This window comes from Achromobacter sp. K91 (assembly GCF_003576205.1).
Taxonomy (GTDB): domain Bacteria; phylum Pseudomonadota; class Gammaproteobacteria; order Burkholderiales; family Burkholderiaceae_B; genus Achromobacter; species Achromobacter aegrifaciens.
Genome location: NZ_QWFB01000049.1, coordinates 1 through 54,869 on the forward strand (window position 1 = coordinate 1; position 54,869 = coordinate 54,869).

Annotated in this window: 57 protein-coding genes and 1 pseudogene (1 of these 58 running past the window's edge); 26 read left to right on the top strand and 32 right to left on the bottom strand. The window is 64.3% G+C overall.

The genetic code is table 11. The annotated features are described in order from the left end of the window. The 12 genes from DXK93_RS23785 to DXK93_RS23840 all read right to left on the bottom strand — a co-directional run. The coding region (locus tag DXK93_RS23785; RefSeq protein WP_119451328.1) for a CMD domain protein at nt 1-527 on the bottom strand (527 nt) is incomplete at its 3' end. A gap of 18 nt (nt 528-545) precedes the next feature. Beyond that, a complete protein-coding gene (locus tag DXK93_RS23790; RefSeq protein WP_119451329.1) occupies nt 546-1,841 on the bottom strand; it encodes an acyl-CoA thioesterase/bile acid-CoA:amino acid N-acyltransferase family protein in 1,296 nt (431 codons plus the stop codon). Between the two features lie 3 nt (nt 1,842-1,844). Continuing rightward, nucleotides 1,845-3,416, bottom strand: coding sequence for an ABC transporter substrate-binding protein (locus tag DXK93_RS23795; RefSeq protein ID WP_119451330.1), 1,572 nt, complete (start codon nt 3,414-3,416; stop codon nt 1,845-1,847). 65 nt (nt 3,417-3,481) lie between these two features. Then, nucleotides 3,482-4,495: an ABC transporter ATP-binding protein gene (locus tag DXK93_RS23800; RefSeq protein ID WP_059373250.1), complete on the bottom strand. Its 1,014-nt coding sequence runs from the start codon at nt 4,493-4,495 to the stop codon at nt 3,482-3,484. Next, complete coding sequence (locus tag DXK93_RS23805; protein WP_059373245.1) at nt 4,492-5,499, bottom strand: ABC transporter ATP-binding protein; 1,008 nt, start codon at nt 5,497-5,499, stop codon at nt 4,492-4,494. Before DXK93_RS23805 ends, DXK93_RS23800 begins: the two co-directional genes overlap by 4 nt. Beyond that, a complete protein-coding gene (locus DXK93_RS23810; RefSeq protein WP_119451331.1) occupies nt 5,496-6,410 on the bottom strand; it encodes an ABC transporter permease in 915 nt (304 codons plus the stop codon). The genes DXK93_RS23805 and DXK93_RS23810 overlap by 4 nt, the downstream gene beginning before the upstream one ends. Next, nucleotides 6,407-7,381 carry an ABC transporter permease gene (locus DXK93_RS23815; RefSeq protein ID WP_119451332.1) on the bottom strand — a complete coding sequence of 325 codons (975 nt, stop codon included), beginning with the start codon at nt 7,379-7,381 and terminating at the stop codon, nt 6,407-6,409. The genes DXK93_RS23810 and DXK93_RS23815 overlap by 4 nt, the downstream gene beginning before the upstream one ends. After that, complete coding sequence (locus tag DXK93_RS23820; RefSeq protein WP_119451333.1) at nt 7,378-8,841, bottom strand: NAD(P)/FAD-dependent oxidoreductase; 1,464 nt, start codon at nt 8,839-8,841, stop codon at nt 7,378-7,380. Before DXK93_RS23820 ends, DXK93_RS23815 begins: the two co-directional genes overlap by 4 nt. Then, nucleotides 8,838-9,815 (bottom strand): LysR family transcriptional regulator, encoded by a 978-nt coding sequence (locus tag DXK93_RS23825; RefSeq protein WP_054456317.1) that lies wholly within the window; start codon nt 9,813-9,815, stop codon nt 8,838-8,840. The genes DXK93_RS23820 and DXK93_RS23825 overlap by 4 nt, the downstream gene beginning before the upstream one ends. A gap of 237 nt (nt 9,816-10,052) precedes the next feature. Beyond that, complete coding sequence (locus DXK93_RS23830) at nt 10,053-10,283, bottom strand: hypothetical protein (RefSeq protein ID WP_054456318.1); 231 nt, start codon at nt 10,281-10,283, stop codon at nt 10,053-10,055. Between the two features lie 283 nt (nt 10,284-10,566). Further along, nucleotides 10,567-10,776, bottom strand: a complete 210-nt coding sequence (locus DXK93_RS23835; RefSeq protein WP_119451334.1) for a hypothetical protein — start codon at nt 10,774-10,776, stop codon at nt 10,567-10,569. Between the two features lie 16 nt (nt 10,777-10,792). Beyond that, nucleotides 10,793-11,674, bottom strand: a complete 882-nt coding sequence (locus tag DXK93_RS23840; RefSeq protein WP_088141055.1) for a LysR family transcriptional regulator — start codon at nt 11,672-11,674, stop codon at nt 10,793-10,795. A 98-nt stretch (nt 11,675-11,772) separates the two neighbouring features. Between DXK93_RS23840 and DXK93_RS23845 the strand changes: the two genes are divergently transcribed. Genes DXK93_RS23845 through DXK93_RS23855 form a run of 3 tightly spaced genes read left to right on the top strand, consistent with a single transcriptional unit; the run spans nt 11,773 to nt 14,286 of the window. Then, nucleotides 11,773-12,780 (top strand): membrane dipeptidase, encoded by a 1,008-nt coding sequence (locus tag DXK93_RS23845; protein ID WP_119451335.1) that lies wholly within the window; start codon nt 11,773-11,775, stop codon nt 12,778-12,780. Between the two features lie 25 nt (nt 12,781-12,805). Further along, nucleotides 12,806-13,777 (top strand): tripartite tricarboxylate transporter substrate binding protein, encoded by a 972-nt coding sequence (locus DXK93_RS23850; protein WP_158598573.1) that lies wholly within the window; start codon nt 12,806-12,808, stop codon nt 13,775-13,777. Continuing rightward, nucleotides 13,777-14,286, top strand: coding sequence for a RidA family protein (locus DXK93_RS23855; RefSeq protein ID WP_119451337.1), 510 nt, complete (start codon nt 13,777-13,779; stop codon nt 14,284-14,286). Before DXK93_RS23850 ends, DXK93_RS23855 begins: the two co-directional genes overlap by 1 nt. Nucleotides 14,287-14,315: 29 nt before the next feature. Here the strand turns inward: DXK93_RS23855 and DXK93_RS23860 are convergent, their stop codons facing one another. The 3 genes from DXK93_RS23860 to DXK93_RS23870 form a co-directional block, all read right to left on the bottom strand. Beyond that, the gene (locus DXK93_RS23860; protein ID WP_119451338.1) at nt 14,316-14,915 is read right to left on the bottom strand and encodes an OmpA family protein; all 600 of its coding nucleotides are present in this window, start codon (nt 14,913-14,915) and stop codon (nt 14,316-14,318) included. Between the two features lie 2 nt (nt 14,916-14,917). Next, complete coding sequence (locus DXK93_RS23865; protein WP_233564603.1) at nt 14,918-15,409, bottom strand: hypothetical protein; 492 nt, start codon at nt 15,407-15,409, stop codon at nt 14,918-14,920. 167 nt (nt 15,410-15,576) lie between these two features. Then, nucleotides 15,577-15,762: a hypothetical protein gene (locus DXK93_RS23870; RefSeq protein ID WP_119451339.1), complete on the bottom strand. Its 186-nt coding sequence runs from the start codon at nt 15,760-15,762 to the stop codon at nt 15,577-15,579. A gap of 192 nt (nt 15,763-15,954) precedes the next feature. On the opposite strand from DXK93_RS23870, the gene DXK93_RS23875 reads away from it, so the two are divergent. Then, entirely contained in the window at nt 15,955-16,674 is a 720-nt protein-coding gene (locus DXK93_RS23875) for a carbonic anhydrase (RefSeq protein WP_119451340.1), read from the top strand. Between the two features lie 122 nt (nt 16,675-16,796). Further along, entirely contained in the window at nt 16,797-17,066 is a 270-nt protein-coding gene (locus DXK93_RS23880; RefSeq protein WP_119451341.1) for a hypothetical protein, read from the top strand. 58 nt (nt 17,067-17,124) lie between these two features. On the opposite strand, the gene DXK93_RS23885 is transcribed toward DXK93_RS23880, so the two are convergent. Then, nucleotides 17,125-17,505: a DCC1-like thiol-disulfide oxidoreductase family protein gene (locus tag DXK93_RS23885; RefSeq protein ID WP_119451342.1), complete on the bottom strand. Its 381-nt coding sequence runs from the start codon at nt 17,503-17,505 to the stop codon at nt 17,125-17,127. Between the two features lie 107 nt (nt 17,506-17,612). Then, entirely contained in the window at nt 17,613-18,563 is a 951-nt protein-coding gene (locus DXK93_RS23890; protein ID WP_119451343.1) for a GlxA family transcriptional regulator, read from the bottom strand. A 118-nt stretch (nt 18,564-18,681) separates the two neighbouring features. Between DXK93_RS23890 and DXK93_RS23895 the strand changes: the two genes are divergently transcribed. After that, a complete protein-coding gene (locus DXK93_RS23895) occupies nt 18,682-19,275 on the top strand; it encodes a LysE family translocator (protein ID WP_119451344.1) in 594 nt (197 codons plus the stop codon). A gap of 96 nt (nt 19,276-19,371) precedes the next feature. Here DXK93_RS23895 and DXK93_RS23900 read toward each other — a convergent pair whose 3' ends face one another. Then, nucleotides 19,372-20,013 carry a DUF2239 family protein gene (locus tag DXK93_RS23900; RefSeq protein WP_119451345.1) on the bottom strand — a complete coding sequence of 214 codons (642 nt, stop codon included), beginning with the start codon at nt 20,011-20,013 and terminating at the stop codon, nt 19,372-19,374. A 189-nt stretch (nt 20,014-20,202) separates the two neighbouring features. On the opposite strand from DXK93_RS23900, the gene guaB reads away from it, so the two are divergent. The 4 genes from guaB (at nt 20,203) to DXK93_RS23915 (ending at nt 25,331) form a co-directional block, all read left to right on the top strand. After that, entirely contained in the window at nt 20,203-21,663 is a 1,461-nt protein-coding gene (guaB, locus tag DXK93_RS23905; RefSeq protein ID WP_054456333.1) for an IMP dehydrogenase, read from the top strand. Nucleotides 21,664-21,781: 118 nt separating this feature from the next. Further along, entirely contained in the window at nt 21,782-23,374 is a 1,593-nt protein-coding gene (gene guaA, locus DXK93_RS23910; RefSeq protein ID WP_119451346.1) for a glutamine-hydrolyzing GMP synthase, read from the top strand. Nucleotides 23,375-23,580: 206 nt separating this feature from the next. After that, the gene (locus DXK93_RS31885; RefSeq protein WP_147400270.1) at nt 23,581-24,678 is read left to right on the top strand and encodes a hypothetical protein; all 1,098 of its coding nucleotides are present in this window, start codon (nt 23,581-23,583) and stop codon (nt 24,676-24,678) included. A gap of 104 nt (nt 24,679-24,782) precedes the next feature. Further along, entirely contained in the window at nt 24,783-25,331 is a 549-nt protein-coding gene (locus tag DXK93_RS23915) for an AAA family ATPase (protein ID WP_119451347.1), read from the top strand. Nucleotides 25,332-25,392: 61 nt separating this feature from the next. Here the strand turns inward: DXK93_RS23915 and DXK93_RS32515 are convergent, their stop codons facing one another. The 9 genes from DXK93_RS32515 to DXK93_RS23955 all read right to left on the bottom strand — a co-directional run bounded on the left by DXK93_RS32515 (nt 25,393) and on the right by DXK93_RS23955 (nt 35,995). Further along, complete coding sequence (locus DXK93_RS32515) at nt 25,393-25,527, bottom strand: hypothetical protein (RefSeq protein ID WP_255423609.1); 135 nt, start codon at nt 25,525-25,527, stop codon at nt 25,393-25,395. 23 nt (nt 25,528-25,550) lie between these two features. After that, a complete protein-coding gene (locus tag DXK93_RS32375; RefSeq protein ID WP_233564604.1) occupies nt 25,551-25,757 on the bottom strand; it encodes an aminoglycoside adenylyltransferase domain-containing protein in 207 nt (68 codons plus the stop codon). A 728-nt stretch (nt 25,758-26,485) separates the two neighbouring features. Next, nucleotides 26,486-29,746, bottom strand: coding sequence for a type I restriction endonuclease subunit R (locus DXK93_RS23925; protein ID WP_233564605.1), 3,261 nt, complete (start codon nt 29,744-29,746; stop codon nt 26,486-26,488). Further along, nucleotides 29,743-30,393, bottom strand: coding sequence for a GIY-YIG nuclease family protein (locus tag DXK93_RS23930; protein ID WP_119451349.1), 651 nt, complete (start codon nt 30,391-30,393; stop codon nt 29,743-29,745). Before DXK93_RS23930 ends, DXK93_RS23925 begins: the two co-directional genes overlap by 4 nt. Then, nucleotides 30,390-31,658 (bottom strand): restriction endonuclease subunit S, encoded by a 1,269-nt coding sequence (locus DXK93_RS23935; protein ID WP_119451350.1) that lies wholly within the window; start codon nt 31,656-31,658, stop codon nt 30,390-30,392. Before DXK93_RS23935 ends, DXK93_RS23930 begins: the two co-directional genes overlap by 4 nt. Then, nucleotides 31,655-33,715 carry a class I SAM-dependent DNA methyltransferase gene (locus DXK93_RS23940; protein ID WP_119451351.1) on the bottom strand — a complete coding sequence of 687 codons (2,061 nt, stop codon included), beginning with the start codon at nt 33,713-33,715 and terminating at the stop codon, nt 31,655-31,657. The genes DXK93_RS23935 and DXK93_RS23940 overlap by 4 nt, the downstream gene beginning before the upstream one ends. A 156-nt stretch (nt 33,716-33,871) precedes the next feature. Beyond that, complete coding sequence (locus DXK93_RS32025; RefSeq protein WP_119451352.1) at nt 33,872-34,075, bottom strand: hypothetical protein; 204 nt, start codon at nt 34,073-34,075, stop codon at nt 33,872-33,874. Beyond that, entirely contained in the window at nt 34,072-34,272 is a 201-nt protein-coding gene (locus DXK93_RS23950; protein ID WP_119451409.1) for a helix-turn-helix domain-containing protein, read from the bottom strand. Before DXK93_RS23950 ends, DXK93_RS32025 begins: the two co-directional genes overlap by 4 nt. A gap of 508 nt (nt 34,273-34,780) precedes the next feature. Further along, nucleotides 34,781-35,995 (bottom strand): MFS transporter, encoded by a 1,215-nt coding sequence (locus DXK93_RS23955; protein WP_119451353.1) that lies wholly within the window; start codon nt 35,993-35,995, stop codon nt 34,781-34,783. A gap of 226 nt (nt 35,996-36,221) precedes the next feature. On the opposite strand from DXK93_RS23955, the gene DXK93_RS23960 reads away from it, so the two are divergent. After that, nucleotides 36,222-37,136 carry a LysR family transcriptional regulator gene (locus tag DXK93_RS23960; RefSeq protein ID WP_119451354.1) on the top strand — a complete coding sequence of 305 codons (915 nt, stop codon included), beginning with the start codon at nt 36,222-36,224 and terminating at the stop codon, nt 37,134-37,136. A gap of 57 nt (nt 37,137-37,193) precedes the next feature. On the opposite strand, the gene DXK93_RS23965 is transcribed toward DXK93_RS23960, so the two are convergent. Beyond that, nucleotides 37,194-38,360 (bottom strand): mandelate racemase/muconate lactonizing enzyme family protein, encoded by a 1,167-nt coding sequence (locus DXK93_RS23965; protein WP_119451355.1) that lies wholly within the window; start codon nt 38,358-38,360, stop codon nt 37,194-37,196. 81 nt (nt 38,361-38,441) lie between these two features. Between DXK93_RS23965 and DXK93_RS23970 the strand changes: the two genes are divergently transcribed. Genes DXK93_RS23970 through DXK93_RS23990 form a run of 5 tightly spaced genes read left to right on the top strand, consistent with a single transcriptional unit; the run spans nt 38,442 to nt 43,509 of the window. Beyond that, complete coding sequence (locus DXK93_RS23970; protein WP_054456338.1) at nt 38,442-39,209, top strand: ABC transporter permease; 768 nt, start codon at nt 38,442-38,444, stop codon at nt 39,207-39,209. Nucleotides 39,210-39,232: 23 nt separating this feature from the next. Further along, nucleotides 39,233-40,096 (top strand): ABC transporter ATP-binding protein, encoded by an 864-nt coding sequence (locus DXK93_RS23975; protein ID WP_119451356.1) that lies wholly within the window; start codon nt 39,233-39,235, stop codon nt 40,094-40,096. Nucleotides 40,097-40,130: 34 nt separating this feature from the next. Then, nucleotides 40,131-41,129 carry an ABC transporter substrate-binding protein gene (locus DXK93_RS23980; protein WP_119451357.1) on the top strand — a complete coding sequence of 333 codons (999 nt, stop codon included), beginning with the start codon at nt 40,131-40,133 and terminating at the stop codon, nt 41,127-41,129. Next, the gene (locus DXK93_RS23985) at nt 41,126-42,793 is read left to right on the top strand and encodes a GMC family oxidoreductase (RefSeq protein ID WP_119451358.1); all 1,668 of its coding nucleotides are present in this window, start codon (nt 41,126-41,128) and stop codon (nt 42,791-42,793) included. The genes DXK93_RS23980 and DXK93_RS23985 overlap by 4 nt, the downstream gene beginning before the upstream one ends. After that, on the top strand, nt 42,790-43,509 hold the full coding sequence (locus DXK93_RS23990) for a GntR family transcriptional regulator (protein ID WP_054456341.1): 720 nt from the start codon (nt 42,790-42,792) through the stop codon (nt 43,507-43,509). Before DXK93_RS23985 ends, DXK93_RS23990 begins: the two co-directional genes overlap by 4 nt. 60 nt (nt 43,510-43,569) lie before the next feature. Here DXK93_RS23990 and DXK93_RS23995 read toward each other — a convergent pair whose 3' ends face one another. Further along, a complete protein-coding gene (locus DXK93_RS23995) occupies nt 43,570-44,367 on the bottom strand; it encodes an aminoglycoside adenylyltransferase family protein (RefSeq protein WP_119451359.1) in 798 nt (265 codons plus the stop codon). A 136-nt stretch (nt 44,368-44,503) separates the two neighbouring features. On the opposite strand from DXK93_RS23995, the gene DXK93_RS24000 reads away from it, so the two are divergent. The 5 genes and pseudogenes from DXK93_RS24000 to DXK93_RS24020 all read left to right on the top strand — a co-directional run bounded on the left by DXK93_RS24000 (nt 44,504) and on the right by DXK93_RS24020 (nt 47,962). Continuing rightward, a complete protein-coding gene (locus tag DXK93_RS24000; RefSeq protein ID WP_119451360.1) occupies nt 44,504-45,109 on the top strand; it encodes a hypothetical protein in 606 nt (201 codons plus the stop codon). 23 nt (nt 45,110-45,132) lie between these two features. Further along, nucleotides 45,133-46,140 carry a hypothetical protein gene (locus tag DXK93_RS24005; RefSeq protein ID WP_119451361.1) on the top strand — a complete coding sequence of 336 codons (1,008 nt, stop codon included), beginning with the start codon at nt 45,133-45,135 and terminating at the stop codon, nt 46,138-46,140. 59 nt (nt 46,141-46,199) lie between these two features. Further along, on the top strand, nt 46,200-47,408 hold the full coding sequence (locus tag DXK93_RS24010) for a hypothetical protein (RefSeq protein ID WP_119451362.1): 1,209 nt from the start codon (nt 46,200-46,202) through the stop codon (nt 47,406-47,408). 17 nt (nt 47,409-47,425) lie between these two features. Beyond that, nucleotides 47,426-47,530, top strand: a pseudogene (locus DXK93_RS24015) (VOC family protein); the annotation flags it as partial. 84 nt (nt 47,531-47,614) lie between these two features. Next, nucleotides 47,615-47,962: a hypothetical protein gene (locus tag DXK93_RS24020; protein WP_119451363.1), complete on the top strand. Its 348-nt coding sequence runs from the start codon at nt 47,615-47,617 to the stop codon at nt 47,960-47,962. 63 nt (nt 47,963-48,025) lie between these two features. On the opposite strand, the gene DXK93_RS24025 is transcribed toward DXK93_RS24020, so the two are convergent. Both DXK93_RS24025 and DXK93_RS24030 read right to left on the bottom strand, forming a co-directional pair. Then, the gene (locus DXK93_RS24025; protein ID WP_119451364.1) at nt 48,026-49,639 is read right to left on the bottom strand and encodes an NAD(P)/FAD-dependent oxidoreductase; all 1,614 of its coding nucleotides are present in this window, start codon (nt 49,637-49,639) and stop codon (nt 48,026-48,028) included. A gap of 90 nt (nt 49,640-49,729) precedes the next feature. Next, nucleotides 49,730-50,683, bottom strand: coding sequence for a GlxA family transcriptional regulator (locus DXK93_RS24030; RefSeq protein WP_119451410.1), 954 nt, complete (start codon nt 50,681-50,683; stop codon nt 49,730-49,732). Between the two features lie 136 nt (nt 50,684-50,819). Here DXK93_RS24030 and DXK93_RS24035 point away from each other — a divergent pair, with 136 nt between their 5' ends. The 5 genes from DXK93_RS24035 to DXK93_RS24055 all read left to right on the top strand — a co-directional run bounded on the left by DXK93_RS24035 (nt 50,820) and on the right by DXK93_RS24055 (nt 54,354). Continuing rightward, nucleotides 50,820-51,620, top strand: coding sequence for an SDR family oxidoreductase (locus DXK93_RS24035; protein ID WP_119451365.1), 801 nt, complete (start codon nt 50,820-50,822; stop codon nt 51,618-51,620). A 3-nt stretch (nt 51,621-51,623) separates the two neighbouring features. Next, the gene (locus DXK93_RS24040; protein WP_119451366.1) at nt 51,624-52,838 is read left to right on the top strand and encodes a multidrug effflux MFS transporter; all 1,215 of its coding nucleotides are present in this window, start codon (nt 51,624-51,626) and stop codon (nt 52,836-52,838) included. 42 nt (nt 52,839-52,880) lie between these two features. Next, entirely contained in the window at nt 52,881-53,294 is a 414-nt protein-coding gene (locus tag DXK93_RS24045; protein WP_054456351.1) for a PaaI family thioesterase, read from the top strand. A 255-nt stretch (nt 53,295-53,549) separates the two neighbouring features. Beyond that, nucleotides 53,550-53,825, top strand: coding sequence for a hypothetical protein (locus tag DXK93_RS32380; RefSeq protein WP_082401177.1), 276 nt, complete (start codon nt 53,550-53,552; stop codon nt 53,823-53,825). Nucleotides 53,826-53,829: 4 nt separating this feature from the next. Beyond that, on the top strand, nt 53,830-54,354 hold the full coding sequence (locus DXK93_RS24055) for an AlpA family transcriptional regulator (RefSeq protein ID WP_119451367.1): 525 nt from the start codon (nt 53,830-53,832) through the stop codon (nt 54,352-54,354). Between the two features lie 23 nt (nt 54,355-54,377). Here the strand turns inward: DXK93_RS24055 and DXK93_RS31895 are convergent, their stop codons facing one another. Continuing rightward, a protein-coding gene (locus DXK93_RS31895) for a LysR family transcriptional regulator (protein ID WP_158598574.1) crosses the window boundary here: on the bottom strand, nt 54,378-54,869 show its 3' portion. 537 nt of this gene lie beyond the right edge of the window; 492 of the gene's 1,029 nt are visible here — the last part of the coding sequence; its start codon lies off the right edge, out of view — the gene reads right to left on this strand; it ends in the stop codon at nt 54,378-54,380.

The following is a 54,869-nucleotide window of genomic DNA, read 5'->3' on the forward strand; positions in this document are numbered from 1 at the left end:
AGATGTGTATAAGAGACAGCCTTCATGGCTTCCAGGCCGGCGACTAGGCGGACCTGGTAGGACAGGAAGGCGACGAGCTGGGACAGCGTGACCACGGCGGGCGTGGAGACGCCCGCGGCGGGCAGGGTCTTGAGCGCGGCTTCGTCGCCTTCGACGGGTTTCTCGATCAGCTTGCGCGTGAATTCCAGGATGGCGGCCAGGCGCGGGGTGGCGGCGTCTGACGGCTTGCCGGATTCGGCGACGGCGATGTCGGCCGGGGTGGCGCCGGCGTCGTTCAGGCGAGCGCGGTAGTGCGCGGCCAGCAGCGGCGACGGGGTGATGCGGGTGGCGTACAGCGCGACCAGCAGGCGCTCGGCCAGGGACAGACCGGGCAGCGCGGGGTCGAATAGGGCGTCGTAGCTGCCTTGGGTGGCGGCGGCGACCTTCTCGCGGAAGTGGCGCACTTCGTAGGTCTTGGCGCCCGGGGCCAGGCCGATCAGGCGGTCGACGAGGTCGTCCGTGACGTTGTAGACGATGGGTTCAGCCATGCGGATCTCCTTGATGCTTTACTTGGCGGCGCGTGCTGCGACAGCGGCGTCCAGGAACTGCTTCACGCCTTCCCAGGATTCCTGGTCGGCGCGGGCGTTGTCCTTGGGGTTGCCGCCGCTGGTGCTGATCTTGCCGGACACGGGGTGGGCGTAGACGAGCTGGGTGGTGGGCACGTAGGGGAACAGGATGGAGTGCCCGCCGTTCTCGTAGTCCAGCCACTCGACCGGATAGGGGTGGTTCACCTCGGCCAGCTTGTCCTGCACCATCTTGGAGTAGATGCTGGACGGCCAGGAGCCGTCGTCGGTGCCGGACAGCAGCATGACGGGGCCCTGGATGTCCTCGACCTTGATGCGGGCGCGGGCCACGGCGTCGGGGTCTTGCAGGGCGGTGAGGATGGCTTTCTCGTGGCGGTGCGGCGAGGGGCCTTCGTCGAAGGGCGCCCAGGTGGCGGTGCGGTTGTTTTCCCAGACGTGGGGGAGGGGCTTGCCGCCCAGCAGCCACGTGGGGCCTTCGCGGCCGATCTTGGGATCGCAGGCGTTCTGGCCGCTGTGGACCACGGCGCCGGGCACGTAGGCGACCACGGCCGAGACTTCCTCGGGGAAGGTGGCGCCCAGGAGCAGCACCAGTTCGCCGCCGCGCGACTGGCCGCTGATGGCGACGAAGTCGTGCTTAGGCTGGACCTTCTTGCGCAGCCAGCGCAGGCCGGTCTGGAAGTATTCCAGCGGGGTGTTGGAGATGTAGTCCGACAGGCCCGGCGCCTTGAAGTAGGCCAGCGCGAAGGCGGCATAGCCGCGGGACGCATACAGTGCCGCGCGCGGTTCGTTGATGCCGCCGCCGGAACCGTTCAGGATCATGACGGCGGGGAACGGGCCGGGGCCGGGCGGCAGGTACAACGTGCCGACCAGGCCTTCTTCGCGCACGTCCTGGCGCGTGACGCCGTCAGCCGCCAGGCGCTGGGTGAAGCTGGCCTGGGCCTGCGAGCCCGCGACGCGCGCCACTACGTCGGTGACCAGGGCGTCGGTCACCGGGTGGTTGAAGTGTTCGCGGCTGGACGAGTCCACGGGGGACTGCGACCAGACCAGGCCCATGGGCGCCACGCCTTCGTAGTCGCCGGACACGGGCGCGTCGCGGCCCAGGTCGACCGTGCCGTCGGCGCCCGCCACGAAGGCGGCCTGGCTTTGCCAGAGCACGCCGTTGCGGCGGGTCAGGGCGGTGATTTCCACCGTCTGGCCGGGCGCGACGTGTTCGACCCGGATCTGGCGCGGCACGTCGATCAGGTCGACGGCCGGGGTGATGGTCAGGGTGGGCGTCATGGCTTACTTGCCCGATTCTTTCGTCACCATCATGGCGGCCGTGCGGTCGCTGGTCATGGGGGTGACCTTCAGGCCCTTCTTGGTGGCCCAGATGTTCTTGTAGTGGAACAGCGGGATGATGCCGACGTCGTCGTACACGATCTTGACGGAGTCGCGCAGGATGGCTTCACGCTTGGCCACGTCGAATTCCGAGGTGGATTGCTCCAGCGCGACGTCGACCTTGGGGTTGCTGTAGCGGCCCCAGTTGGACGCGCCCAGGCCCTTCTTGGCGTCGGCGGTGGCCAGGATGTTGACCAGCGCGTAGCTGCCTTCGCCGGTGCCGTTGCCCCAGGCCAGCATGCTGACCGCGAATTCGTTCTTGTTGGCGCGGCCCGAGTACACGGCCCATGGCACGACTTCCACCTGGGTCTTGACGCCGGCGCGGGTCCAGAACTGCGCCACGGCCTGGGCGGTTTCCGGGCCTTGCGGGTAGCGGTCGTTGGGCACGTGCATGGTCAGCTTGAAGCCGTCCGGGTAGCCGGCTTCGGCCAGCAGCTTCTTGGCCTGGGCGACGTCGTTGGGGATGTCCTTGACGTCGGGGTTGTAGCCGATGGTGCCCTTGGGCATCCACTGGTTGGCTTCGGTGGCCGCGCCTTGCAGGATGCGGTCGGCGATGGCCTTGCGGTTGATGGCCAGGTTCAGGGCCTGGCGCACGCGCACGTCCAAGAGCGGGTTCTTGTCCAGCGGCTTGCCGTTGTTGTCGGTGATGTACTGGTTGGGCGCGGGGTTGAAGCTGGGCTGCAGCAGCATGACGCGCAGGCCGTCGTAGGGGTAGACCGACACGTTGGCGGCCTTTTGCAGCTTGGCCAGGTCGGACACCGAGACCTTGTCGATCACGTCCACGTCGCCGGCCAAGAGCGCGGCGGTGCGGGCGGCGGCGTTGTTGATGTAGCGGTAGTTGACCTTGTCCCAGATCTGCTTGTCGCCCCAGTAGGCGTCGTTGCGTTCCATGATGACGCGGTCGCCGGGGGTGTAGGACACGAACTTGTAGGGGCCGGTGCCGACCATGGCCTTGCCCGAGTTGTAGTCCTCGGTGGTGGACTTTTCACCGACGTGCTTGCTGACCACGTGCACCGAGGCCAGGTTCAGCGGCAGGTCGGGGTTGGGGGCCTTGGTCTTGACGATGAGCGTCAGCGGATCCTTGGCGGTCATCGTGTCGATGGTGCGCAGATAGCCGGCGTAGGTGGCCACGCTGCCCGGCACGGCACGCGCGCGGGTGTAGGAGTAGATCAGGTCATCGGCGGTGAAGGGCGTGCCGTCCTGCCACTTGACGCCTTCGCGCAGCTTGAATTCCCAGGTCTTGTCGTCCAGCGGCTTCCAGCTGACGGCCAGGCCGGGCTGCAGCTTGTTCCATTTGTTCTCGATCAGCAGGTCCCAGAAGTGCAGGGCCACCGAGCGGTCGCCGGCGTGGTTGTTCAGCTGCGGGTCCAGCGACGACAGCGGGTCGGCGAAGCCGATGGACAGGTCGTCGGCGCTGGCGGCGGCGGAAGCGCCGAGGATGGCGGCGGTCAGGGTGGTCAGAATCAGGCGTTTCATGTTCGGAGTCCTTGGTATAGGGGGAACTGGCGGTTGGTTCGGGCGCCGCGGCGCGGCGGCGGTGGTCACGCCATGTCGTTCAGGTGACAGGCGCTCAGGTGGTTGATGGCGATTCCCTTCAAGGTGGGAACCTCGGTCTTGCAGCGCGGCATCGCATGCGGGCAGCGCGGATGGAAATGGCAGCCGCCGGGCGGATTCAGCGGGCTGGGGATCTCGCCCTTGATCGCGGTAAAGGTCTTGTGGCGCGACTTCAGGCTGGGGATCTCGGCCAGCAGGGCTTGCGTGTACGGGTGGTTGGGGTGGCGGAAGACTTCTTCCACGGTCGCCGTTTCCACCACGCGGCCCAGGTACATGATCACGACGCGGTCGGACAGGTGCTCGACCACGCCCAGGTCATGGCTGATGAAGAGATAGGTCAAGCCCAGGTCTTCTCGCAGGTCCATGAAAAGGTTCAGGATCTGCGCCTGGATCGACACGTCCAGCGCGGCCACGGCCTCGTCGCACACCAGCATGGTGGGCTGCACGGCCAGGGCGCGGGCGATGCCGATGCGCTGGCGCTGGCCGCCGCTGAACTGGTGCGGATAGCGCTGACGCAGCGCGGGGTCCAGGCCGGCGCGTTCCAGCTGGGCGCTGACGTAGTCGTCGAAGTCGCCATTGCCGACCAGGCCGTGGATGCGGGCCGCTTCGCCCACGATCTCGTCCACGCGCAGGCGCGGGTTGAGGCTGGCGTAGGGGTCCTGGAAGATCATCTGCACTTGCAGGCGCGCGGCATGGGCCTGGGCCGAGTTCATGTCGGCCGGGCGCACGCCATTGATGCGGATTTCGCCGCCGGAGGGCGTCAAGAGGCCAGCCGCGATGCGGCCCAGCGTGGACTTGCCGCAGCCGGACTCGCCGACCAGGCCGACCACTTCGCCGGGGTTGACGATCAGGTCCACGTTGTCGACGGCGCGGGTCACGGCGGGCGGCTTGGACAGGCCCAGGCGCTGCATGGCGCGCGTCGCGGGGCCGGTCGGGCGTTCGCCGAAACGCTTGCTGACTTGGCTGAGATCAATCAGCGGGGTAGGGGCGGTCGTGCTCATGCCATTACCTCGCTGGTCTGGATCGTGGGATGGAAGCAGCGCACTTTGTGTTCGGGCAAGGCCTGGGTGATGCCGGGCTGCTGGCCGCAGGCGGCGGTGGCGCGCGAGCAGCGCGCCGCGAAGGCACAGCCCGCGGGCAGGTTGAGCAGGTTGGGCGTCATGCCGGGGATCTGGCGCAGGCGTTGGCCGCGTCGGTTGTTGCTGGGCAGGCTGTCGATCAGGCCCACGGTATAGGGGTGCTGCGGACGGTCCAGCACGTCGTCGACGGTGCCGTGCTCGACGATGCGGCCGGCGTACATCACCGCCACGTCGTCGGCCAGGCCGGCCACCACCGACAGGTCGTGGGTGATCCAGATCAGGCTGGTGCCGTGCTGCTGCGCGAGCTTCTGCACTTCGGACAGGATCTGCGCCTGGATGGTGACGTCCAGCGCGGTGGTGGGTTCGTCGGCGATGATCAGGTCGGGCCGGTGCAGCATGGCAATCGCGATGGCCACGCGCTGGCGCATGCCGCCGGACAGCTGATGCGGGTAGGCCAGCAGCCGCTCTTCGGGGCTGGGGATGCCCATCATGCCCAGGGTGTCGCGCGACAGGGCGCGGGCTTGCGCTGCGCTCATCTTGTTGTGCGCGCGCACGGTCTCGATCATTTGCGCGTCCACCCGCAGCACGGGGTTCAGCGTCATCATCGGATCCTGGAAGATCATGGCGATGCGGTTGCCCTGCAGCTTGCGCAGTTCGCGCGGCGCCAGCTTGGTCAGGTCGCGGCCCTGGAACAGCACTTCGCCGCCGACGATGCGGCCCGGCGCGTCGACCAGGCCCATGATGGAGAAGCCCGTGACGGACTTGCCCGAGCCGGACTCGCCGACCAGGCCCAGGATCTTGCCGCGTTCCAGCGTGAAGGAAACGTCGTCCACGGCGGGCAGCACGCCCGCGCGGGTATGGAAGTGGGTGCGCAGGTTGCGCACCTCCAGCGTCGGCGCGCCGGCAATATGGCGGTCGGCGCTCATTTGTGGGTCCTCGGGTTCAGCACGTCGCGCAGGCGGTCGCCCACCAGGTTGATCGCCACGATGGTGATCAGGAGCGCGATGCCGGGATAGAAGCTGATCCAGTATTCGCCGGACAGCATGGTCTGGAAGCCGTTGGAGATCAGCAGCCCCAGCGACGGTTCGGTCACGGGCACGCCCAGGCCCAGGAAGCTCAGGGTGGCTTCCAGCGTGATGGCGCGCGCGATCTGCAAAGTGCCGATGACGATCAGCGGCGGCAGGCAGTTGGGCAGGATGTGCTTCAACATGATGCGCCAGTTGGGGATGTCCAGGCAGCGGGCGGCTTCCACGTATTCGCGGCGGCGCTCGACCAGGGCCTGGCCGCGCGCGGTGCGGGCGTAGTAGGCCCATTCCAGGATCACCAGCGTCAGCACCACGTTGCCCACGCCCTTGCCCAGGTAGGCCAGGATCATCATGGCCACGAGGATGGACGGGAACGACAGGATCAGGTCGACCAGGCGCATGATCAGCGCGTCGACCTTGCCGCCGGCGTAGGCCGCAAGCAGGCCCAGCAGCGTGCCGACGATGCCGGCGATGACGGCCGAGCCCACGCCCACCATCAGGCTGATGCGCAGGCCGTACAGAATGCCCGAGAGCAGGTCGCGGCCCTGGCCGTCGGTGCCCAGCCAGTAGTGGAAGGTGTCCAGGCCGTTCATGCTGCCCGGCGGCAGGCGCGCGTCCAGCACGTCGATCTGCAGCAGGTCATAGGGGTTCTGCGGCGCGATCCAGGGCGCCAGGATGGCGGCCAGGATCAGCAACGTGGCAACCGTCAGGCCCAGCACCGCCGTCTTGGACGACATGAACTCGGCCAGGTTGCGCCGCCACGGCGATTCGCGGCGCAGCGCGGGAGTGGGGTTTGTCGATACGGCGCTCATGCCGAGGCCTCCAGCCGCACCCGCGGGTCCAGCACTTTATAAAGAATGTCCACGATCAGGTTCAGGGTCACGAACAGGCACACCACCACGATCAGGTAGGCCACGATGACGGGGCGGTCCAGTGCGTTCAGGCTGTCCAGGATCAGCTTGCCGGCGCCGGGCCAGGCGAAGATGCTTTCCGTGACCACGGCGAAGGCGATGGTGGAGCCCAGCTCCAGGCCCAGCACCGTCACCAGCGGAATCATGGTGTTGCGCAACACGTGCACACAGACCACGCGCATGGGCGACAGGCCCTTGGCGCGGGCGAACTTCACGAAGTCCAGAGGCAGCACGTCGCGCACGCCGGCGCGGGTCAGGCGGATCACGAGCGAGATCTTGAACAGCGACAGGTTGAACGCCGGCAGGATCAGGTGGCGCCAGCCGTCGGCCGTCAGCCAGGACCACTGGAAGCCCAGGAACTCCACCGTCTCGCCGCGGCCGCTGGCCGGCAGCCAGCCCAGCGACACGCTGAAGGTCATGATCAGCATCAGCGCGATCCAGAACGTCGGCAGCGAGAAGCCGACGATGCTGCCCGCCATGATCATCTTGGCGAAGCGGCTGTCCGGATACAGGCCGGCGTACAGGCCCAGCGGCAGGCCCACCACCACGGCCAGCATCATCGCGGCGATGGCCAGTTCGAAAGTCGCCGGCAGGCGCTGGATCACCAGTTCCACGGCCGGGATGTTGTAGACGAAGCTATTGCCCAGATTGCCGTGCAGGGCGCCGTTCAGGAACGCCAGGTACTGTTCCCACAGCGGCTTGTCCAGGCCGAGTTCGGCAATGATGCGGGTGCGGTCCACCTGGTCCACGTCCTGGCCAATTAGGATGTCCACCGGATTGCCGATGGCGTGCAGGCCCACGAAGACGATCAGCGTCATCAGGAAGACCACCACCGCGGCTTGCGCGATGCGGCGCAGCAACCAGCCCGTCATTGCGCGGTCTCCGCTTGCGGGGCCGGGGCCGGCGTCCATTCATCGCCGAACACTTCCGGCTCGCAGAACGCTTCCATATTGGCGTAGTGCGTCTCCACGTCCTCGCGATAGAACAGGCCGGCGATGCCTTGCGCCAGGCGCTTGGCGCCTTCGCTGATGGCCGGGATGTCGCCCGAGATCGTGCCTTGCGTCAGCGCGGCGGGGTAGGAGAAGCAATGCACGCGGTCCAGGCCGGGACAGGCGCCCGGGGTCTTTTCCTGCAATTCGAATACCGCGCCCAGGTCGGGCGAGTCGTGCAGTTCCTGGTCTTCTTCGCCAGCCGGCGGCACGTAGCGGTCGCCCCAGGCGCGCACGTGCGGCGCCAGCGCGGCGAACTCCGGACGCACGGTCCAGTCGATGCGGAAACCCGTGGAGAAGATCAGGAAGTCCAGCACGAACACGCCCTTGGGCGTGGTGACGTGGATCTCGTCGCCGACCAGCGCCAGGTCCTGCACGCCGCAGCCCAGGTTGAAGCGGGCGTTGGGGTGGCGCGAGACGCGCAGCGTGCTGCCGCGGGGCGGCGGCACCTGGGCGGCGTTGATGTAGTGGCGGATCTTCCACTTCCATTCGTCGGGCAGGGCCAGGTGCCCATGGGTCAGCCCCGGATTGCCCGCGCCCTTGCCCTTGTTGATGCGCGGAATGTCGTTGCGGCGGATCAGCAGGTCCACGCTGGCGGCGCCGGCTTCCAGCGCGGTGCCCGCGCTGTCCATGGCCGAGGCACCCGCGCCCACCACGCCCACGCGCTTGCCGGCTAGCGTCCCGTAGTCCATCACGTCGGACGAATGCGCCCAGCGGTCGCGCGGCAGCTTCTTCGCAAAATCAGGCACATAGGCGCCGCCCAGGCCGTCGCGGCCGGTGGCCAGCACCACGCGGCGCGCCAACACCGTGCTGCGTCCGGCGAGGGATTCGATGTCCAGCTGCACCAACTGGTCGGCGCGCGGCAGCACGGCCAGGATGCGGTGCTCGTTGCGCACATCCAGTTCCAGCGCGCGGCGGTACCAGCGCAGGTAGTCCATCCATTGCAGGCGCGGAATCTTGTCCAGCGCTTCCCAGGCGTCAACGCCGAACTGCGCCTCGAACCAGGCGCGGAAGGTCAGCGCCGGCAGGCCCAGCGCGGGGCCGGTCAATTGCTTGGGCGAACGCAGGGTTTCCATGCGGGCGGTGGTGGCCCAGGGACCTTCGTAGCCTTCGGGCGCCTGGTCGAAAATCGGGGCGTTGATGCCCAGGTGCTTGAGCGAGGCGGCCGCGGCCAGGCCGGCCATGCCGCCGCCGATGATGGCCACGTCCAGCACCGGCTGGCCGTCGACGAGGCGGGGCGTGACCCAGTTCTTGGCGGGCAGTTCCAGCCAGGACAGGTCTTGCCGCAGGCGCGCTTCCAGCGCGGCTAGGCCTTGCGGCGGGGTGGCTACAGGCTGATTCATATAGCAGGGGATTCCGTAAGAGGGGCGTCGTCGCCATAGATCGACTGCAGCAGGGCCGAATGCTCGGCGGCGTCGTGCAGGGCGAAGCCGGGCAGCAGGGCCGCGGCGGCTTGGGCGAGCGCGTCCGCCATGGCCTGGCAGGCCGGCGTCAGCGTTTGCGACTGCGGGGTGATGACCCCGAAGAAAAAGGGGATGTCCAGGTCGATGGGACGGATCGCCACGCCCGGCATGGGGGCGCCGTAGGCGGTGATCGGTTCCAGCACCGACACGCCCAGCCCGGCGCGCACGGCGGCCAGGGCGTTGACGGACGAGTTGGTTTCCATGGTGCCCAGCGTCTGGGCGTTCTGCGCCAGCGCGGCATCCAGGCGGCGGCGCAGGCGATAGGGATTGGCCATCGTGATCATGCGGCGCCCGGCCAGTGCGGCGACTGGCACCACGGCTTGTTGCGCCAGCGGATCGTTTTCCGGCAGCGCGACCACACAGGGCGCTTGCCCGATCCAGTGCACCGTCAGGCCGCGATGCTCCAGCGGCAGGCTGGTCGCGCCCAGTTGCGCGGCGCCGGATAGCACGGCGTGCACCACGCGCTCGGGCGAGGCGCTGCGCAATTGGATGCGCGCGGCGCCGACCCGGTCCTCGATGCGCTTGAGCGCGTCGGGCACCAGGCCCGCCGCCAGGGCGGAAGTGGCGGCCATCAGCAGCGGCTGGGCCTGGCCACGCGCGATTTCATCGGCGCGGCTGCGGATCTGCTGCATGCCCGCCAACGCGCGCTCGACGTCGTCATACAGCAGGAAGCCCTGCTCGGTGGGCGTCACGCGCGGGCCGCTGCGCGCAAACAAGGGATAGCCGATCTCGGCTTCCAGTTCCTGCAACAACCGGCTGATCGCCGGCTGGGAGCGGCCCAACAGCCGGCCGGCAGCAGTGACGCTGCCCGTGGACATGACGGCCGCGAAGGCCTCGAGTTGACGAAGTTCCATCTGGTTTGATTTATGCCAAGGACGAATTCTTGCCCGGCAAGTATGCGCTTTGCAAATAATTAAAGAGCATAAGTAAATTCCCTGATGGGGTTTTCATCAGGGAATTTCATAACTGGTAGTTATTTCAAGGGCTTGCGGCGGTGGCGCCTGTACGCCGCGCCGGACAAAGAAAAAGCCCGCGTCGGCATTCGCGGGCTTTGCGAGCATTAACGGGAGAGAAGCGGCCAGCCTGGGGCGTCAAGAATGCCCGCGTCCCTCGCGCCGGTAATACAGATAGCGTTCGATCTCCGCCTGTTCCACCGCTGGTTCCAGCGAGCGCCACCGGACCACGTAGCCGCGATGCGCTGGCGGCATCCAGCCCAATACGGAGTACATCGTGACTTCGGTCTGGCCAGTATTGAATTCCGTCTCGAAGAATCCCTGGCGACCCGGCGGCTCGCTGCCGCAAATCCAGCTGGAATCTGGCATGGCGCTCTCCCGTACGGCTTCAATCCTACGCGCCGGTCCGGGAAATGGCATACGTTCTAGCCCCGATGCGGGTTGCGTCCACCTTGTGTTAGAAACACGGATGGGGCTCTTGCGGCATGATTGCCGCGATCTTTGCGAACCTTTGCAGTTCGATTTGGCGGATGCCGGTAGTATTCGTCCATCGAACCTCAGGAGCCCGTCATGCACAGTCAGCAACCCGCGCCCGAGCCGAACAAGCGCCGTTGGCCTTTCGGCTACGGTGAAGAGGAGTAGTCCGGCTGCCCTAGCCGATACGCTCAATCCGGTCGCCCGGACCGGACAACTCGTGATAGATGTCATCCAGATATTCGGCCAGCCCGTCCGCGGGCACATCGGCAGGAATGGCAATGTCCGCAGCACGTACGCGTTTGCCGGCGTCCGAACGGTACGCCGTCCACACCGCGCCCTCGCGCTGGATGTCGAGCTGAAACCTGCCGTAGATGTCGAATTTCATCGATGTCCTGAAAAGTTCATGACCAGGCCAATGCCAACTCGGCAGCCATGCTGCGCGTGAGTCCCAATAGCGCCTGAGCGGCCGGGCTGAGCGTCTCGCCGCCGCGGGTCAGTACTTCCAGGCTGCGGACGGCGCTTTGGTCGGCCAGGGGTACGATCGCCAATTTTGCGCTAGCCGTGACCGCCAGCGCCGGCAGGATGGTGACGCCGAAGCCTTGTTCGACAAAGGTCAGCAAGGATGTGGTATTGCGCACCGTCAGCAGCGAGGCTTCCACCAACGCGGCCACTTCCGGGGAGTCGAACCGGGCGCACAGGCCGTTTGCAATGAACTCCGCGGCGTCGATATCGCGCCAGCGCGCCTCGCGCCGCAGCTTCGTCAGGCGGTGCCCGGCCGGACACACCAGCACGAAACGGTCTTCGAACAGGGGTTCGGTCACGATGCCGGGCAGGGGCGCCGGCAGCGTGGCTATGCCGAAATCGACCTCGCCATCGGCCACCGCCTTGCCCACCGCGGCCGAGTCTATGTCGCGCAGGTCGACCCGTACCTGCGGATACTGCCTGCGCATCAAGCCGATGACCTGGGGCAACAGCCGGATGGCCGCCGAGGGCACGGCGGCCACCTTGGCCGTTCCCAGCGCGCCGCTGGCATAGCGGACCATGTGGGCCACGGCCGAGTCGAATTCCGCAATGGCCCGCTGCGCCTGCGCGCGGACATAAAGGCCCAGGGGAGACAAGCGGATCTTGCGTTCGCCTTCGAACAAGGGGCCGCCCAGCTCCGACTCCAGCTGCTTCAAGGTCATGGAAAGCGCCGCCGGCGTACGGCCGACGCGGTCACCGGCCTGCGCCAGTTCGCCAGCATCGACCACGGCCATGAACATGCGCAGATGCTCGAGTTTCATATTTAAGAAAATATTAAATAGAACGAATTTATTTTAGTTTGACTGAATTCTGGCCGGAAATCTACAGTACCGCTCACTGCCATTCAAGGAAGCAAGCAATGAGCGCAAGCGCCTTACGCGTCGACGGGCTGCAGTACAGCAACTGGTCCGAAAAGATATTCCGCCAACTGCGCGAAGGCGGCGTGGACGCGGTCCACGTCACCATCGCGTATCACGAGAACCTGCGGGAGATGATCCACAACATCGAACGCTGGAACCGGTGGTTCGAGCGCTATCCCGACCTGATCGTGCAGGCGCGCAGTGGCGACGACGTCAGGCGCGCCCGCGAGGCCGGCCGTACCGCGATCATTTTCGGGCTGCAGAACCCGTCGCCCATCGAAGACGACATCGGCCTGGTCGAGGTGGTGCACACGCTGGGCGTGCGCTTCATGCAACTGACCTACAACAACCAGTCCTTGCTGGCTGCGGGTTGCTATGAAGCGGTCGACAGCGGCGTCACCCGCATGGGGCGCGAAGTGATCAAGGAAATGAACCGGGTCGGGCTGGTCATCGACATGAGCCATTCGGGCGAACGTTCCACGCTGGAAGCGATAGAACTGTCCGAGCGGCCCATCACCATCAGCCACGCCAATCCGCATTCATGGGCGCAGGCGCTGCGCAACAAGTCGGACACGGTGCTCAAGGCGCTGGCTGGCGCGGGCGGCATGTTCGGCTTTTCGCTGTATCCGCATCACCTCAAGAACAAATCGGCCTGTACCTTGGACGACTTCTGCGCCATGGTGGCGCGCACCGCGGATCTGGTGGGGGTGGAGCACCTGGGCCTGGGCTCGGACCTGTGCCAGGACCAGCCGGACTCGGTGGTCCAGTGGATGCGCACGGGCCGCTATACCAAGAACATCGACTACGGCGAAGGCTCGGCCGCGCAGCCGGGGTTTCCGCCGCAGCCCGGCTGGTTCCAGGACAGCCGGGATTTCAAGAACATCGAACAGGGCTTGCGCGCCACGGGGTTTTCAGCGGACGAGGTGGCGCTATTGATGGGCGGCAACTGGATGCGCTTCTTCGATGCAAGCTTCGGCCCGCAAGCCACTACTACCCGCAATCCCTGAACGGTCGCAACCTCGGAGCACATACATGAAGAACGCCATTCGCATCCTTGCGTGCGCCACGCTGGCGCTGGGCGCCGTCTGCAACGCCAGCGCGCAGGACTTTCCCCACAAAAGCATACAGATCGTCGTGCCGTTCCCGCCGGGTGGCGTGGCCGATCTGGTCGTGCGCACTGTCGCGCAAAAGCTGGGCCAGGACGTCAAGCAGCCCGTGCTGGTGGTGAACAAGCCCGGCGCCAGCGGCATCATCGGGGCCGAGTTCGTGGCCCGCGCACCGGCGGACGGCTATACGCTGCTGTTGGCCAACCTGCCGATCATGTCGATCAATGAACTGCAGTACAGCAGCCTGCCGTACTCCGCCACGCGGGACTTCGCGCCCGTGATCCTGTTGGCCGACCAACCCTACATCATCGCCACCGGCAACGCCGTGCCCGCCAAGACGATGAAGGAGTTCATCGCCTATGCCAAGGACAAGCCGGACACGCTGACTTTCGGTTCCGCGTCCAGCTCGACCTTTCTGGCCGGCGAACTGTTCAAGCAGCGGGCGGGCATCCGCATGGCGCACATCCCCTACAAGGGCAGCGCACCCGCCATCAACGATCTGCTTGGCGGACACATCAGTCTGATCCTGGATCCGGTGATCACCTTGCTGCCGCACGTCCAGGCCGGCAAGCTGCGGGCCCTGGCGGTCACTTCGTCTGAACGGATAGATACGGCGCCGGACATTCCCAGCTACAAGGAAGTCGGCCTGGTGGATATGGACATCACTTCGTGGCAGGGCATCGTCGCTCCGGCTGGTACACCCGAGGCAGTCGTCAAGAAACTCAACGAGGACTTCAACCGGGCCTTGCAGTCGCCCGAAGTGGCCTCGCGCCTGAAGGAGCAAGGGGTAAGCACCAAGGGCGGCTCGGCCCAGGCCTTCGCCGATTTCGTCGCGGCCGAAAACAAGCGCTGGGCGACGCTGGCCAAACAAGTCAACTTCCTGCCCGGCAGTTTGTGATGAGCATCCTGACCGGAGCCGATGCGCGCTTGCAGGCCCTGGGCCTGGCCTTGCCCCAGCCTACGCCGACGCACTATGCCTATCTGCCGGCGCTGCGGCACGGCAGCGCGGTGTACGTCGCAGGGCAGATTCCGAAGCTCAGCGCGGACCAGTTGCTGGTTCAAGGCGCGGTGGGTGAGCAGGTCGGCGAAGCACAGGCGTGCGAGGCCGTGCGCCTGTGCGTGCTGCATGCGCTGTCGTGGGTGGCCCACCACGCGCAGGGCAGCCTGGGTGCGGTGGAACAGGTATTGCGCGTCAACTACTTCTTCCAGGTGGGCGAGCGCGCCAGCACGCGGCTATCCGCCATTGCCGATACCGGATCGGAACTGCTGGTCGCGATCTTCGGCCGCCAGGGCGAGCATCCGCGTTCGGTCATTGGCGTGCGCGAGTTGCCGCGCAATGCGCCGGTGCTGGTCAGCATGGACGTGGCACTGAGGGCTGCGGACTCCTCGCGAATACCGGCCGGCTGAGGCCGCTGCCGGCCCCACGCAGGGCTTGCTCAGCGCTTGGGCAGCACGAACTCCACCCGCCGGTTCTGCGCCCGTCCTTGCGGATTGTCCGAACCGTTGGCCAGCCGGTTCGACTGGATCGGCTGGGTATCGCCCAGTCCTTTGACCGTCAGCCGCGACTTGTCCACGCCATGGCTTGCCAGCCATTGCGCCACCGCCTGCGCGCGGCGTAGCGACAGATCCTTGTTGTAGGAGGCCGATCCCTTGGAGTCGGTGTGGCCTTCGATGCCGACGGTGCCGGCCGAACTGGATTTGATCAGGCTGGCGATGTCACGCAGCGTAGGTTCGGCGGCGGGGCGTATGGCGGTCTTGTCGAAATCGAACAGCACATCGCCCAGCATGGCGACGGTCACGGCGTTCTTGTCTTGCCGCACCGACAGGCCGTCGTGGCGCGCGGCCAGTCCGTCTATCTGCGCGTTCAGGTCCGATATGCCGCCGCTGGCATCGGCAGGCAATCCCTTCAGGTCCAGGATGGTGGCCTGCAGATCCAGGATCTCGGCCTTATAGGGAGGCTCCTGCGCCCAGGAGCCGCTGGCAGCGGCGAGCAGCGCCGCGGCCAGGAGAGTCGGCGCGCGCGTGGCGGCGGCCATGGTCAGCGGTCGGTGATCTTGATGGCGTCGAAGGTCTCCACGCCCGGGATGGTCAGCGAAACCTCCTTGATTTCCTTGGGCGGGGCAGGGAACTTGCCCTGCCAGGAACCGGCCATGGGGGTGTCCTTGGACGTGCGGATGAGCAGCTTGGGATTGGTCAGCGGCTTGTCGCTGCTGTCTTTCAGCAGCAGGTGCTTCTTGTTGCCGGCGATGACGTAGAAGCTGTTGGCGTAATCGTCCTTGCTGATCTGCGAGTAGATCATTTCCGTCTTGCCGTCGACGATGGGCTTGAACCGGATCTTGATGGACAGGATGTCACCGCTGCGCACCGCTTCGATGACCTGGCCTTCCGCGCTGCCGGAATCGGTCAGGCCGGTGGCCAGGGGCGCGGGAGCGTCGGCCTGGCCTTGCGCCATGGCGGTCTGGCCGGCTGCCGCCACCATCATGCCCAAACCCAGGGCACAGGCGGCGGCTGTCTTTCTGATCGGAATCACGATAAGCATCCTTTGTCGTTGAAAACCATTCAGGGCAGGGCATCCGGACCGGGATTCATCCTTTTGGTCCCGTCCAAAAAGTCCAACGCAAGATGGTCCAACTTTCAGGCGCTTATTTCAGTTTGATGTTTTTCCAAGACGTTACGGAATCTAGCCAGCCTGGACGCTTATCCGCCGCGGTGCCCATGAAAGCGCGGCGCGGCGACGCTGCGGGTGTTTTCCTTGTGCTGCGAGCCGGCGAGCGCCTTGCGCCGGGCTTCCTCGTGCTGATGATCGGCGCGGGCGCGTTCCTTGTCGGCATGCGCGTCCGGGGCAGCGTGGGCGGGATTGGGGCGGGGAGTGTTGGGCGTCATGGTGCGTACCTATGCAGGTGACGCGGCATATGCCGCTTATCCACGTTACGCCCACGCTCCGTGTTTCTCAAGCGGGCATTTGCGGCGCTTTTTTTTGATCGCGGCAGCGCAATGCTTGAGCAATTGAGGGCGCTGCGGCAGCACAATGGTGCTGCGCTGGTTTCCCGGATGTTCTTCTTTCAGGAGAGCCCCATGTGCGACTGTTCCTCTTTCGCCAATTCCCCGCAGTTCAACCGCCGCCGCCTGCTGTTCGGCGCCGCCGCGATCGCCGCGGCTGGCGCTTCAGGCTGGCTGGGCGATGCCCAAGCCGCCGTGCCGTCAAACGATATCGGCCCCGACGAGGCCCTGAAACGCCTGATGGCCGGCAATGCCCGCTACGCCGCCAACAAGCCGAACATGCGGGACTATTCCGCGGGACGCGCGGCTCGCGCCGTGAAGCAGAAGCCCATCGCCGCCATCCTGGGCTGTTCGGACTCGCGGGTGGCGCCGGAACTGGCTTTCGACCAAGGGCCGGGCGACCTCTTCATTGTGCGCGTGGCCGGCAACTTCGTGAACGAAGACGGTCTGGCCAGCCTGGAGTACGGCACGCTGGTTCTGCGGGCGCCGCTCATCGTGGTACTGGGCCACGACAACTGCGGCGCGGTGGACGCGACGGTGAAGGCGTGGCAGGACAAGACGGAATTCCCTGGCCATCTGCCCGCGCTGGTGAACGCGATCAAGCCCGCTGTCGAGATCGCGAGCAAGTCGGGCGCAAGGGATCTGATGTCGGCTGCCGTGCAGGCCAATGTGCGCCTTGCGGTTGAACGCCTGAAGACTGCGCAGCCGCTGTTGCAAGAGATGGTGCAGCAGAAAAAGTTGGGAGTGGTGGGCGGCGTGTACAGCCTGGCAACGGGCAAGGTGACGTTGGTCTGACGCCAGCGCCGGGGTCGGCTGAATTCCAGCGCCGGCCGGCCTCGAACTGGTGAGAATTGCTGAGCTTTAATCGTTTTTCCCTTCGTAATATCCGATGAAAGGATATTGAAAGGGGAAGAGGCATGGGGGCGTGCGAAAAATGCGAGGCTATCGTCAGGGACCGGCGCGACGCGCCTGGTCATGACAGCCTGATCAGCCTGGGCGTGGTGCGATCGACGGGGCAGCAGCAACGCGGCGTGCAGCACGAGGCGTACACCTGTGCGGTGTGCGGCACGGATTGGGATTATCTCTACGACAAGCGCGACCCGGCTTCGGGGTGGCGCCGCTCCGATGCGGGCGTGCACACGGAAAAGGCCGAAGCGCCTTTGGCGAGAGCCGTCGGCGCCGCGTAGCGTGGCGCGCCGTATTTAATCAGATACCGTTCCTGCGTTGGCTCAGCGGCTGGCGCGGCTACATCTGCATCTTCTTCTTGCCCAATAGCGTCAGCGCCAGGCTGCGGCCGGTGCGCATGAAGGGGTAAAGCGCCGTCGACAGGCATGGGTTGCGGAACACGGCCGCGTTGACGCTGTTGAACAGGTCGTTGCCGGTACTGATCAGCGCCAGGCGGTTGATGCAGTCCGCGCCCCAGTAGTCCTGCCCGTCCAGGTGCAGCAGCATGCCCTGGTTCAGATCGTAGCCTTGCGCGTTGTAGGCCACCGCCAGGTCTGGGTGGTCGCGCATGTTCAGCAGGTCGATGGGGCCGACGGCCTTCTGCAGTTGCAGCATCCGCACGTAGTTCGAGCAGAAAGGGCAGTCTCCGTCGTAGAGCAGGAAGTTCTTTGCGATGGCCATGATGCACCGTGTGGAAATGCGCGGGCGCGAAAGGCGCGCCTGCCTCTTACATCCGATTAAAACGCATATCGCGGCAAGCGCCCACCGCCCGCATCGCGGCGCGGGTTTCAGCGCATCTGGCGCACGCCGTGGCCCAGGCGCCGGCGCAGCAGGTTGCGCAGCGTGACGCCGTCGGCATAGCCGACTTGCGCCGCGATCTGCTCCAGCGATTGGTTGCTGGTCTTCAGCAAATGGGCCGCGCGCTCCACGCGCAGGTCCTGGAAGAACGACAGCGGGCTCTTGCCCAGGACCTCCTGCATGCGGCGCGCCAGCGTGCGCTTGCTGGCGCCCAGCGCCTGCGCCGCGGCGTCCAGCGAGAATCCCTGCGCAAGATGCGCGCGGGCCCAGCGCTCGAAGGCCTGTACCAGCGGCTCGGCATGCGTCAGGTGATCGGTAATGACATAGGCCGACTGCGAGGGCCGCTGGTCCACGATCAGATAGCGCGCCACCAGCGCGGCCAGCTCCGGACTGGCCTGGCGCACCAGCCACAGCGCCATGTCCATGTGGCTGAGCGCCGCGCCCGCGGTCAGCAGCGACGACGAACGCACCAGCATGCGTTCGTCCTCCAGGTCCACCGCCGGATAGCGCTGCCTGAACAGCGGGGCCAGCCACCAGGTGGTGGTGGCCTTGTGGCCGTCCAGCAGGCCGGATTCCGCCAGGACGAAGGTGCCGATGCAGGCTGCGGCGGTGTTCGCGCCGGGCGCGCGCTGCCGCAGCATGCGGCCGGCGTCGCGCACGTCGGCGCGGTCCAGCGCGGGCAGCAGGGTTTCGGGCATCTTGCAGGCAATGGCGGGGATCACGAGCCAGTCCGGGTCCGACGGGTCCGGGCTGCCCGAGACGGGCACGCCGAATCCCTGTGCGGTACGCACCTTGCGGCGCATGCCGACGATCCGCGCGTCGAACGGCCGGACCGGTTCGGGCAGCAGCGGCGCCAGCTCGTTGGCCGTGGTGAACACGTCCAGGATGGCTGACACGCCGGTATCGAACACGCCCTCCAGGGCCAGGATCTGGATCTTCATGGCAAGAACGCTATCAAAGATGTCAAAACCGCCAATATTAATAAGGCCCGCCCGGACTCACAATGGCGCTGTCTGATCGCTGGCGCAAGCGTGCGCCGCGTCTTGCGGGAGCCTTATCTTGTCTTTTGAAAATCTGCTTGCCCTGACGGTATTCGCCTTCGTGACCTCGGTATCGCCAGGGCCTAGCAACGTCATGCTGATGACCTCTGGCGCGAACTTCGGCTTCGGCCGGACGCTGCCCCAAGTGCTGGGCATCACCGCCGGCTTCACTTCGCTGCTGCTTGGGGTAGGCCTGGGCCTCGGTGCGCTGTTCCACGCCTGCCCGGCCCTGTCGGCGGGCCTGAAGGTAGGGGGCGCGGTCTATCTGCTGTACCTGGCATGGCGCATAGCCCTATCGCGTTCCATCGGTGCGGGGCAGGCGTCTGCCAGGCCGCTCACGTTCATGGAGTCGGCCTTGTTCCAATGGATCAATCCCAAGGCCTGGATCGTGGCGCTGGCCGCGGTTGCGGTCTATGTGGATGCCGCGGCGCCCTGGGCGTCGCTGGCGTGGATGTGCCTGGTGTTCGCGGTGGTGAACGTGCCCAGCGTTTCGCTGTGGGCGGGCTTCGGCGTGGCGCTGCGCGGATTCCTGGCGCAGCCTGGAAGGCTGAAGTGGTTCAACATCGGCATGGGAACGCTGCTGGCGCTGACATTGTGGCCGATGCTGCGGTGAGCAAGGCCGGTGGCAGCATTGAGGAAAGTGCGGCGAGGAAGGCCGTGGCCTTTTGGGGGGAGGGTGCGGCCCGCGCAGACCGCACCCTGACACGGATCAGCCCGCGGCGGCTTCGTCGGGCGCGCCCCATGCCAGACCCATGGCGTAGCCGCGCACATCTTCCGGCCATCCGGCGATCTGCTGCGTAAAGCGCTCGCGGTCGTTGGCGTACAGCGCCCGCGTGGCTTCCTCGAAACCGGGCAGGTTGCCGGCCATGCTGGACATGAACCGGTATGCAGCCTCCTGGCGCTCGCGCCGGCGGTCCTGCGCCTCGTTGTCGCGGCGCGCCTGTTCCACCAGTTTGCGGAGGACGACCGATGCGCCGCCGGGCTGCGCGCCCAGCCAGTCCCAATGGCGCGGCAACAGGGTTACTTCGCGCGCCACTACGCCGAGCTTGGGGCGGCCCCGGCCGCGCGGTTGCGCGTCATCGACGAGGCTGGCGGGCGCTTCAGGCGCAGGGGCGGCCGGGTCAATGCGGACGCGGTGGCGCTCCGCGATGGCGGCATGGTTTCCGCTCAGGTCCAGATCGACCTGTTTGCCGGACAGGTCATCGAATACGAGGATGGTGGCGTCGTGGCCTTCGTCCATCGCCTGCCTGACCGCGAGCGCCACGTCGGAGAGCGCGCCAGCCGCAAGAATGCGATGACCCACGAAGGCGGTGTGCGGATCGGCGGGGAGGGGGGAGATCGGGTTGTTCATTTTTATCCGGGTGAAATTTGTGGATGAATTATGATCCGGGTAAAAATAGATGTCAATACACCCGGGTAAAAATATAGAAACGAAAAATGCACCACCGTGAGGTGCAGAAATATCCTTGCGGACCTAGGGTCAACACCTAGGCAAAACACGCAAGCGGCGTATAATCTTGCTTTGCGCCCGGAGTTACCCATGCGTCTCGTACAAAAAGCGCTCACCTTCGACGATGTGTTGCTGGTGCCTGCGTATTCCGAGGTCCTGCCTCGCGACACTTCCCTGGCTACGCGCCTCACTCGCAACATCACCCTGAACATCCCGCTCGTGTCCGCCGCCATGGACACCGTGACCGAATCGCGCCTGGCCATCGCCATGGCGCAAGAGGGCGGCATCGGGATCATCCACAAGAATCTGTCGGCTGAAGCCCAGGCCCGCGAGGTCGCCCGCGTCAAGCGCCATGAATTCGGCATCGTGATCGATCCGGTCACGGTCACCCCGCAAATGAAGGTGCGCGACGCCATCGCGTTGCAGCGCCAGCATGGCATCTCGGGCCTGCCGGTGGTCGAAGGACGCAAGCTGGTCGGCATCGTCACCAACCGCGACCTGCGCTTCGAAGAAAACCTGGACCAGCCCCTGCGCAACATCATGACGCCGCAGGAACGCCTGGTCACCATGAAGGAAGGCGCCACGCTGGAAGAGGCGCAGTCCCTGATGCACAAGCACCGCCTGGAGCGCGTGCTGATCGTCAACGACGGCTTTGAACTGCGTGGCCTGGCCACCGTCAAGGACATCGTCAAGAACACCGAACACCCGATGGCCAGCAAGGACGCCCAGGGCCAGCTGCGCGTGGGCGCGGCTGTGGGCGTGGGCGCCGGCACCGAAGAACGCGTGGAAAAGCTGGTTGCGGCTGGCGTCGACGTCCTGATCGTCGACACCGCCCACGGCCATTCCAAGGGCGTGCTGGAAGGCGTGCGCTGGGTCAAGCAGAACTACCCCAAGGTTGAAGTCATCGGCGGCAACATAGCCACCGCCGCCGCCGCGCGCGCGCTGGTCGAGTACGGCGCCGACGGCGTCAAGGTCGGCATCGGCCCGGGCTCCATCTGCACCACCCGCATCGTCGCGGGCGTCGGCGTGCCGCAGATCCATGCCATTTCCGAAGTCGCCAAGGCGTTGGAAGGCACGGGCGTGCCCCTGATCGCCGACGGCGGTATCCGTTACTCGGGCGACGTTGCGAAGGCCCTGGCGGCCGGCGCTTTCGCCTGCATGATGGGCGGCATGTTCGCCGGCACCGAAGAAGCGCCGGGCGAAGTCGTGCTGTTCCAGGGCCGTTCGTACAAGTCCTACCGCGGCATGGGCAGCCTGGGCGCCATGACGGACGGCTCCGCCGACCGTTACTTCCAGGATCCGTCCAACAACGCCGACAAGCTGGTTCCCGAAGGCATCGAAGGCCGCGTCCCCTACAAGGGCAGCGTGCTGGCCATCATTTACCAACTGGTCGGCGGCATCCGCGCCTCGATGGGCTACTGCGGCTGCGCCACCATCGACGACATGCGCACCAAGACCGAATTCGTGGAGATCACCTCCGCGGGCGTGCGCGAGTCCCACGTGCACGACGTACAGATCACCAAGGAAGCGCCCAACTACCGCGCCGACTGATCCGTACAGTCAACTACAATGTCATGCATCGCGCACCGGCAGAACCGCAACCTGAATCAGCGGTTCTGCCGGTGCGGTTTTATTTACTGCGGTTTTATTCTTTACCGGTAGAGTCTCCATGCACCAGCGCATCCTCATTCTCGACTACGGTTCGCAAGTCACCCAGCTGATCGCCCGCCGCGTCCGCGAAGCCGGCGTCTACTCCGAAGTGCACCCCGGCGACGTCGACGACGCCTTCGTGCGCGACCAGATGGCGCAAGGCCTGAAGGGCATCATCCTGTCCGGCAGCCACGCTTCCGCCTACGAAGAAGGCTCCATGCGCGTGCCGCATGCGGTGTTCGAACTGGGCGTGCCCGTGCTCGGCATCTGCTACGGCATGCAGTCCATGGCGCAGCAGTTGGGCGGTGTGGTCAGCTATTCCGACCACCGCGAATTCGGCTACGCCGAAGTCCGCGCCCACGGCCACACCAAGCTGCTGGAAGGCCTGGAAGACTTTTCCACGGCCGAAGGCCACGGCATGCTCAAGGTCTGGATGAGCCACGGCGACAAGGTCACCGAGCTGCCCCCGGGCTTCAAGCTGATGGCTTCCACGCCGTCCTGCCCCATCGCCGGCATGGCCGACGAAGACCGCAAGTTCTACGCCGTCCAGTTCCACCCCGAAGTCACGCACACCGTCCAGGGCAAGGCCATGCTGGCCCGCTTCGTCAATGAGATCTGCGGCTGCGAAGGCGACTGGAACATGCCCGACTACGTGGCCGAAGCCGTCGCCCGCATCCGCGAGCAGGTCGGCACGGACGAAGTCATCCTGGGCCTGTCCGGCGGCGTGGACTCCTCGGTCGCCGCGGCGCTGATCCACAAGGCTATCGGCGACCAGCTCACCTGCGTGTTCGTCGACCACGGCCTCTTGCGCCTGGACGAAGGCAAGCAGGTCATGCAGACCTTCGCTGAAAATATGGGCGTGAAGATCATCCACGTCGACGCCACTGCCCAATTCATGGGCAAGCTGGCCGGCGTGGCCGACCCCGAAGCCAAGCGCAAGATCATCGGCCGCGAATTCGTCGAAGTGTTCCAGGAACAGGCGGGCAAGCAGAAGAGCGCCAAGTGGCTGGCCCAGGGCACGATCTACCCCGACGTCATCGAATCCGCTGGCGCCAAGACGGGCAAGGCCACCTCCATCAAGTCGCACCACAACGTGGGCGGCCTGCCGGACACACTGAACCTGCAACTGCTGGAGCCGCTGCGCGAACTGTTCAAGGACGAAGTCCGCGAACTCGGCGTGGCCCTGGGCCTGCCGCCGCAGATGGTCTACCGCCACCCGTTCCCCGGCCCCGGCCTGGGCGTGCGCATCCTGGGCGAAGTCAAGCATGAATACGCCGAACTGCTGCGCCGCGCCGACGCGATCTTCATCGAAGAGCTGCGCAACACCAAGGACGAGGCCAGCGGCCTGACCTGGTACGAGCTGACCTCACAAGCGTTTGCCGTGTTCCTGCCGGTGAAGTCGGTGGGGGTGATGGGCGATGGGCGCACCTACGAATACGTGGTGGCGCTGCGCGCGGTGCAGACCTTCGACTTCATGACTGCTGATTGGGCGCCGCTGCCGCATCCGCTGCTGGCGCGGGTGTCGTCGCGGATCATCAATGAGGTGCGTGGCATTAATCGTGTTGTTTACGACGTGTCGAGCAAGCCGCCGGCGACGATCGAGTGGGAGTGAGTCGGGCGGGAGCTATGCGACTAAAATAAAAAAGAGGTTTGGCCCGCGTAACTGCGGGCTTTTTCTTTCCTGGATGATGCAAATTAGCCAAAAAGGCGGGGCCCACATCGCGGAAAGTACATGTCGCTAGCGCCATGGCAGGGAATGTTGCCGCAGGCGGAGGACCGTGCCGGTCATCTATGTCGAAAGGAATTCGAAGAACATCCATGTCTAGACCTAACATCTGTCTCATCAATATCGACTCCGCACTGAATGCTCTGCCGAAGGCTGACGTGACAGCCGAAATCATTGAAGCGCGGATATCGTCACTAGCCTTCAAGAACTTCGACTCTGTCGAGAAGCGCCTCCGCTTCATGTTGGAGTTTTGTACGCATGAACCTAGCTTTTGGATAAAGCTGGCCGAAATCTGCGCGGCGGCATATTTCCTGAAAGCTGAAAGGGAGTGGGTGCTTGTATTTCCTGCGACGATTGACTGTGGCTACATGAGAAGTTACCGATTCCAACCACGAAATCTTGCCGCATCACCACAGCAATACTGTAGGAACATTCTGCTTCTGCCGAACTCCGAGGCGCTATACGAATTGGTGGATACGCCTGCGGCGCATCACGTTTTTGACGAATGGCATAAAGCAAAGACCAAGGCCACAGAGCTGCCTACCGAGCTGGTTTCTGGCAGGCTGGCCAACACGAGTGTCGAACGTGCCATGATTTTTAGCCGGGGGGATGGATGTGTGGTTTGCGGTGCTGTTGCAAGCTGCTACGCCGCAACAACCTTTGGTGATCCAGCCTATGCGTTGCTGATTCAGTTGCCGGTTTGTCAAGAGCACCTTAGAGAGGCCAGGGAACATCCAAGTATTTTTTCTTTTTTTGCGTCGCTATTTCATCTGTCGGCCGAGACTGACTATGAACTTTCCACCTATATTCCCGATGATTTGATCCCAGCCATTCATGCGACGATGGCCGATGAGCTTGAGGGGCGCGTGGGCAGTTCGGACAAGCGGGACAGAGGTTGGCATCTTTGGATTGAACTAGAAACCGGATGGAAATGGCTTCTTCGCGTAGGTTCGCTGAGTGACTACGCATACATGCTCTACGAGCCTGGAGTAAAAAAAGAGAGGTATCGTGCCGACTCTGCGCCAGATCATCCTGATCTAAAGTTCTTTCCGATTCATCAGCATTCCTCTCCAGGCAGAAAGCGAGATGAAGTAAGTCCAAGTTTTTTGTACGGTATCCCTTTGTTCGACGTGAAGCGGTTGCGTGACGTCGGGCGAGAGCTCGGAGCCTATGTGGACCACGATGTTTAACCCGTCATAACTGCACTGAACGTCAATGTCCAGCCTTGTATCGGCCTTATCGATCCACCGTACGGATATTGGCTCAACGCACTCGCGGAGACTTTCATCGCACCATGTTCAATCACGGCAAGGAAATCCTGATCCTCACGGGCCCGCCGGGTTCGGGCAAGACCACGGCGGCCGTGGCCCTCGCACAGATGGCTGGTTCGCCGAAGGTTCATCTCCATTCGGACGATTTTTGGGCTTTCATCAAGCATGGCGCCATCGCGCCGTATTTGCCTGAATCCCATGCACAAAACACGGTGGTGATGGATGCGCTTTGCCGGACCGTGTCCGCGTATGCCGAAGGCGGCTACTTCGTGGTTCTCGACGGCATCATCGGTCCGTGGTTTCTGCCCGTATTCGAGGGGCTGGCCCTTACCGTCCATTACGTCGTCCTGAGGCCGCCCTTGAGCGTGGTCATCACGAGGTGCCAGCAACGCGGCGGGGATACGCTGGTCGATCCCGCTGCCATTGCTTCGCTGCATGGGCAGTTCGGTTCGCTGGGGGCGCTAGAGCGGCACGTACTCACGATCGGGGACGACAGTCCGGCTCAACTGCTTGAGCGTTTGATTGATGCGGTCGACGCCGGCGCCTGCGTCTTGCCGCATTCGCTACATTAGGGCCGGTAGAGCATGGGGGCATCGCGTGCCGCGGAAGCGTGCGGCACCCTGCAATCCTCAGCTAGCGGGCGGTGGCGAAAGTCCGTTCAATGCCGGCGCGCGCATGGATGATGAACGCCGCGGTTTCGGCCTGATGCCGTTGTGCCAGATCATCTTCCTCGTGCCCCTGGTAGATCGCCCGCGCCTTGCTCAGCACGGCTCGGTGGGGGGGGGCAATCTTTACTGCAACCGTGTCGCCGCCAGCTCCTTGGAGGCGATGCCGCCAAGGGCGGCCGTGTACCAGATGCGGGCCAGGGCGAGGACGATGTGCTTTTCGTCGCCCGCCCAGTTGTCGGGCGCGTTCCACTGCGCGGCGGTGTCGAGCAGCGCGCGCCTCAGGTCCTCACGGGGCACGGGCTCGAAAACCTGATCGGCTTGCGGCCCCATGATGAGAAAATGCAGTCTGACTCCATTTCCTCTCACATATTTCGAGATCGATCTCACTCCGAGCCTGAAATACTTCGCATGCGATCGCATGAAGGCGACGTTGACCGTCCCTGCATGCGCGAGCAATTGGCGGCGCGCGCACCATGATGGGGATATCTCACGACAACGCTGCAAGGGTTGTGAGATTGGCGCGCTGCATGCCGGCGAGAGAGGCGCAAATACTGCTGCACGGCATGAAGATATGTGGTCGTTGCCATTGAAGTGGCGCGCGGCTCATACGCAAGCACATATGTGTCAGCTGCTACAATCGCGAACGCGAGGTGATCAAGGGGCGTAACGGGAAGGGCCGTCCTCCGACCAAGTTGGCGCGTGTGGACTTGCGCGGTGTGACCTACCAACGCGCCGATGGCACTGTGCACACCCGAACAATTAATCGCACGGTCGATACGAACGAAGTGGTTGTCGCCGTGCTACGCGACGAGCAGCAGGCGGTCCGGTTTGGCTGGCGAGGTCAGATCCGAAGGGATGGGATAGACTGTTTGCTTCAAACCGCCATAGACTTGCCGCCACTCAATCTGTGCGTGTCATTGACCTGATCTTGCGTATGTCACCAGTGCTGGTGTCAGGTATGCTTGACCTCGTCTTCGTTGAAACTGATGGCCTAGTTCGGGTTGTAGTCGCCCACCTGCGTCGGCATCAGGAAGCCGTGGTGATCCCTTCATAGCATGTCATGCGCCTAAGCCCGCGCGATCAATATTCTGGTCGCCCTTGACCATCTCGTAGAGCAAGCCGACCAGCGGTACCAGCGCTTGCTTGTCGTTCTTCAACACTTGGCTCACCAATTCGGTGTGTGATCCCAGAGCCCGAACCAAGGCCGACTGGACAGATCCCTTGATATTGCCGTTCATGGCCACGTCCCGTGGATTGTTCTTGATCTGAGCAACAGTGTTGGCGTCTTCGCGCACGATGTCGGCCAGATGGTTCACCAGCGCTACCTTGTCGGTCAGTGGCGTGGCTTCGCCAAAGATAGAATTGAGACGCGCGATCACCTGGCGCAGATAGACCGGCAACTCAGCTTGGCCGCCTCCCCCTGGGCCAACCGGCTTGAGGACTACAGCATCGTCCTTGGGCGGCTCGTCGTCGCCAGGCATGTCCTCACGCTTGATGTCAAAGCCGGTCAGGACCAAAGCAGACACGTCTACCTGCTCAGGCGGCACGCCATGGAGGCGTTTGGCCAACAGGCGTGCGAAGCTGGCGAAGGCTTCCAGCCCAGCATCGCCCAAGTCGATGGTCTGGGCGATATAGGTGTACAACGAGCCGAAGCGGGTCAGGCCGGACTTGAAGTCTAGCGATTGCTGCAAGGCTTCGGCGTGTGCGTTCCGCGTGGCGTCGGCCTGCTTCATGCCGGCCTCGTTTCCCTGAGCCTTGGCTATCTCGAATGCGGCTTCCGCTGCCTGGATGGCTGCGCGTTCTTTCTTGATCTGGTCGTTGAAGCGCTCCGTAGGCGCGCTGGTGGCGGCGTACAGCTCCTTGTGCTGTGCTTGCTCACCGGCTGCGTAGGAGGCGGCCGACTTGAAGCGCACGGCAGAATAGGCGTCGACCTCGCCTTGCGTGTAGATCCCGGCCTTGTCCAGGTCGGCTTGCAGGTCGTAGATCACGTTTGGATTCTGCACGTCCTGGATCTTCGCGCCGGCGTCGTACTTGGCGAAGGCGTCAAGAATGGCTTGGGGCTCGTTGACGAAGTCGACTACGAAGGTGGTGTCCTTGCCGGGGGCAGTGCGATTAAGGCGAGACAGCGTCTGGACGATCTCCACAGGGTTGGCGATCTTCTTGTCCAGGTACATCGCGCACAGCTTGGGTTGGTCGAAGCCAGTCTGGAACTTGTTGGCCACGATCATGACTCGGAACTCGGGCCGGTCGAAGATCTTGCGCAGGTCGGTTCCGTACTGGCGCGGGTTCATCGAAGCCTCGGTGAACTGCTCGTCGTCTTGCGCCGCAAACGGATCGTCCTTCAATTGCTCATCGGAGGTGTGGACGACTTCCTTGCCCGTCAGCGACCCGGAAAAGGCCACCAGAGCCTGGAGTGCCTTGTGCTGGGGGTGGGCCTCGATATATGCGTCAAACGCCTTCTTGTAGCGGACGGCAGAGGCACGCGAGGAGGTCACGATCATGGCCTTGGCCGTACCCCCCAGTAGCGGCGCCACATTGGCTGCGAAGTGCTCGACGATGAACTCAACCTTCTGGATGACGTTGGTCGCGTGCAGGTTGAGCCACTTGGCCAGGGCGCGCTTGGCCGCTTTCTGCGAGACGCGCTTGCCGTCCTTGACCGGTTCGGCCAAGTTGAACGCGGTCTTGTAGGGCAGGTAGCCCTGCATGGCGTCGAGAATGAAGCCCTCCTCGATGGCCTGGCGCATAGGGTACTTGTGGAAGGACTGCGGCAGGTTGTCCTTGCTGGGTGGCTTGGTTGGGTCAGTGGGGCGCCCGAACAAGGTGAGGGTGGCGTGCTTGGGCGTGGCGGTGAAGGCGAAATAGCTGACGTTCTTCGGGCGCACGCGCGAGGACTGGATCTTCTCCAGCAGCTCTTCAACGGTCAGTCCTTCCATTTCCTTGGCATCTCGCAGGGCTAGCGTAGCCTGAAGCTTGGAGGCAGCAGAGCCCGTCTGGCTGGTATGGGCCTCGTCGATGATGACGGCGAAGCTGCGATCTTTCAGCTTGCCATTAGTCAGCACCTGCTCCATGGCGTAGGGGAAGGTCTGCAACGTCACCACGATGATGGGCGTGCCACGTTCCATGGCCTCGGCCAATTCCGCGGACTTGCTGCGCCCCGTGTCCTTGTCGCCAATCGCTGCAATCAGGTCATGCTGATGGTCGATCTGCTGGATGGCGTCTTGGAGCTGCTTGTCAAGCACAGTGCGGTCGGTGACCACGATGACAGAATGGAAATACGGATCGCCCTTGTCAGGCGTGCGCAGGCGGATCAGGTCATGCGCGGTCCAGGCGATGGTGCTGGTCTTGCCGGAGCCTGCCGAGTGCTCGCACAGGTAGGTCATGCCTGGGCCGTTGGCCTTGGCATCAGCAATCATCCGGGTGACGGCATCCCACTGGTGGAAGCGCGGGAAAATCTGCGTTTCCTTGCGGGAGTGGTTGCCGGCTAGGTCGACCACGTCCTTCTTCTCGGTGTACACGAAACTGTGGAAGATCCGTAGCCAGTTGTCGCGCTGGCACACCTGTTCCCAGAAGTAGGCCACCGGATACTCGCCATCCTCACGGATGGGGTTGCCGGCATGGCCATCGCGGCCCGCGTTGAACGGCAGGAAGTAGCTGTTCTTGCCGGCCAGCTTCGTGCACATCTGGATGTCGCTGTCGGACATCGCAAAATGGACGACGGCTCCGCGTTTGAATGTCAGCAACGGCTCGACGCGCCGGGTGGTTGGCTCCATCGGCAGGCGGTCGTTCTTGTACTGCTCGACGGCCGAATCGGCGGACTGGGTGAAGTCAGTCTTGACCTCGACGGTGGCCACGGCCAGCCCATTGATGAAGAACACCAGATCGATGGCCAGCTTGCTGCCTGGACGGTACATGAGCTGCGGCACCACCCGCAGGATGTTGGCGTTATAACGCTCCCAAGCGGACGGGTCGCGCTCGTCCTCAGGCAGGCCTTCGCTCAGGCGGATTTCGCCCGCCCCGGCCACCTTGATGCCTTTGCGCAGCACGTTGACCGTGCCTTCCCGTTCCAGGGCCTGGGCCAGCCTGTCCATGATGGTGTCGGTGGCCTTGTCACCGTTGCTTGCCACCAGCTTATCCCAGCGCTTGGGTTGGGTCGTCTGAACCCATTCGACCAGATCCTCGGGGTACAGCGCGTGGTTCTGATCGTAGCCGGCGGTGGTGCCCACCTTCCAGCCGCGGCCGGCCAGCTGCTTGACGATGTGCTCCTCGAAGTACTTCTCGCGGTGGGCGGTGTCGGTGAAGGCGGGGTGCATATTGGTCATTCCGTTGTCTCGTCTTCGCCGTGGAACTCGTCGTAGATGTCAGCCAGGTTGCGCTCTTCGTAGTTCCACAACGGCGCGGGATGGCGATCGTGTGCGCTTTCCGGGAGTTTCAGTGCTTTGCGGGTGGCCCGGGTCAGCGACATGACATCGCCGTGAAGCCGAACCTTATTCCCTGGTTCGATAGTTGCCGTAACGGCAGGGTCTCGAACGAAGGCCAGCTGGGCACCAACTGGAATGCCCAAGGCATCGAAGCTCAACTTCGGCCGCCGACGAATTTCCAGCCGTTCTCCTGCGGCGATGGAGGCCTGATCCACGTCAGGTGCAGTGGGCTGTTGCTCCACTTCCTCGGTTACGTCTTCGCCTACGTGAAGCAACTTCAAAATGGCAATTGCCTGGTTGGCACCGATCTGGAAAAACTCTCGTTTCGGGTTCAGTCGGTTGGGACCGAAGGCCTCGTGCAATGCGCGCTCCACCTGTTCCGGGTTGGCGGTCCGGCACGCGTACTCAAGCTTGAACGGTACCGGTACACCAGTGGTGTAGAGCTGGCCAATACGGGCGTTCGCATCGGGCGCCGCGGTGTAACCGATCTTGACCAACCCAGGCATTGCTGGGTTGCTCAGGACATAGACGATCGATAGCGTGCTCATGCGGCCTCCCTCAGGTCGATCTTGCCCGTCACAGCCGCTGTGATCAGGGCGGTGCGATGTTCGCGCAAGAGTTCGATGGAGCGTTCCGTTTTGGCGATCAGGGTGTCGATGCGGGAAGTGGCGCGGTCGAGGTGTTCCAGGATCCTGCCTTGCTCTTCTTCAGGAGGGCGAGGGACCGGCAGGTCAAGCAAGTTGTTGGACGAGATCGAGGCCAAGTTTGTGGTTTGCTTGGATCTGTACGTAAAGAAGGATTGCGCGGCTAGCGAGCCCTTGTAGGCATTCAGCCATTCACTTGAAACGCCATGTGGGCGGACCGCAAACACATGATTCTGATGGACACAATTAGCGATCTCATCGCGCCAGATGTGGCCGCGGCCTAGTTTGTCGTTATCACCGCCTTCGTTCATGAGGACATCGTTCGCTTGCAAGCGATATCGGGCCAAATCACTCCGCAGGATATTCACAGTCGCTACGTCCTCCAGTTTCAAGTAGCCATCCTGGACATTCGCTACTCGCAGGTATGGGGCGCTGATTATGTCGGGGCCTGATAGATTTTTGCCTAGTGCTAGTCCTGTTTGGACAGTCGCTATATGCCGTAATTTAGGGGTGGTCCAATGCGCCGGAACCTTCCCCAGCCACTCGATACCGCTGTCCTTCATTGGAACACCCGCATCCAGTCCCTTGGTCACGGCATGCGTGATCAGGGCCTGGCGCTTTTCGCGCAGCAGCTCGATAAAGCGGGCTTTCTTGGCGACCAGGGTGTCGATGCGGGTGGTGGCGCGATCGAGGTGGGTGGCAATGATGGATTGTTCTTCAAGGCTCGGAAGCGCGATGTGGCATTCACCAATATCTTCAAACTTGACGGTTTGTCTGACTCCGGCACCCAGCGTCTTGATGTGCTGCACATCGAAGACGCGAAGCGCCCATCGGAGATACTTCGCTTGCGCGACAGACTCGTCGTTTGAAGCAATGATGTAGGCCGGACTGACTCGGCATTCGATCTCTGAAAGAGCAATGCGCAGGCTCTTGAGGTCATAGTTCAGGTTGAGAGGGTTGATCAAAAACTGGCCAGGCTTAACCGTGCGATAGGTAGCCAATGTCTCGTCGTTGTCGAAGTTCTTGAATACAACCTCTCCGAAGCTGATCGCCCCAGCCGGGGCATCGCTACCGATTTCCTTGCGCTCTTCTCGAAGCACGTGCTTGAGCTTGAATACATCCCAGGGGGGCGGGACGGCGCCTCCCATCCAATCGATCGCAGTGCTCATTCCGCCACCTCATCCAGCAGTGCGGCGATCTCGGCTTCCACGGCCTTCAACTCGACATCGATATCGTGCAAGTCGCGCGGCGGCACGTACTTGTAGAAGTAGCGGTTGAAATTAATTTCGTAGCCGACCTTGCCGATCTGGCCATCGCGGTCGTCGGTGTAGTCGGCATCCACCCAGGCATCGGGTACATGCGGCAGAACTTCGGCGGCCATGTAGCCGCCGATGTTTTGTTCCAGCGACACGCTCTCGAAGTCTTCCAGCTCCTTGTCCGGCACCGGGTTGCCTTCCTCGTCCAGTACTTCCGGGGCGTTGGTGTCACGAACGCCCAGCGCGGCTTCCAAGGCGGTGGCAAGAGGCTTGGTGATCTTGGGCAGGCCTGCCTTCTTAGCAACGGCTGCAAGGGTGGCGAACCACGCATAGGGGTGGGTCTTGCCCAAGTCCTGGCGCAGCAGGGTCAGCCACTTGGTCTGTTCATCTTCAACCAGCTTGGCAAACCCCTTGCTGACCTTGAGGGCTTCCAGGCCCTCTTCGGTGATCTTGGCGACCAGGCGCAGCGGACGCAGTACCTTGATCCGGCGGTAGCCGAAATCCTTGTAGTCGACGATGCGGACGTTTTCACCCGCTTGGAAGTCCGCGTAGAGGCGGGCGATGTCCTGGATTTGCTCGTCGTTGATGAAGCGGCGCTTGTTGCCTTCCGACTTGCGCATGGGCGAGTGGATGGCCGTGGCGTCGATCAGTTGGACCTTGCCCATGCGCTTGGCGGGCTTGTTGTTGGTTAGCAGCCAGATGTAGGAGCCGATGCCGGTGCGAAAGAAGATGTCGGTGGGCAAGGCGACGATGGCCTCGATGTAGTCGTTCTCCAGTAGCCACCTGCGTATCTCGTTTTCACCCTGGCCAGCGTTGCCGGTGAACAGCGGCGAGCCCGACAGGATGATGGCCGCGCGGCCACCGCCCTTGTGGGGATGCTTCAGCTTGGAGATCAGGTGCTGGATGAAGAGCATGGAGCCGTCGGAGATACGCGGCGTGCCTGCGCCGAAACGACCCTCGAACCCCTTTTCCTTGGCCTCGCGCTCGACAAAGGCCTGGTCCTTCTCCCACTTCTTGCCAAAGGGAGGGTTGGACAGGCAGTAGTGGAAGCGCTGGCCCGCAAACGCGTCTTGAGACAGTGTGGACTTGGGGCCGGCGATGTTGGCCGACAGATCGCGCGCGGGTTCGGTTTCCAGGCGGCGCAGCAGCATATTGGCCAGCGCGACGGCGTGGGTTTCCGGTTCCAGTTCCTGCCCGAACGGGATCAGCACGGGCGGCGCCTTGCCTTGCGCGGCGAAGCCATCGACGTGGTTCATGGCATCCGTCAAGAAGCCGCCGGTGCCGCAGGTAGGATCGTAGAGCGTGCGGATCAGGCCAGGATGGCTGCGGAACAGAGCATCGTCGGGGTCCAGCAGCAGTGTGGTGGCCAGGTGGACCACGTCGCGCGGCGTCATGAAGTCTTCGGCCGCCTCGTTGACTTCCGCACCGAACCTGCGGATCAGGTGCTCGTAGATGTTGGACATGACGCGGTCCGGGACCACGTCAGGGTGCAGGTCGGTGTTGGCGAAGTTCTGGCAGATCTTGAACAGAATGTCGGCGCGCGCCAGACGCGCGATCGTATCGGTGAAGTTGAACTGGTCGAAGATGACGCGTGCGTTGTCCGAGAAGCCGGCGATGTAGGCCTCCAGGTTGGACTTGGTCTTGGTCGCGCCCAGGGTGGCCAACGCGTACTGCGAGGTGTTGTAGAAGGGCAGGCCTGCGGTCTGGCGCAGGATTAGTCCGATATCCAGCCCCTTGTCCTTGAACTTGGCATGGGCTTCCCGGACCTTCTCGCGCGTCGGCTCCAGCACGCATTCCAAGCGGCGCAGCAGGGTGAAGGGCAGGATGATCTTGCCGAAGTCGGTGTGCTTGAAGTCGCCCCACAGGTCCTCGGCGTTCTTCCAGATGAAGGCGGCTAAGATGGTGTCGCTGGCCTTGGGGGCCTCGATAGGGGTGGTGCTGGCAGTGGTGGTTGTGCCGTTTTTGCTCATGTTGCCTGCGTCAGTATCGAATAATGATCAGCCGCACCCGCCAGTTGGCGGGCAGGGCGGTGGATTGCTTGATGGATATCCCCAGAACATCCCATCAGACCTGCGTCTCCAGAACAGAGACCAAAGCGGGCCTGGCTAAGTGCCGGTTGAGCTTAGCTAAGGGGATACCTCCGCACGAACGGCCATGATCGCAGCGGCGCGCTCCTTGGGTCGCTGGCGGGTCGGAGAGCGCCGTGTCTCGGTCAAGGCCTGGCGCAGCGCGCCTCTTTCCTTGTCCCTGAAGGCGTCGTTGTTGCGGAAGTTGTGCGATTCGTCGATGACGACGAGGTCGTAATTGCCCCAATTGATGCGGTTGCTCATTGCGCCTCTGGGTTTTCCGACTGCGCCACGATCCAAGCGTCGATGTCCGTTTGCCGGAAGCGCCACATTCCGCCGACCTTGAAGCCGGGAATCTTCTTGGCCGCCGCGAGCCGGTAGATCGTCCGTTCCGTAACCTTCAGGTACTCCGCGACTTCCCTGATCGTCAGGATTGGGCTGTCGCTGATCTTCTTGGACATGAAGCGGCCGGTCATTGGTAAATAACGATAGAATAGTGCAAAATTTTCATATTCAAGGCAAACCAAACCGAAAATTTAAGCGCTGAAGGCCGGCTGCCTGGTGGGCCACACCGCCTCTCGCCCCGGAGATATGGATCGCATGAATAGGAGGGGGGCGCATGGAACTTCGTGATCTACACCGTATGTGGAAAATCCGCACGTACGGATCTGCGCGGGGGGCAGGGGTAACCTCTGTCCCTACCACACCAGACGTTGCTCCGCGCGGCGATAACTCGTGGGCGTACGCGAGTTGCCCTTGTTAGGCCGGCAAACTCGGCGCCTCTCTGTGATCCGTGACGGTATAGATGACGGGCCGAAAGTATCATCTCTGCCGGAAAGCCTTATTTCATGCGGGTTTGGCGGCTCAATTGACAATTGAGTGGGAGTGATCCCGCTGTTGTCGTGCGGTGAATGAAAGAGGCGCTTCGGCGCCTCTTTCTCTTTGAGTCGGGAGATGAGAGCGTTGCCGTCAGCCCCTCAATCGCACCAAGAATGCTCCCAGCGCCGTGACCGTCGCCAGCACCGTCACCGCCATCCATCCGAACTGTGCATACAGCAAGGCTGCCAACGCCGACCCGACGGCCATGCCGATGAACATGCCGGTGAACAGTACCGCGTTGAGCCGGCTGCGGGCATTGGCGTCGATGCCGTAGATGATGGTTTGGTGCGCGATCAGTGCGGCCTGTATGCCCAGATCGAATCCGATGGCGCTGGCGACCAGCAGCCCTAGCTGCGCGCCGGGTGCCATGAACGGGGCCACTCTCATGGCGGCGAAGGACGCGACGACCAGGCCTGCACCCAGACGGGTGACCAGCGGGGCGCCGTGGCGGTCGGCGATGCGTCCGGCGATGGGAGCGGCCATGGCTCCTGCCGCGCCGGCCAGTCCGAAGGCGCCGGCGGCGGCCGCGCCCAGGTGGAAGGGCTCGTCATGCAGCATGATGGCCAGGGTGGACCAGAAGGCGCTGAAGCCGATAGACAGCAGGCCTTGGGCCCAAGTGGCGCGGCGCAGTGCGGAATGTTGCCGCCATAGCGCGGCCAGCGATCGCAGCAGCGCGAAGTAAGGCAGTTGCGTGCTGGCTTCGAAGCGCGGGAGCTGGCGCTTTGCGGCCAGGCCTACGAGCGCGATGCTGGCGGCGGCGGCCGCGAACATGGCGCGCCAACCCCAGTTCTCGGCAACGAAGCCGCTGACTACCCGGGACAGCAGGATGCCCAGCAGCAGGCCTGTCATCACCGTGCCGACGATTTTGCCGCGATGCGCGGCTGGCGCCAATGTTGCGGCTGCCGGAACGATGTCCTGTGCCATCGTTGCGGACACGCCGACGGCCAGGCTGGCGGCCAGCAGCGTCGGCAAAGAGGGCGACAGGGCCGCGAGCAGCAGCGCGGCGAACAGGATGGCGGCCTTGGTGAGGATGATCCTGCGCCGGTCATGCCGGTCACCCAGCGGCGCCAGGAAGAGGATGCCCAGGGCATAGCCCAACTGGGTCAGTGTTGGCAGCAGTCCGACTGACTGGGGAGAGGCGCCGATGTCCGGCGCCAGCACTCCCAGCATGGGCTGGCTGTAGTACAGGGATGCGACCGACAGGCCGGCGCTGCCGGCCAGCATGAAGGTCAAGCGTAGTGGCAGCCCCGATTGGGGGGCTGGATCCTGATCCTTGGCGGCGGCGGTAATTTGCGTGGAAGGCATATTGGTGTGTTCCAGGGGCTCAGTTGGCGGCCGCCACGGCGGCCTGTTGAAGGGCTTGCAGGAACGCCGCGGGCGGTTGCGCACCGCTGACGAGAGAATCGCCGATGCACAGGGATTTCACGGCGTGGCTCCTTGCGTTGAGAGGAACGCCAGATTAGTCTTTGCGTAAAAATCAATGAATCGGTCTGTATCGCAACGTAGGATTGCGTATTTCGCAAAGATAACCATGGATAAACTGCAAGCCTTGCGCGTCTTCCTGGACGTGGCCGAGTCAGGAGGATTCTCCAAAACCGCGCGGCGCCTGGGGGTCGCCACGTCTTCCGTCACGCGGCTGATCGATACCCTGGAGGCGTCTCTCGGTACCGCGCTGCTGACCCGGTCGACGCGCCAGGTAACGTTGACCGACGCAGGAGCGACTTACCTGGAGCAGGTGTCCAGGGTTGTGTCGGATCTGGAGGAGGCCGACGGCAGCGTGTCGGACGTTGGCGCGGTCGCGGTCGGACCCTTGCGGGTTTCCTTGCCAGTGACCTTCGCGCGCTTGTGCCTGGGACCCTATATCTCGGGTTTCCTGCGCGAGAATCCGCGCGTGTCACTGGATCTGGTGCTATCCGATGCGTATGTGGACCTGGTGGCGGAGCGGATCGATGTCGCTGTCCGCATCGGCACACCGGACTTGCAGCCTCAATTGATCGTGCGCAAATTGGCCGAGCACCGGCGCTATGTGGTGGCCAGCCATGAATACCTGGAGCGGCACGGCACGCCCACTGCGCCGGAGGAATTGACACAGCACGACTGTCTGCGATTCGCCCACCAGGCCGGGCCGCAGCGCTGGTCGTTTCTTCGGGGCGATGACAAGGTGCAGCATGTGGAGGTGCAAGGGCGTCTGGCCGCCAACAACTCGGACATGCTGCGCGAAGCCGTGCTGGATGGACAGGGCATCGCGCTGCTGGCGGAATGGCTGATCCGGGAGGACGTGCGGGCCGGGCGGCTGCGCCGGTTCTTCGAGGACTACGAGGTCAATCCTCAAGAGCAGAGTGTGTGCGTCCATGCGGCGTATCTACCGAATCGCAGGCACTCCAAAAAGGTCCAGGTATTCCTCGATTTTCTCCAGATGCGTCTTGCGACAAGCGCGGCCGGCTGACGTCAAGCCCTGTTGACCCCTGCAGCCTGGGCAATTGAGGGCCTTCTTTCAGGGATGTTATGAACGCAAAACACAGATCTCGTGCAATTGCGCGAGATCCGGCTCCACGCCCAGGCCCGCCGCGTTTCCGAGCTTGGCCTCTCCTTCGATGATGACGCCCAACGCCGGGCTGAGGGCCGCGCGCAGCGGGTTCTCGTTGGCATCGATTTCAAGCATGCCGCCGGCTCGTCCTCGCGCCGCCAGAATGTGCGCCGACGCAAGCTGGCCGACACCCGCGCCAAGGAAATGCGGGCAGTAGCGCAGTCCAGCCTCGTGAATCCTGTCGATGACGGGCAGGCAGCCGGATATGCCGCCCCATTTGGCCAGATCCGGCTGCACGACTTTAAGCGTCCTGCTGTTGATCATGGTCTCGAAGGCATCTGAACCGATGAGGTTCTCCCCGGCTGCCAGGGGGATGTCCGTTTGAGCAGCCAACTGCGCCCATTCCGATAGTGGACGATCCGCGCGCAGCGGCTCTTCCAGCCAGCGCGGCGCGAACTCGCTGAAGTGGTTGGCCATGCGCTGCGCACCCGCTAGATCCCAGGCCTGATTGGCGTCCAGCATGAGCTCGTTGCCAGAAGGAAGCCGGGCGTGCACCGTTCTGACATTGGCGAGGTCCCGCTCTTCGCCAAAGCCCACCTTGAGCTTGAAAGCGCGATAGCCCTCCGCATGTTTTGCGAGCACCGTATCTTCGGGGCGGTCAGGGTTGATGCCGCTTGCATAGACGCGAATCACGTCCGAGACGCCGCCCAGGAATTGCCATAGCGGCACGCCCGCCCGGCGCGACAGCATGTCCCACAAGGCCAGGTCGATGCCGGCGATCACCTGCGCGATGGGCCCGGGTTCGCCCGACTGGATGGCGAGCACCGCGGTGCGCGCGCTCATGTGGGCAAACGCGGCTTGGGCCGAGGCGTAAGGCTGACCGACGACCAGCGGCGCGACAACGGTTTCAAGCAGACGGGCGCGGTGTTCCGCGCCGCAGCCGGGAAAGTTGCACCAAACCTCGCCCCAGCCCACTGCGCCATCCGTGTCCTCTACCCGCACGAGCAGGGCGGGGCGGTCATGCATGGTGCCGAACGAGGTCTGTACCGGACGCTTGACCGGCCATCGCAGGACGTAGGCCTCGATACGCGCCAGCGTGAATGGTTTGATGAACCAGGCTTGAGTCGTATTAGGGTTTGTCATGGCATGAAGATATTAAGTGCTGGTCTATAGTATGTTTAGCACTTACGGATTGCAACTCAGGTCTAACCCTCTATACACACCATGCGCCTTCCGTCCTTCATCTCGCGCCCGCTGCTCATCGCGGCGCCATGGCTATGCATCCTCTTGCTGTGGCTGGCGGTGCGCGCCAGCGGACTCGTCAGCCCCGCGCTTGTGCCTTCGCCGGCCGCGGTCGTCGAAAAGTTCATCGAGCTCTCCAAGGACCGCCTGTGGCTGGACATCTGGATGTCGGCCCGGCGCGTCTTCACGGGCGTCGCGCTGGGCATCCTGGTGGCAGTGCCTGTGGGTTTTTGCCTGGGCTGGTATCGCGGGCTGCGGGTCTTCATCGATCCCGTCATCAACTTCTTCCGCGCGCTCCCGCCGATCGCGTTGATTCCGCTGGTGATCGTCTATTTCGGCATCGGCGAATCGGCCAAGACCGTCATCCTGTTCTATGCCTCGTTTTTTGCCGGCGTCATCGTGATGTACGAAGGCATCGCCCAGATCAGCCCGATCTTCGTGCGCGTCGCCCGCACGTTGGGCGCCAACGACGTGGAGATCTTCGCCAAGGTCATCGTGCCGCTTACCGTACCGCACATCCTGACGGCCATCCGGGTGGCGCTGGGCGTGGCCTGGGCCACGCTGGTGGCGTCCGAACTCATTGCGGCCCAGCAGGGGCTCGGGGCGCTTATCCAGAATGCATCGTCGTTCTTCCAGCTGGACGTGATCTACGTGGGGATCATCTGCATCGGCCTCATCGCCATGCTGATGGACCTGGCGCTGAGGGCCGTGAGCCGGCGCCTGGTCGCGTGGCAAGACCGCATCGCCTGAGACCGTTCCGGACATACAAGACCATGACCATCAGCACTCAACTGCGCAGCGTGGACACCGCTACGCCTAAGCCTTCCCAGGAACCGGAAGTCAGAATCAGGTTCGATAACGTCACCGTGGACTTTCCCACGGCCACAGGCCCGATGAGGGTGGTGGATGGCGTGACCCTGGACATCCGGGATGGGGAGTTCGTCTCCATCATCGGCCCTTCAGGCTGCGGCAAGACGACCTTGATGAATATCGTCGGCGGTTTTGTGCAACCCACCGCCGGCTCCGTGACGCTGGACGGCCGGCCCGTCACGGCGCCCGGGCCCGACCGCGGCGTGATCTTCCAGGAATACGGCGTGTTTCCGTGGCTGACGGTGCGCGGCAACATCGAGTTCGGCATGAAGCTCGCGGCCAACAAGACGAGCCCGCGGGAGCGCGCCGAGATCTGTCAGCGCTACATGAAGCTGATGGGCCTGAGCGACTTCGCCGATCACTTTCCGAAGCATTTGTCCGGCGGCATGCGGCAGCGGCTGGCGATCGCGCGCGCCTACGCCGTCAAGCCCCAGTTCCTGTTGATGGACGAGCCCTTCGGCGCGCTGGATGCGCAGACCCGGACCGCCATGCAGGATCTGCTGCTCGAAGTGCTGCAGACCGAAGGCAAGACGGTGATGCTGATCACCCACTCGGTTGAAGAAGCCGTCTACCTGTCGTCAAAGATCGTCGTGGTCACCGCCCGGCCCTCAAAGGTCCGGAAGGTGATAGAGGTTCCTTTCGGCTACCCCCGTTCGGAGCGGGTCCACGAGGACCCTCGTTTCGTCGAGTTGAGCCGCGAGATCCGGGAGCTGGTCATGTTCGAGTACGAAGCCCAGGCCCGCCAATCCGTGCGCCCGACGGATTGAGCCAGCGTCAGCAGCCCCACCACAAGGAGACTCCATGAAACTCGACCGCAGAACCCTGCTCAAGGCCGGCATGGCCGCTTCCATCGCAGCAATCGCGGCGCCTGCCATCGGCCAGGCGCGCAAGAAACTGCGCGTAGGCTACTTGCATACGCCCGCCGTCGACGGCCACCTGTGGCTGGGCTTGCAGATGGGCAGCTACGCCAAGCATGGTTTGGAACTGGAGCCCATTGTCTTCACCACGGGGCTGGAGATCTTCCAGGCCATGATAGGCGGCAGCCTGGATGTGCTGGCCACCGGCGCGGTTGTGTCGAACTTTCCAGCGCGCGGGCAGGGCAAGGTTTTTCTTGTGAACGACATCGAGTACGGTACTGCCCAGCTTTGGGTCCGCGACGAGTCGATCAAGACCGTGGCCGATCTGAAGGGCAAGCAGATCTCCACGACCACGGGTACGACCGCCCATGTGTTCCTGGACCGGGCCTTGCGCGCCGCCAAGCTCGATCCGGGCAAGGACGTGCAGATCGTCAACCAGCGCATGGCCGATGCCGTTACCTCGTTCGTGTCCGGCGCGGTCAGCGCGGTTGCGCTCTGGGTTCCGTTTGACACGATCGTCCGGTCCAGGGTGTCCAATGCGCGCATGCTGATCGACGCTTCCGCGTTCTATCCGGAGGCGGCGATCATGGGCGGATGGGCGGCCAGGAACGATTTCTACGAGGCCCAGAAGCCGGCCATCCGCAGCCTCATCGCTGCCTGGGGCGAGGCCAATGACGCAATCGTGAAAACGCCGGACGCCGCGGTGGAGACGCTGCAGAAGACGCAATACAAGGACGTGCCGCTGGCCGAGTTCAAGGCGCAGTTCAAGCAGGCCAAGTATTTCTCCACGGCGGAATGGCGCACCAAGTACGAGGACGGCTCAGTGACACGCTGGCTGCAGCAGGTGACCGATTTCTTCGCGCAGGCCGGGAATATTCCGAATCCGGTTCCCGCTTCGCGCTACTTCGATCCCTCGGCCTATCTGGAGGCGATCAAGGCATGAGCATTCCGGCTGGCGCGGGCTTTGATTACATCGTCGTCGGCGGCGGCTCCGCCGGATGCGTGCTGGCCAACCGGCTCAGCCGCGATCCTGCGGTGCGCGTGCTGCTGCTGGAGGCGGGCGCGGCTGCGCACAATTTCTGGCTCAAGCTGCCGGTGGGCTACTTCAAGACCATTTACGATCCGCGGTTTGCTCGGCTGTTCCCGGTCGAAGCCCAGGCCGAAACCGGCAATCGCGTCATCCTGTGGCCGCGCGGCAAGGCGTTGGGCGGTTCAAGCGTGATCAACGGCTTGTTGTACATCCGTGGTCAGCATGAGGACTACGACGACTGGGCCGATCTGGGCGCAACGGGATGGGCCTATCGGGATGTGCTGCCGTACTTCAAGAAATCCGAGCGCTACGACGGGGGCGAGTCCGAGTATCACGGCGCTTCCGGCGAACTCCGTGTCTCCAACCTGCGCAATGAACATCCTTACACGGCTGCTTGGGTGGAAGCGGCAGTCGAGGCCGGCTGCCGGCGCAATGACGACTTCAACGGCGCCGAATCGGAGGGTGTGGGTCCCTACCAGCTGACGCTGGGCAGCCGTTGGCGTTGCGACGCCGCGACCGCGTTTCTTTATCCGGTCAGGTCGCGTCCGAACCTGGTGATCGAGACCGGCGCCCATGTCACGCGCATCCTGATCGAAGGCGGCCGGGCGCTGGGCGTGGAGTGGGTGCAAGAGGGCCATTTGAAGCGCGCGATGGCGGATGTCGAGGTGGCGCTTGCTGCGGGTGCGCTGCAATCGCCCCAGGTACTGCAGCTTTCGGGCGTGGGCGACGCAGCGCTGCTTGCCAGGCACGGCATCGCCGTCGCCGCACATTCGCCGGAAGTCGGCCGCAACCTGCAAGATCATTACCAGGCGCGCGTGATCGTCAAGCTTAAGCGGCGCATGTCGCTGAACGACGCGGTGCGCAATCCGTTCAGCCTCGCAGGCATGGGGGCGCAGTGGCTGTTCCAGGGCAGGGGACCGCTCACGGTGGGCGCGGGCCAGGTAGGCGGGCTGGCGGCGACCGAGCACGCGGTGGGCGGCCGTGCGGACATACTTTTCAATGTCATGCCGCTATCCGTGGACAAGCCAGGCGACGCGCTGCACCGGTTTTCCGGCTTTTCCGCGTCGGCGACGCAATGCAGGCCCGATTCGCGCGGCACCGTCGAGATCGTGGGCACGGATCCGTTCGCATCGCCGCGCATCGTCTCGAACTACCTGACCGAACCGCGCGATGCGAAGGTCTTGGTCGCGGGCTTGCGCATGTTGCGCGACATCTATGCCCAGCCGTCGTTCCGCGACCTGGTAACCGGAGTTGAGTACCTGCCGGGAAACGATGTCACGACAGCCGCCGCGCTGGAGCAATTCGCGCGCGACAAGGGCGGCACGGTGTTCCATCCTGCCGGCACCTGCCGCATGGGCGGCGACGCCGGGTCGGTGGTCGACGCGCGCTTGCGCGTGCGCGGGGTGGAGCGCTTGCGCGTCGTCGACGCTTCGGTCATGCCCCGCATGGTGTCGACGAACACCAACGCCGCCGCGATCATGATCGGCGAGAAGGGCGCCGCGCTGATCCTGGAAGACGCGCGCGGCGCTGCCCGGCCGCAAGCGCGTGATATAGTCGCGGACACTTTGACGCCATGATTCTCGACACCGCCCAAGCCCCTCTCTACGTTCAACTTTCGGATCTGTTCCGGCAGCGGATCCTGAAGGGTGTGTGGAAGAACGGCGAAAAATTGCCCTCGCTCGACGCGCTGGCCGAGGAGTTCCACGTGGCCAAGGTCACGGTGCGCCAGGCAATCGAAAGGCTTACCCGCGACGGACTGCTTTCACCGCAGCGGGGGCGCGGCACCTTCGTGACGGGCGCGCCCCAGGACAACCGTTGGTTCCGTGTCGAGACCACGCTCGAGAACCTGTCCAGCGTCTATCGGGATACGCACCCGACCATACTCAATATCGACGAGTCCACGCGCACGCCGTTGCTGAACGAGTCGGACGGCGTCGCCGCGGAAAAGTATGTGTTCATGCGGCGCATCCATGCCCGCAACGGGCAGCCGTATTGCGTCATCAACATCTACCTGGACGCCGCCATCTTTGCCAAGCACCCTGCGCGCTTTCGCAAAGAGACCGTCATTCCCATTCTGATGGGGATGTCCTCGGTGGATATTGTCTCTGCCCGTCAGGTGCTGACCATCTCGACCGCTGACGTCGAAGTGGCGCGGCATTTGGGCATCAACGTGAACGCGCCCGTGGCGGAAGTCCGGCGCGTATTCACCGGGCCGGACCGCCGCGTCATCTACCTGGGCGAAGTGACGTATCGCGGCGATTTCGTGCGCATGGAAATCGACCTGAAGCCGTGATGGCTGAAAGGCTGCCCGCTGTATCCGCGCAGGCAAGCAGGCCCTTCACGTGTCCCCGGGTTATCGGCTGCCGGCCAGTCCTTCAATAGCGGCGCGGGCGTGGGCAATGAACGCCGCGGTTTCGGCATCGTGCCGTTGCGCCAGGTCGTCTTCTTCTTGTCCCAGATAGATCGCGCGCGCCTTGGCGAGGACGGGGCGGTAGGGCGCTTCCAACCTCTCGAGCAGCCATGCCGCCGCCTGGTCCTTGGATGCGATGCCCCCGGAGACGGCCGTGTACCAGATGCGCGCCAGCGCGAGGATGATGTGCTTTTCATCGCCGGCCCAGTCCTCGGGCGTGTTCCACTGCGCGACAGTGTCCAGTAGCGCCCGCCTCAGGTCTTCGCGGGGGACGGCCTGGAGCAACTGATCGGCCTGCGGCCCCAAGATGGGAATGCTGTGTCCACGGACCTTGGTGAGCAGTATGGCCAGATCGTGGTCCATCATGGGCGGTTCCACGACTCCCGCCATCAGATCGGTCCGCAGCCATTCGCCGAACTGGAGTTCGCGTCTGGCCGGGTGGCGCCAAGGCACGACGTGTTCCAGCGCCAGCACGGTGACTTCGAGCGCGCGCAAATCGGGTGATGAGCCGGGCGGCGCGGAGATCGCCAATAGCGCCGCGGCCAGCGCGCGCAGCACGGCTTCGTCCGGCGGCTGGGTCACGGTAACGAGCAGGTCGATATCGCTATGGGGCTGCAGCCCGCCGTCCACGGCGGAGCCGAACAGATGGATGGCGACGAGGCCAGCGCCCAGATGCCGTTCGATGAGGCTGCTGGCCGCTGCGACCTGGGTGGCGATTGAGGGGGGAACGAGATGAGCCATGCGTCGATAGTAGCGAAGTTTGCTCGCAGCCGGCAGGGCGGCGGCGCGCAGGCCATGATCGCCGCGCCGGCACTGGTACTATGCCGGCGCAAGGCCCAAGTCCGCTGATCCCAACAAGCCCACGACAGGCACCGAGATGAACCGTTTATTGTTCCGAGCAGGCGTCCTGGCCGCAGGCGTCCTGATGGCAACGGCCAGCCAGGCGCAACCGCCTGCGGCCGCGCCCAATATTGGAGGCTGGCGCCAGGTGTCGGATAGCCAGTTCAACCGGCAATTCCATTTCTCGATGCTGCCCGGCGTGGCGGCCATCGGCAGCAACTGGGCGGTGTACGACTCCCGCGCGGGGAAGGTGGTGTGCTGCCTGGTGGTGGAAGGGCCGGAAGTGTCGGAAGAGCAACTGGGCAGCGTCTACGACATTCCGGGCCCCTGGATCACCGATCTGACCAATGGCTGGAACCTGGACGCGGCGCCTTACCGGCCGCGGGTGCAATTGCTGCGCGTGGATGGCGAGTTGCGCGACTACGAGTTCGCCGATGCTGGCGACGGCGTGGGCGGTCTGCTGGTCCCCGACCATGCCGACGCCGTCGCCGCCCGCTCGCTGGAAATCGATGGACAGCGCTACGCGGTGGAGCGCAAGGATTCGACGCTGGCTGATGACGATGGCGGCCTGTACACGTACAGCCTGCGTCCGGCCAAGGGCGGCGCGCCGCTGAAGATCGAGGTTCCCATCGGAACCTATTGAGCCCGGGAGGCGACGACCACCGCATGAGCCAGACCCTGCAAATCGAGGATGCCCCGCTCACCGAGGATGACATCCTGCTGCTGCGCAGATGCTCCCGCGGCAGACTGTTGATGGCCGTGTTCGGCGTCTTCGTGGTGCTGCTGCTGGCGCTTTCCGTGTTGACCTTTGTCGTGCTTGGTCTGTCCGAGTGGCGCGCGCTGGACGTCGGCGTGGGCGCGGTGCTGCTGGCGGGCATTGCGGTGATGGGAGCGCTGGCGGTGTTTTTCGGACGCAAGCTGCTGCGCATGCCGCCAGGCTGGCGCAGCCTCGACCGGGCGCTGAAGGGGCGGCTGGCCAAGCAGATCGTTTCAGGCCGGCTGACGTCATTTGGTCCGGCTTCCTCGACGCCGGGCGTGTGCTACGGATTCGGCGAGCAGCGCGTGGACGCCGCCCTGCCGTTCTGGAACGAGATCGCCAGCGACACTCGTAGCGGACACGGGCCCGCGACGGCCGTGGGTCTGACAAATCTGCCCGTGCGCCTGCACCTGCTGACCTTGCAGCCAGACTCGCCTCCCGTGCTGTTGCGGGTGGAGTACCCCATGAGCGCGGAATCCCTGGTCGCTGTCGAGGAAATCAGCGATGCCGACCGTGCGGCCGTGCGCAGGGAAGAGTTGGACGCGCGCAAGTTCATGCTGATCTTTGCCCTTGTGCCGCTGGTGGGGGGGCTGTTTCTGCCGCCGCTGCTGTTCGTCGCGGCGATCTTTGCAATCCTGGGAATGCTGTTTGGCATGCGCAGCCGCAAACTGCAGCGGGGGCTGTACAAACATGGCGTGCGGGGTGTGGTCGAAGAGGCCGTGGTCTATCGATTGCGCAGCCCCAACTCCTCGATCGTCTCGCTGGTCCACAACTACCGCATCGGCGGCGTGATGTATCGGGTCGAATACCTGGGCGACGTGGTTGAACCGGGCAGGCGCGTCGAGTTCGAGTTCCTGGATGGCGGCCTGAAGGGGCAGACTGCGCTGTTCTTCCGCGTGGACGGCGAGCCTGCGTAGGCGTCAATGAGTCGGCGGAACCGCCATCAGTGGATCCCGCCAAGCAAAAGGAGAGTTGCATGTCCGTACCCATAGACGTGTCCGGCGAGCCCGCGGGCTCGGTGAGCGAGGCAGGGCATTATCAGGTGAGCCTGACCGCGGCGGGCAGCCACGTCTTCGCACGCGAAGCAGGGCGCGGCAATCTGATCATCGGCCCGGCCAGCATGGGCAAGAAGGCTGATCTGCACGTGGCTGGCGACGAGGCCATCAACTGGGCTGCATTTGAACCGTTCTCCACGCCTGCCGGCTCGCCGTGGCCGCGGCATATCGATTATTACGGCAACGACAGCGGTTTTTTCGGCTGGTCGCAGGGCCGCGAAATCGAGCAGTTCAGCTGGGCGCCGGCATACTCAGGCAGGCGCGCCATCGACGCGGGCGCGGCAAGAATCCAGACGCTGCGCATCCGGCTGGACCAGGTGTCGGGGCATCTTGAAGCCAGGTTGCCTCAGGTCCGTGACCTGGAGTTGTTTGGCGACCTGACGCACATTGCCGTGGCGGGCGAACTGCCCGATATGTTGTCGCTGCGGCCGGCGCTGGGGCGCCGGACTGGCGTGGCGTCTTACGCCTTGCCCGATCTCGGCCCGCTGCGGGGCGTGCGCGCGCTGGCGCTGCATGGCGCGCCGCTGGGACAGCCCATTTCGCTGCAGGGCATCGATCGCTTTCCGGAGTTGGAGAGCCTGTCGCTCTGGGGCGGTTTCAGCGACTGGGAGGCGCTTGCCCGCCTGCCGCGCCTGACTAGTCTGGAGATCCGATTCACGCCCGATCTGGATGGCTTGCCAGAACTGGCCAGTTGGCCCGCGCTGGACAGGTTCATCGCCTACAACGTCGACGAAGCCGCAGGCAAGCGCTTGAAGGCGCAGATGAAGGCAAGGGAGAAGGTCCGCGCATGGGGCGGTTACAACTCCGTCTCCCAACTGCGCAAGCGGGAGTGGTGGCAAAGCGAATACGGCCGGCCTTTCTCGGGCTGGAACAGCCGCATGGCGAAGTCGGCGAATACGGCCTACGACACGGCCCGGTCGGCGCTGGAAAGCGCAAGCAATACCGTTGAGGTCCAAGCCGCAATCTCTGTCTTTACCCGCCACTTCAACAGCATGAAGGGGATCGGGACCAGCGAGCGCGAAGACATAGGCGAGGCGGTGTGGCAGTTCAGCCAGCTTGCCCAGGTCGAACGGCTGGGAGTAAGCGAAGCGCAGACGCAGCGCTGGTTCGACGAGGCCAGGGATTACTGAGGCGTTGCTTACCCGTGGTCAAGGCCGCAGGCGATACCTTCTATGGCGGCTACGCGGGCTACTTCATGGATCCGGACGGGCATTTATGGGAAGTGGTCTACAACCCTCAGATGCTGCCTTAGGAATAGTCGCGTAGCGCTCTGTTACGGTGACAAAGGGGCGCTTCCTTTAAGCTCCGCGAGTCTCAATTCTGATGGAGCTGGCGCATGTTCAAGCCCTTGATTTCCGTGGCGTCGATGGTTGCATTGTTGGGAATGGGCGGCATAGCCCGGGCCCAGGATCTGGTCCTGCCTTCCATTCCCGAAGCGACGGATGCGATCGTCGACATGCTGGCGGACACGGGCATGCCCCGGCCGTCCAAGGTCAAGCTTGGAACCTGCATCCCGGCGGTGGAGGCCACGTATCCGGGCCAGGTCGCCTGCACGGTCGCGGTGACCCTGGGGGCCGCGGTCAGCGAGAACCAGATGGATTTCTACAAGCAGGACGGCAAGTGGAAAGCGCAGCCCAGCGTTTCCCAGGATAAGCTGCCGTTTCCTGATCCCAAGCTGGATTGAGAACGACCTCCGGCATGGCGACGGCCACAGGCACTTCAACCCGGGCGCCGCAAGTGCGACTGTTTACGCCTGCCGGCTCATGATGCTCAAGGCCACCGCCTCGGCGATCTTGATGCCGTCTACGCCCGCCGACAGGATGCCGCCGGCGTAGCCCGCGCCTTCACCCGCCGGGAACAGTCCCTGGGTGTTGAGGCTCTGCAAGGTTTCGTTGTCGCGCTTGATGCGGATGGGCGATGAGGTGCGGGTTTCGACGCCGGTCAGCACCGCGTTGTGCATGCCGAAACCCTTGATGGTCTTGTCGAAGACGGGCAGCGCCTCGCGGATGGCGGTGATGGCGAATTCGGGGAGCGCGGTGGCCAGGTCGGTCAGGTGCACGCCCGGCGTGTATGACGGCAGCACGGAGCCGAATTCGGTCGATGCCTTGCCGGCGATGAAGTCGCCGACCAACTGGCCTGGCGCGCTGTAGTTGCGGCCGCCCAGCTCAAAGGCCTGGGATTCCCATTTGCGCTGGAAGTCCACGCCCGCCAGCACATGTTCGGGGTAATCGACCTCGGGCGAGATCCCGACCACGATGCCCGCGTTGGCATTGCGTTCATTGCGTGAGTACTGGCTCATGCCGTTGGTGACGACACGGTCGGGTTCGGAGGTGGCTGCCACCACCGTGCCGCCCGGGCACATGCAAAAGCTGTAGACCGAGCGTCCGTTGCTGGCATGGTGCACCAGCTTGTAGTCCGCCGCGCCCAGGATGGGGTGGCCGGCGTTGGGACCGAAGCGCGCGCGGTCGATCAGCGACTGCGGATGTTCGATGCGGAAGCCGATAGAGAAGGGCTTGGCTTCCATGAACACGCCCTGGTCGCGCAGCATCTGGAAGGTGTCGCGCGCGCTGTGGCCGATGGCCAGCACGACGTGGTCGGCCTCGATGTGCTCGCCGCCGGCCAGGGTCACGCCGGTGACGCGGCCGTTTTCCCGATGCAGCGTTTCCACCCTGCTGGAGAAGCGGACTTCGCCGCCCAGCTTTGTGATGGTGTCGCGCATGACTTCCACCATGCCGACCAGGCGGAACGTGCCGATGTGCGGCTTGCTGACGTACAGGATTTCTTCGGGCGCGCCAGCCAGCACGAATTCCTTGAGCACTTTTTCGCCGTAGTGCTTGGGGTCCTTGATCTGGCTGTACAGCTTGCCGTCGGAGAAGGTGCCGGCGCCGCCTTCGCCGAACTGGACGTTGGAATCGGGGTTCAGGATGCGCTTGCGCCACAGGCCCCAGGTGTCCTTGGTGCGTTCGCGCACGGCCTTGCCGCGCTCCAGGATGATGGGTTTGAAGCCCATCTGCGCCAGGACCAGCCCGGCAAACAAGCCACAGGGGCCGGTGCCGATGACAATGGGGCGCTTGGCCAGGTTGGCGGGCGCCTGGGCGACGAACTTGTATTCGGTGTCGGGAGTGGGCTTGACGTTGCGGTCGTCGTGAAAGCGCTTGAGCAGCGCCGCTTCGTTTTCGACATCGACGTCCAGCGTGTAGATCAGCAGGATGTTGTGCTTCTTGCGCGCGTCATAGCTGCGGGAGGCAACGGTATGGCCGCGCAGATCGCTGGCCGCTACACCCAGTTTCTTGAGAATCGCGGCGGGCAATTCTTCGGGGGCGTGATTCAACGGCAGCTTGATTTCAGACAGTCGCAACATCTTTGGTCCAGATAAATGGGCGAGCACAACGTCGCCAAACGCGAATTGTACTGGACCGCAGGCAGGGGGCCGCGGGGTATCTGGCGCCGGTCAGGGGCCGGGAGGGCTGGTTCGCGCGTCGCGCCGCACTGCCTGGGGCGGCATGCCGAAGCCGCGCAGAAAAGCCTCGCGCAGGTGGCGGCGGTCGCGAAAACCGGTTTCCCTGGCCACGACTTCCAGCGGATGCCGGCTGCTTTCTATCATCAGCCGGGCAGCTTCCAGCCGCAGCCCCTCGATGGCCTTGGCGGGCGACTGGCCGGTCTCGGCCGTGAATACGCGGCTGAACTGGCGCGGGCTCAGGCTGGCGGCCTGGGCCAGATCCTCCACGCTCAAGGGGCGGGCGAGGTTGCGGCGGGCATGTTCCAGCGCCTGCTGGATGCGGTCGGACTTGGGCGCGAGCCTGAGCATTTCCGAGTGCTGCGACTGGCCGCCCGAGCGGCGCTGATGCATGACCAGCCGGTGCGCCACCGCGCGCGCGATATCCGCGCCCAGGTCTTTTTCCACCAGCGCCAAGGCCAGGTCCATTTCCGCGGTCATGCCGGCGGAGGTCCAGACCGTCCCGTCGGCGATGTAGATGCGGTCGGCCTCGACCCGCGCGCGCGGATGGCGCTGCTGCAAGGCGTCGGCCCAGTACCAGTGCGTGGTGGCGCGCCGGTCGTCCAGCAGGCCGGCGTCGGCCAGCAGGAACGCGCCGGTGCACAGGCCGGCGACGCGGCGCGAGCGGGGCGCGAGTTTTTCCAGCAGCCGGGGGAGTTCGGACGCGACGGGCCTGGACAGGGGCGAAAGCACGCCGGCCACCAGCCAGGTGTCGGCCTGGCTGCGGGCGGTGAGCGGACGGGCCTGTACCGTCAGGCCAGCCGAGGCGCGCACCGCGCCATCCAGGGCGTAGCTCTCCACCGCGTAGAAGGGCTCGCGCGCCACCACATTGGCGAGTTCGAACACGGCCTGCGTGCCCAGGCCGATGATCTGGAAGCCTTCGGGAAGTATGTAACCGATGCGGTGCATGGGAGCGTCCTTGCGGGCTATGGCCCCGCGTATGTCCTGCGTCAATGTCCTTATTTATGACTATATACGTCATTTACGCCATTGGCTGCAAGCCGCAATATGGCTTCCATCGCAATCACCCCTACGGAGTCTCACCATGGCACAAACCCAACCCGGCACTGCCCTCGTTACGGGCGCATCCAGCGGCATCGGCGCGCTGTACGCGGAAAAGCTCGCGCAGCAGGGCTACGACCTGATCCTGGTCGCGCGCAACCGCGAACGCCTGAACGCGCTGGCCAGCGTCATCAGCACCCGCAGCGGCCGCGCGGTGGAGGTATTGGCGGCGGACCTGGGCGACCGCGCGTCGCTGGCCCGCGTCGAAGACCAGCTGCGCCAGGACGCCAGCATTACCTTGCTGGTGAACAACGCCGGCATCGGCACGCATACGCCGCTGCTGCAAAGCGACGTGGAGCAGATGACGCGCATGGTCGACCTGAACGTCACCGCGCCGATGCGGCTGACCTATGCGGCGGTTCCGGGCTTTGTCGCGCGAGGCCGGGGCGCCATCATCAATATCGCTTCCGTCGTGGCGCTTGCGCCCGAAGTCCTGAACGGCGTCTATGGCGGCAGCAAGGCATTCGTGCTGGCGTTCAGCCAGTCGCTGCAGCACGAGCTGGCCGGGACTGGCGTGCAGGTCCAGGCTGTGCTGCCCGGCGCCACGGCCACGGACTTCTGGGCCATCGGCGGGCGGCCGGTGGAAACATTGGACCAGCGCATCGTGATGCGCGCCGAAGACCTGGTCGACGCCGCCTTGCTGGGCTTCGCGCGCGGCGAGAAGGTCACCATTCCCTCGCTGCATGCTGGCGAGGAATGGGACGCCTACGAGGCCGCGCGCCTGGCCATGGCGCCCCATCTGTCCAGCAGCGCCGTTGCACAACGCTACACGGCCGCGGTCTGAACCATGGACACCGCCATCTCCGCTGCGGCGCCGGGCAGTGCGGCGCCTGCGCGCCTGACCGGGCGCCTGCTGGCCGTGCTTGCCGGCATGGCGGCCTTGGGCGCGCTGTCCACCAACATTATCCTGCCGGCGTTTCCCAGCATGGCAACCGAACTGGGCGTGGACGCCCGCGATATGGGACTGGTGCTGTCGAGCTTTTTCCTGGCCTTCGCCATCGGGCAATTGTTCGTCGGGCCGCTGTCGGACCGCTGGGGACGGCGCGCTCCGGTGGTGGGTGGACTGGTCCTGTTCATCGCTGGCAGCCTGGTCTGCGTGTGGGCGTCGACCTTGCCGCTGCTGGTGGCGGGCAGGGTGGTGCAGGCGCTGGGCGTATGCGCGGCCTCGGTGCTGTCGCGGGCCATCGCGCGCGACCTGTTCGAAGGCGAAGCGCTGTCGCGCACCCTGGCCTTGACCATGGTGGCCATGGCTGCCGCGCCGGGCTTTTCGCCTCTGCTGGGCAGCGCGATGGAGTACGGGCCGGGCTGGCGCGCGAGCTTTGCGCTGGTCGCGGTGCTGGGGCTTGTTCTGGCGCTGGCCTATGTGGCGACGGTGGGGGAGACGCATCCGGCCGACCGGCGCGCTGCGGCGACGCCCGCTGCCGTGCTGCGCGGCTATGCGGACTTGGCGCGGGATGTCCGGTTCATCGGTCCGGCGTCTGCCGTGAGCGTGGTCATCGGCGGCCTGTATGCCATTTTTGCTGCCACGCCAGCCATGCTCATGGGACGTCTCGGTCTGAGCGCGCTGCAGTTGGGATTGTTCTTCGCCAGCACGGTGTTTGTGGTGTTCGCCGCCGGCATGCTGGCGCCGCGCCTGGCTCACCGCTTTGGCGCGGCCAGGGTGGCGCGATCTGGCTGTGCGGTGGCGCTGGCGGGCGCGCTGACCTTGCTGGCGGGCGGCGAAGATAGCGGCCTGTCGCAGTTCACGGCCGCCGTGGCGCTGTATCTGTTCGGCATGGGACTGGTCAATCCGCTGGGCACTGCGCTGGCGCTGGGACCCTTCAGCCGGCAGGCCGGGCTGGCGTCCGCGCTGCTGGGCGGCCTGCAGATGGCTTGCGCGGGTGGCATGACGGCGTTGGCCAGCCTGGCGGGCGGCAGCCCAACGCTGATATTGGGCGGGGTGTTGGCTGGCGCTTCTGTGCTTGCGTGCGCTGCGTTGATGGCGGGCAAGCGCCAGCGGTAGTACTTTCCTGATTCTCGACAACCTGTACAAAGGACAAACGCAATGCTGCGCTCTCCCGAAACCATAGAAAGTCTCTTCGAACGGCAACGCGGCACGTTGCCTGACACCTTCGGCGTGCGGCCGCTGTCAATCGAGGAAGGGCGCATGTCCATGGAAATGACGGTGGCGCCGTGGATGATGGCGCCCAACGGTTATCTGCACGCAGCCTCGCAGGTGATGCTGGCCGATACCTGCGCCGGTTACGCCACCCTGGCGCATCTGCCCGAAGGGGCCAAGGGCTTCACCACGCTGGAGCTGAAATCGAACTTCCTGGGCACCGCTCGGGAAGGCGTGCTGACCGTAGAGGCGGTGGCGGAGCACATGGGGCGCACGACCCAGGTCTGGTCGGCGACCGTGGTCGACGCAAGCGGCCGCAAGCTGTCGCTGTTCCGTTGTTCGCAGATCATCCTTTGGTGAGCGCGCGGCCCGGTGATGGGCCGCGATGGTAGAACCCGCAAGCCATTCCAGCCTTTTCGTCCGTTTCTCAGACGGATTCCGCCTTGGTTCCCGCGAGCGCCCTCGATAAGCTGCAACGTCGGCTTTCGGGGCCGGCGGCCATGGCGCAAAGAACGCCGTTCGTTCACGACGCCCGACGCTGTTGGCATCCCCTGAAGCTGTGGCTTGGTTGTCTATTGACAACCTATTCTTATGTCTTCATACTGGATACCAATGATGGCTCGTCCGTCCCATCCCAAAAAAGAGGTCGAGGCAGCACTGCACCATGCCGAAGAATGCGGCTGGCGTGTGGAAGTTGGCGGTAGCCACGCATGGGGGCGGATCTATTGCCCCAGCAATCTGGCGGACTGCCGCTGCGGCGAATTCTGCATCACCAGCATCTGGAGCACCCCGAAGAACCCCGGCAATCATGCGCGCGCCTTGCTGCGCGTCGTAAATAACTGTACTGCGCACCGCCACTTGCCTAGGGCTGACGGCGGCGCATGGGAGTAGTGCGATGGAATACACCTTCAACTTGAAGTACCAGCTTGCCGACGGCGACCATGACATGGATGCATTGGTCGAACGCCTGGGTGCGGCCGGTTGCGACGATGCCCTGGTCGGCACCGGGCTGCCGGGACGCATCGCGCTGGAGTTCACCCGCGAGGCTGAAAGCGCGGAATCCGCCGTGCGCTCGGCGCTGGCAGACGTCAGGCGCGCGGTTCCAACCGCCAAGCTGATCGAGGCCGCACCCGATCTGGTGGGCCTGACTGATGTGGCCGAGATCGTCGGCGTCTCGCGCCAGAACATGCGCAAACTGATGCTGGCGTATCCAGACAGCTTTCCGCTGCCGGTCCATGAGGGCAGTACCTCGATTTGGCACCTGGCGGACGTGCTGGCCTGGTTGCAGGCCAAGGGCGGCTATCCGCAGGTCGAACAAGTCATGGACGTGGCGCGCGTGGCCTTGCAGGTCAATGCGGCAAAGGAAGGGCAGCGCGTTTCGCGTTCCGCCTCCAAGGAACTGGAAGCGCTGGTGGGATGAGCATCGCACCTGCTGCGTTGCGCCTATTTTGATGCGCTTGTCCGAGCCTGCCTCCTGATTTCGTCCAGGAAGCGCAAGGCAGGCCCCGGCAGTATGCCTTCGCGCCGATGGTAAGCCGAAAATCTGCGCTCATGGTCCAGCCCGTCCACCCGCAATTCACGGATCAGCCCGGCCTTGAGTTCGGCGCCATACATGGGGCGGGTCAGCCAACTGACGAAGCCGGAGTGCGCGACCAAGCTTTTGATCAGGGGAATCGACGTGCTCGACACCGCGATCGCCGGCGCGGGCAGGCCCCGGGCCTTGAACAGCGACATGAGCCGGTTGTGCGGTTCGGTGCGTTGCGGCACGAAGCACCAGCGCTCTTCCAGCAAGGCCTCCATGCTCACCGCCGCGTCGCCTTGCCGCGGGTGGCCGGCGCCGACGACGACGTTCATGCTTTCTTGCCATGCACAGTTGCGGGCAGACACGATGCTGGCCGTTTCGGGCGCTTCCGGGGCGATCACCAGGTCAACCTG

Coding starts and splice junctions, on each gene's coding strand:
- DXK93_RS24055 (WP_119451367.1), top strand. CDS start 53,830: ATGGAATACACCTTCAACTTGAAGTACCAGCTTGCCGACGGCGACCAT.
- DXK93_RS23800 (WP_059373250.1), bottom strand. CDS start 4,495: ATGAGCACGACCGCCCCTACCCCGCTGATTGATCTCAGCCAAGTCAGC.
- DXK93_RS23815 (WP_119451332.1), bottom strand. CDS start 7,381: ATGACGGGCTGGTTGCTGCGCCGCATCGCGCAAGCCGCGGTGGTGGTC.
- DXK93_RS23995 (WP_119451359.1), bottom strand. CDS start 44,367: ATGGCTCATCTCGTTCCCCCCTCAATCGCCACCCAGGTCGCAGCGGCC.
- DXK93_RS23980 (WP_119451357.1), top strand. CDS start 40,131: ATGAAACTCGACCGCAGAACCCTGCTCAAGGCCGGCATGGCCGCTTCC.
- guaA (WP_119451346.1), top strand. CDS start 21,782: ATGCACCAGCGCATCCTCATTCTCGACTACGGTTCGCAAGTCACCCAG.
- DXK93_RS23990 (WP_054456341.1), top strand. CDS start 42,790: ATGATTCTCGACACCGCCCAAGCCCCTCTCTACGTTCAACTTTCGGAT.
- DXK93_RS23850 (WP_158598573.1), top strand. CDS start 12,806: ATGAAGAACGCCATTCGCATCCTTGCGTGCGCCACGCTGGCGCTGGGC.
- DXK93_RS32375 (WP_233564604.1), bottom strand. CDS start 25,757: ATGGGGCCGCAAGCCGATCAGGTTTTCGAGCCCGTGCCCCGTGAGGAC.
- DXK93_RS23835 (WP_119451334.1), bottom strand. CDS start 10,776: ATGAAATTCGACATCTACGGCAGGTTTCAGCTCGACATCCAGCGCGAG.
- DXK93_RS23845 (WP_119451335.1), top strand. CDS start 11,773: ATGAGCGCAAGCGCCTTACGCGTCGACGGGCTGCAGTACAGCAACTGG.
- DXK93_RS23955 (WP_119451353.1), bottom strand. CDS start 35,995: ATGCCTTCCACGCAAATTACCGCCGCCGCCAAGGATCAGGATCCAGCC.
- DXK93_RS23935 (WP_119451350.1), bottom strand. CDS start 31,658: ATGAGCACTGCGATCGATTGGATGGGAGGCGCCGTCCCGCCCCCCTGG.
- DXK93_RS24040 (WP_119451366.1), top strand. CDS start 51,624: ATGGACACCGCCATCTCCGCTGCGGCGCCGGGCAGTGCGGCGCCTGCG.
- DXK93_RS23970 (WP_054456338.1), top strand. CDS start 38,442: ATGCGCCTTCCGTCCTTCATCTCGCGCCCGCTGCTCATCGCGGCGCCA.
- DXK93_RS31885 (WP_147400270.1), top strand. CDS start 23,581: ATGTCTAGACCTAACATCTGTCTCATCAATATCGACTCCGCACTGAAT.
- DXK93_RS24045 (WP_054456351.1), top strand. CDS start 52,881: ATGCTGCGCTCTCCCGAAACCATAGAAAGTCTCTTCGAACGGCAACGC.
- guaB (WP_054456333.1), top strand. CDS start 20,203: ATGCGTCTCGTACAAAAAGCGCTCACCTTCGACGATGTGTTGCTGGTG.
- DXK93_RS24010 (WP_119451362.1), top strand. CDS start 46,200: ATGTCCGTACCCATAGACGTGTCCGGCGAGCCCGCGGGCTCGGTGAGC.
- DXK93_RS23960 (WP_119451354.1), top strand. CDS start 36,222: ATGGATAAACTGCAAGCCTTGCGCGTCTTCCTGGACGTGGCCGAGTCA.
- DXK93_RS24000 (WP_119451360.1), top strand. CDS start 44,504: ATGAACCGTTTATTGTTCCGAGCAGGCGTCCTGGCCGCAGGCGTCCTG.
- DXK93_RS23985 (WP_119451358.1), top strand. CDS start 41,126: ATGAGCATTCCGGCTGGCGCGGGCTTTGATTACATCGTCGTCGGCGGC.
- DXK93_RS23805 (WP_059373245.1), bottom strand. CDS start 5,499: ATGAGCGCCGACCGCCATATTGCCGGCGCGCCGACGCTGGAGGTGCGC.
- DXK93_RS23855 (WP_119451337.1), top strand. CDS start 13,777: ATGAGCATCCTGACCGGAGCCGATGCGCGCTTGCAGGCCCTGGGCCTG.
- DXK93_RS23820 (WP_119451333.1), bottom strand. CDS start 8,841: ATGAATCAGCCTGTAGCCACCCCGCCGCAAGGCCTAGCCGCGCTGGAA.
- DXK93_RS23940 (WP_119451351.1), bottom strand. CDS start 33,715: ATGAGCAAAAACGGCACAACCACCACTGCCAGCACCACCCCTATCGAG.
- DXK93_RS23975 (WP_119451356.1), top strand. CDS start 39,233: ATGACCATCAGCACTCAACTGCGCAGCGTGGACACCGCTACGCCTAAG.
- DXK93_RS24025 (WP_119451364.1), bottom strand. CDS start 49,639: ATGTTGCGACTGTCTGAAATCAAGCTGCCGTTGAATCACGCCCCCGAA.
- DXK93_RS24035 (WP_119451365.1), top strand. CDS start 50,820: ATGGCACAAACCCAACCCGGCACTGCCCTCGTTACGGGCGCATCCAGC.
- DXK93_RS23875 (WP_119451340.1), top strand. CDS start 15,955: ATGTGCGACTGTTCCTCTTTCGCCAATTCCCCGCAGTTCAACCGCCGC.
- DXK93_RS23950 (WP_119451409.1), bottom strand. CDS start 34,272: ATGTCCAAGAAGATCAGCGACAGCCCAATCCTGACGATCAGGGAAGTC.
- DXK93_RS23930 (WP_119451349.1), bottom strand. CDS start 30,393: ATGAGCACGCTATCGATCGTCTATGTCCTGAGCAACCCAGCAATGCCT.
- DXK93_RS32025 (WP_119451352.1), bottom strand. CDS start 34,075: ATGAGCAACCGCATCAATTGGGGCAATTACGACCTCGTCGTCATCGAC.
- DXK93_RS23860 (WP_119451338.1), bottom strand. CDS start 14,915: ATGGCCGCCGCCACGCGCGCGCCGACTCTCCTGGCCGCGGCGCTGCTC.
- DXK93_RS23870 (WP_119451339.1), bottom strand. CDS start 15,762: ATGACGCCCAACACTCCCCGCCCCAATCCCGCCCACGCTGCCCCGGAC.
- DXK93_RS23890 (WP_119451343.1), bottom strand. CDS start 18,563: ATGAAGATCCAGATCCTGGCCCTGGAGGGCGTGTTCGATACCGGCGTG.
- DXK93_RS23840 (WP_088141055.1), bottom strand. CDS start 11,674: ATGAAACTCGAGCATCTGCGCATGTTCATGGCCGTGGTCGATGCTGGC.
- DXK93_RS23880 (WP_119451341.1), top strand. CDS start 16,797: ATGGGGGCGTGCGAAAAATGCGAGGCTATCGTCAGGGACCGGCGCGAC.
- DXK93_RS23925 (WP_233564605.1), bottom strand. CDS start 29,746: ATGACCAATATGCACCCCGCCTTCACCGACACCGCCCACCGCGAGAAG.
- DXK93_RS24005 (WP_119451361.1), top strand. CDS start 45,133: ATGAGCCAGACCCTGCAAATCGAGGATGCCCCGCTCACCGAGGATGAC.
- DXK93_RS24020 (WP_119451363.1), top strand. CDS start 47,615: ATGTTCAAGCCCTTGATTTCCGTGGCGTCGATGGTTGCATTGTTGGGA.
- DXK93_RS23795 (WP_119451330.1), bottom strand. CDS start 3,416: ATGAAACGCCTGATTCTGACCACCCTGACCGCCGCCATCCTCGGCGCT.
- DXK93_RS23885 (WP_119451342.1), bottom strand. CDS start 17,505: ATGGCCATCGCAAAGAACTTCCTGCTCTACGACGGAGACTGCCCTTTC.
- DXK93_RS23810 (WP_119451331.1), bottom strand. CDS start 6,410: ATGAGCGCCGTATCGACAAACCCCACTCCCGCGCTGCGCCGCGAATCG.
- DXK93_RS23900 (WP_119451345.1), bottom strand. CDS start 20,013: ATGAACAACCCGATCTCCCCCCTCCCCGCCGATCCGCACACCGCCTTC.
- DXK93_RS23830 (WP_054456318.1), bottom strand. CDS start 10,283: ATGCCAGATTCCAGCTGGATTTGCGGCAGCGAGCCGCCGGGTCGCCAG.
- DXK93_RS23965 (WP_119451355.1), bottom strand. CDS start 38,360: ATGACAAACCCTAATACGACTCAAGCCTGGTTCATCAAACCATTCACG.
- DXK93_RS23790 (WP_119451329.1), bottom strand. CDS start 1,841: ATGACGCCCACCCTGACCATCACCCCGGCCGTCGACCTGATCGACGTG.
- DXK93_RS24030 (WP_119451410.1), bottom strand. CDS start 50,683: ATGCACCGCATCGGTTACATACTTCCCGAAGGCTTCCAGATCATCGGC.
- DXK93_RS23825 (WP_054456317.1), bottom strand. CDS start 9,815: ATGGAACTTCGTCAACTCGAGGCCTTCGCGGCCGTCATGTCCACGGGC.
- DXK93_RS32380 (WP_082401177.1), top strand. CDS start 53,550: ATGGCTCGTCCGTCCCATCCCAAAAAAGAGGTCGAGGCAGCACTGCAC.
- DXK93_RS23915 (WP_119451347.1), top strand. CDS start 24,783: ATGTTCAATCACGGCAAGGAAATCCTGATCCTCACGGGCCCGCCGGGT.